The following is a 56,903-nucleotide window of genomic DNA, read 5'->3' as shown; positions in this document are numbered from 1 at the left end:
CGCGTGCCGGTCACGGAGACGCAGGGCCGGATCCACACGAGCGCCGCGGGTGTCTGGGTCATGCCCGAGGTCGAGGAGGTCGAGGTCGAGATCCACGCCAACGACCTGCGGATCGACGTCTTTCGATCCTCCGGCCCCGGCGGCCAGAGCGTCAACACGACCGACTCGGCGGTGCGGATCACCCACCTGCCGACGGGGACCGTCGTGTCCTGCCAGAACGAGAAGTCCCAGCTCCAGAACCGCGAGGCCGCGATGCGTGTCCTGCGCGCCCGGCTTCACCAGATCGCCAGCGACGCGGCTGCCGAGGCCGCCGCCGGGGTCCGCGCCAGCCAGGTGCGCACGGTCGACCGGAGCGAGCGGATCCGCACCTACAACTTCCCCGAGAACCGGCTCAGCGACCACCGCACCGGCTTCAAGGCCTACAACCTCGAGACGGTCCTCGGGGGCGAGCTCGACGCGGTCGTCGAGTCGGCGATGGCCGCCGACGAGGCGGCCCAGCTCGCCGCCCTCGGCGAGGGTGCCGGATGAGCGACCTGCGCGACGCGGTCCGGGGGGCCACCGGCCGCCTCGCCGACGCCGGTGTCCCCTCGCCCGAGCACGACGCGGTCGCGCTCGCCGCGCACGTCCTGGGCGTCGAGCCCGGTGAGGTGCGGCGGCTCATGGTCCTCGGTGCTCCCGTACCCGAGGCGTATGCCGGCCTCGTCGCCGAGCGCGCCGCTCGCGTCCCGCTCCAGCACCTCACCGGCAGGACGTGGTTCCGCGCCCTCGAGCTCGAGGTGGGGCCCGGCGTCTTCGTCCCGCGACCGGAGACCGAGGTCGTCGCCGGCTGGGCGGTCGACGCGGCCCGCGCCTGCCTCGAGGCCGGTGTCGACGAGCCCGTCGTCGTCGACCTCTGCTCGGGGTCGGGGGCCATCGCCTTCTCGGTCAAGGCCGAGGTGCCGCAGGCCCGGGTGCACGCGGTCGAGGTCAGCGAGCTCGCGGTGGCGTGGGCGACGAGCAACCGGGACCGCCTGGGGCTCGACGTCGAGATCGTGCACGGCGACGCGGTGACCGCCCTCCCGGAGCTCGGGGACGTCGACGTCGTGGTCTCGAACCCGCCCTACATCCCCACGACCGCCGAGCCGGTCGACCCCGAGGTACGCGACCACGACCCGCACGTGGCCCTCTACGGCGGCAGCGAGGACGGGCTCGCGATCCCGCGGCTCGTCGCCGCCCGCGCCGCCGGGCTCCTGCGGCCCGGCGGGGTGCTCGTCATGGAGCACGCTGACAGCCAGGGCGAGTCGCTGCCCCGGGCCCTGAGCGCCACCGGCTCGTGGTCGAGCGTCGAGGACCGCCGCGACCTCGCCGGCCGCCCGCGGGCGACCGTCGCCGTCCGGGCCTGACCGAGCCGCGCCTTCCGCCACACACGCAGCGGCCCCCACCCTTGTGTGGAGTGGGGGCCGCGGCGTCGTCGGTCGCGTCAGAGGATGTAGATGAGCAGGGCGATGATCAGAAGAACACCGACGACCGTCCAGATGAGTCCGGAACCACGCATGCCTTGCACCTCCGTTCGGGAAAGACGAGGGGCGAACGCCACTGACCCTATTCACTGCGAGAGCGCAAATGCGCGAACCCGGTGGCCCGATTTTCGGCGGGGGCGCAGGCGGGTCCGCCCGCCCGTCCCCTGTGGGTGGGCCGGTCGGCCCCGGTCCTAGGCTGACCCCATGAGTCCGGTCTTCGACTGCACCACCCCCGAGGGGCGCCGCGACGGCATCGCCAAGGCGACTGCCGGCGTGCGGCACGGCGACCTCGTCGTCCTGCCCACCGACACCCTCTACGGCATCGGCGCGGACGCGTTCACCCCCGACGCGGTCCAGCGACTCCTCGACGCCAAGGGCCGCGGCCGCGAGATGCCGCCGCCGGTGCTCGTCGCCGAGGTGCGCACGGTCGACGGGCTGGCCACCGACGTCCCCGACTACGCCCGAGCCCTCATCGAGCGCTACTGGCCGGGCCCGCTCACCCTCGTCCTCAAGGCGCAGCCGTCGCTCATGTGGGACCTCGGTGACACCGGCGGCACCGTCGCGGTGCGCATGCCCGACCACGACATCGCCCTCGAGCTCCTGCGCGAGGTCGGGCCGATGGCCGTGAGCAGCGCCAACCGCACCGGCCACCCGGCGTCGAGGACCGTCGTCGACGCGGCCACCCAGCTCGGCCCGTCGGTGCAGTTCTACCTCGACGGCGGTCCGGTCACCGGCGGCCTGCCCTCGACGATCGTCGACTGCACCCACACCGAGCCGGTCATCCTCCGCCACGGAGCGATCGACGGCGACGAGATCCTGGTCCTCGCGGCCGAACACCTAGAGTTGCCGACAGACCAGCCAGGCCAGCCTGCACCCGTTTCGGAGGAGAGCAACGATGAGTGACACGTTCTATGGTTCGGACTTCGACGCCCTCGAGTCCTTCGACCCCGAGATCGCGGGAGTGCTCGTCTCCGAGCTCGACCGCCTCCGCGGCGGCCTGCAGCTCATCGCCAGCGAGAACATGTCGTCGCCGGCCGTGCTCACCTCGCTCGGCTCGACCCTGTCCAACAAGTACGCGGAGGGCTACCCCGGGCGCCGCTACTACGGCGGGTGCTCCGAGGTCGACAAGGCCGAGACCCTGGCGATCGACCGGGCCAAGGCACTCTTCGGCGCCGACCACGCCAACGTCCAGCCGCACTCCGGCGCCAGCGCCAACCAGGCCGTCTACGGCGCCTTCATGAAGCCGGGCGAGACCCTCCTCGCGATGAGCCTTCCGCACGGCGGCCACCTCACCCACGGCAGCAAGGTCTCGTTCTCGGGCAAGTGGTTCAACGCCGTCCACTACGGCGTCGACAAGAAGACCGAGGACATCGACTACGCCGAGGTCGAGCGCCTGGCCAAGGAGCACCGGCCGAAGGTCATCCTCGCCGGGGGGTCGGCCATCCCGCGCCTCATCGACTTCGAGTTCTTCCGCCGCGTCGCCGACGAGGTGGGCGCGATCTTCTGGGTCGACGCCGCCCACTTCATCGGTCTCGTCGCCGGCAAGGCGATCCCCAGCCCGGTGCCCCACGCCGACGTCGTGAGCTTCACGACCCACAAGGTCCTGCGCGGCCCGCGCAGCGGCGCCATCGTCTGCACCGAGGAGCACCGAGCGGCCATCGACAAGGCCGTCTTCCCGATGATGCAGGGCGGCCCGCAGATGCACACGATCGCGGCCAAGGCGACGAACTTCAAGGAGTGCGCGACCCCGGAGTACCAGGCCTACGCGGCCCAGGTCGTCGCGAACGCCAAGGTCCTCGCCGAGACCCTCGGCGAGCAGGGCATCCGCCCGACCACCGGTGGCACCGACACCCACCTGTCGCTGCACGACCTCCAGCCGGTCGACGTCACCGGCGCCGACGCCGAGGCCCGCTGCGACGCCGCCGGGATCACCCTCAACAAGAACGCCATCCCCTTCGACCCGAAGAAGCCCAGCGTGGCCAGCGGCATCCGCGTCGGCACCCCGTGCGTCACGACGCAGGGGATGGGCGAGGACGAGATGCGCCGCATCGCCGGCCTCATCGCCCGCGCGGTGGTCGAGGGCGACGCCGACCCCGAGCACGCGGTGTCGAAGGCGGTCCGCGCCGAGGTGACCGACCTCGTGACGCGCTTCCCGGCATACGCCCGCTGACCGATCCCGGAACCGTTTCCCGCCGTCCCCGGAAAACGGTTCCGGGGCGCTCGGCGTCAGCCGGGCGTGCGGCCCTGACGGGTGCGCCGGTCGTCGGCGGCCTGCTCGGCCGCCTCGAGCTCCAGCGCCGCGGCCTCCTCGACCGACGGCCGCGCCCGCGGCTTGGTGCCGGACGCCGAGACGACGGTCCAGACGCTGCGCGCGAGCACCTCGAGGTCGAGCAGCGGCGACATGTGCTTGAGGTAGTAGAAGTCGTAGGAGAGCTTCTCGATGGTCTCCTCCTCCGACGCGGCGTACCCGTGGCGCACCTGGGCCCAGCCGGTGATGCCCGGGCGGACGAGGTGGCGCTGGTCGTAGAAGGGGATCGCCTCGCGGTACTTCTCGACGAAGCCCACCTGCTCGGGGCGGGGGCCGATGAGCGAGAGCTCGCCGCGCAGGACGTTGAAGAACTGCGGCAGCTCGTCGAGCCGCACGCTGCGCAGGAAGCGCCCGAGCGGCGTGATGCGCGGGTCGTCGCCGGTGGCCTGTCGGGCCCCCTGGGCCTCGGCGTCGGCGCGCATCGTGCGGAACTTGAAGAGCTCGACGAGCTCCCCGCGGCGGCCGACCCGGACCTGGCGGAAGATCACCGGGCTCCCGTCGACGACCCGGACGAGGACGGCGGTGGCGGCGACGACGGGCATCCACAGGGGCATGGTGAGGACGACGAGGACGAGGTCGACGGCGTACTTGAACGGCAGGAACGGCAGCTTGCGCAGCAGCGAGGTCTCGACCTCCCAGCCCTCGGACAGGTGGCCGAGCGGGACGCGGCCCGTGTGCCGCTCGTAGACGTCGCCCAGGGCCCGCACCTCGCGACCGGCCACGGAGGTGGCGGAGACGTAGCGGGTGACCTCGCGCGACCACGCTGCGCTGAGGTCGACCGCGAGGATCGTCTCCGGGGGAGGGGCGGACAGCGGACCGGTGGCCTCGGGGTCGATGACGCCCACGACGGTGATGTGGGGCGTCTCGTCGAGCGCGCGGACGATGGCGGCCGAGTGGGTCACGACGAGGAGACGCTCGGTCCACGGCCGCAGCCGGAGCAGGGCCCGCAGCAGCAGGACAAGGCCGAGCCAGATCGCCAGGGTCGTGAAGAGATGGGGCCGCGAGTAGTACGGACGCACGAGGACGATGACCGCGGTGATGGCGAAGAAGGCGAAGAGTGCCCCGAGCGCGCCACGGCTGTAGGTCGGTCGCGGTGGCCCCGGCGGCATGACGGCGATGACGAGCGCACTGCCGAGCAGGGAGCTGACGAGAGTGATGAGGAGGATCTCCATGAGGCCGCGGGCCTGGGTCTGCACGACGACCGCGTCGCTGAACGGGTGCCCGCCGAAGCGCCACACCGCCGCGACGACGAAGGCGACGACGAGAAGGGCGGCGTCTGCGCAGGCCATGCCGACGAGGAGCCGCTGTCTCATGCCGGTGAGTGTATTGGGCGTCTGCCCGCGTCTCCGGGACGCCCTCGGGCTCGGCAGGTTGGCCTCGCCACAGCGCTTGTGATAGTTTTCACAAGCCCGGAACGACCCTCGACGGAGAGAGCCCAGTGACCCCGCACCCCGCGCCACGGACCCCGGTCCGGATGATGCTGCGAGGTGCCCTCGTCCCCGGGATGGTCGCCCTTCCCGTACTCGCGGCGGTCTTCTGGGCGTATGCCGGCGAGCACGCCGCGCTGTCCGCCCTCGCGGGTGCCGCGACCGTCTTCGTCATCCTCGTCGTCGGACTGCTCGGCATCACCGCCGTCGTCCTCGGCCCGGCCGCGACCTCCATGGCCGGCGCTGGGGTCGTCTACCTCGGTCAGCTCATCCTCATCGTCACCGTCGTCCTCGTCCTGCGGGGTGTCGACTGGCTCGACGGCCGCGCCTTCGCGCTGTCGGCCGTCGGGCAGACGCTCCTCATGCAGGTCGGCCAGGTCGTCGGCTACGTGCGCGCCCGTCACGAGATCCACCCGGGCTCGCTCGACGGGGGAGCGGCCGCATGAGCGACGACGACCGCAAGCTGCCCAAGGGCGTCGAGGGGCACGAGCCGTTCTCGACGTGGCACGACGACCCCGAGCTGCCCAGCGCCACCGCGCGGGCCGACGCCCTGGGCGCCACTGTCATCGCGTACCTCCTCACCGGACCCGCCGTCTTCGGCGCGATCGGGTGGGGCCTGGACGCGCTCCTCGGCACGGGGTTTCTCGTGGTCGTGGGCATTTTGGGCGGGATGGCCTTGTCGCTGTACACCATCTGGCTCCGGTACGGTACGTCGTGACGCCCCTGACCATCGGCTGCAAGCGGTTCCGGACTGAGCCGCGATTGCAGGGTGCCGCCACCACCATGAACGAGGAGAACCACCTGTGATCCTGACTGCGCTTGCTGCAGGGACCACGACCGCCGTCGGCGCCGCCGAGGGCGGCGAGGGGTTCGAGACCCCGACCCCCGACATCTTCTGGCTCCCCCTCATCGGTGAAGGGGACTGGGCGATCACCGAGCAGATGGTCTGGGGTGGCGTCTCCGTCGTCCTGCTGAGCGTCGTCATGGTCGCCCTCTCCAAGAAGGCCGCGATCGTCCCGTCCAAGGGTCAGTTCTTCATGGAGAACTTCTACAACCTCGCGCGCAACGGCATCGCCCGCGACATGATCGGGACCAAGCACTTCCTCAAGTTCGTCCCCCTGCTCTTCAGCCTCTTCTCGCTGATCCTCATCAACAACTGGTTCGGCATCCTGCCGCCCGTGATGAACCCGACGTTCGGTCGCATCGGCTTCCCGATCGCGCTGACGCTCGTCGTCTACGTCGTCTACCACTGGATCGGCATCAAGAAGATGGGTGTCGGGGGCTACTTCAAGCACCTCGTCCCGCCGGGCCTGCCCGGGTGGATCAAGCCGGCGATCTTCGTCCTCGAGTTCATCACCTACTTCATCACCCGCCCGCTGACGCTGGCCCTGCGACTCTTCGGCAACATGTTCGCCGGACACATGCTCATCGTGCTCTTCGTCAGTGCGGGCGCCTTCTTCCTCACCGAGGGCATCGCCTTCAAGCTGCTCTCGGTGCCGACGTTCGTCATGGCCGCGGCCATGTTCGTCTTCGAGGCCCTGGTCCAGTTCCTCCAGGCCTACGTCTTCACCCTGCTCGCCGCCAGCTACATCGCGGGCGCGCTCGCCGACGACCACTGAGTCGTCTTCCCCCAGACTGCACGACGACAACTCCATAGCCCCACCATCACCACACAGTCTTCCGCCCGGCATTCGGCCGAGGTGGAAACCCCCAGAAACACGAAAGAGGAATCATCGTGGAAGGCAACCTCTCGCTCGTCGGTTACGGCCTTGCGACCATCGGCCCGGCCATCGCCGTCGGCCTGATCTTCGCTGCCTACATCAACGGCGTCGCCCGTCAGCCCGAGGCCCGCAACCTCCTGCAGCCGATCGCCATCCTTGGCTTCGCGCTCGCCGAGGCACTCGCGATCTTCGGTCTGGTGCTCTTCTTCATCTGACGCCAGCGGCCCACCGGGCCACGGCCCATCCCCGAACTGGTTCGAAGCACTAGGAGTATCCGTGCAGTTCACCGCCACACCGTCGACGGTCGTCTCTCTGGCGACCGCCGAGGGCGCCAAGATGCCCCTCATCCCGCACATTCCCGAGCTGATCTTCGGTCTCGTGATGATCGGGGTCCTCTACTGGGTGGTCTCGACCAAGGTCGTCCCCAACCTGGAGAAGGCCTACGAGGAGCGTCGTGCCGCCATCGAGGGCGGCATGGAGCAGGCCGAGGAGGCCCAGGCCCAGGCCCAGGCCGCCCTGCAGCAGTACGAAGCACAGCTGCACGAGGCTCGCACCGAGGCCAACGCCATCCGTGAGGAGGCGCGGGCCGAGGGTGCATCCATCGTCACCGAGATGCGCGAGAAGGCGCAGGCGGAGTCGAGCCGGATCACCGAGTCGGCCAAGCGTCAGATCGAGGCCGAGCGTCAGCAGGCCTCCGTCCAGCTGCGCTCCGAGGTCGGCGCCCTGTCCACGACGCTCGCCAGCCGCATCGTCGGCGAGTCGCTCGAGGACGAGGTCCGCCAGAAGGGCATGATCGACCGTTTCCTCGCCGAGCTCGAGAGCGGCGCGGTCCGCCCGGAGAAGGTCGGTGCAGGCGCGCCTGCCACGACCGACGCCCCGCGGTCCGAGCAGGCCGAGCAGGGTCAGCTCGACCTCGGCACGGACGGCACCGCGGGACGGGACGCCTGATGCGTGGCTCGTCGCGAGGCGCCACGGTGGCGGCCGAGAAGGCCCTCAACGAGGCCCTCGAAGGTGTCGACCGGGGCGCGCTCGCGGAGGAGCTCTTCGCGATCGCCGCGGCGATCGACGGGGACGTCTCCCTGCGCCGCGCCTTCGCCGACTCCTCCCGGGAGGGTGAGGCCAAGCGGGCCCTGGCCGACCGGATCTTCGGCGGCAAGGTCAGCGAGGCGGCCACGTCCCTCACGGGCGAGGTCGTCGCACAGCGCTGGGCCGACGAGGGCGACCTCGGCGACACCCTCGACGCCCTCGCGGTGCGGGCCCTGCTCGCCAGCGCGGAGAAGGCCGGTCGCATCGACGAGGTCGAGGACCAGCTGTTCCGGTTCGAGCGGGTCGTCGCGGGCAACACCGAGCTGCGCGACACCCTGTCCAGCCGCAACACCGACGGCACGGGAAAGGCCGGGGTCGTCCGCGCCCTCCTCGAGGGCAAGGCCGCACCCGAGACCATCCGGCTCGCGGAGCAGGCCGTGCTCGTGTCGCGCGGTCGTCGCCTCGACCGCGTGCTCGAGGGCTACCTCAAGCTCGCGGCCCAGCGTCGTGACGAGCTCACCGCCCTCGTCACCGTCGCCATCCCGCTCGACGCCCAGCAGGAGTCCCGCCTCACGGCGGCGCTCGCCTCCATCTACGACAAGCGGGTCAGCCTGCAGACGGTGCTCGACCCGACCGTCGTCGGCGGGATCCGGATCCAGATCGGCGACGAGGTCGTCGACGGGACGGTCCTGCGCCGCCTCGACCGCGTCCGACGCGACCTCGCCGGCTGAACCCGCCGGCCGAGCCGCAGCACCGCAGCACCGCACACCTGAACAGCACGCCAGAGACATCACACACTTCGGCCCCACCGGGGCTGGTAACCGAGGAGAAGAGATCACATGACGGAGCTCTCGATCCGTCCGGAGGAGATCCGGGACGCACTGGACAGCTACGTCCAGTCCTACGAGCCCGGCGCGGCCTCCCGCGAAGAGGTCGGCCGAGTCAGCGATGCCGGTGACGGCATCGCCCACATCGAGGGCCTGCCCTCGTGCATGACCAACGAGCTGCTCGAGTTCGAGGACGGCACGTTGGGCCTCGCCCTCAACCTCGACGTCCACCAGATCGGTGTGGTCATCCTCGGTGACTTCTCGAAGATCGAGGAGGGGCAGCAGGTCAAGCGCACCGGAGAGGTCCTCTCGGTCCCCGTCGGTGACGCCTACCTCGGTCGCGTCGTCAACCCCCTCGGCAACCCGATCGACGGCCTCGGCGACATCCAGAGCGACGAGCGCCGCGCGCTCGAGCTCCAGGCGCCCTCGGTCGTCGACCGCAAGTCGGTGCACGAGCCGCTGCAGACCGGCCTCAAGTCGGTCGACGCCATGACCCCCATCGGTCGCGGCCAGCGCCAGCTCATCATCGGCGACCGCCAGACCGGCAAGACCACGGTCGCGGTCGACACGATCATCAACCAGAAGGAGTTCTGGGAGACGGGCGACCCGACCAAGCAGGTCCGCTGCATCTACGTCGCGATCGGCCAGAAGGGCTCGACGATCGCGTCGGTCCGCGCGACCCTCGAGGACGCCGGAGCGATGGAGTACACGACCATCGTCGCGGCCCCCGCCTCCGACAGCGCCGGCTTCAAGTACCTCGCCCCCTACACGGGCTCGGCCATCGGCCAGCACTGGATGTACCAGGGCAAGCACGTCCTCATCGTCTTCGACGACCTGTCCAAGCAGGCCGAGGCCTACCGCGCCGTCTCGCTCCTCCTGCGGCGCCCGCCGGGCCGCGAGGCCTACCCGGGTGACGTCTTCTACCTGCACTCCCGCCTGCTCGAGCGCTGCGCGAAGCTCAGCGACGAGCTGGGCGCGGGCTCGATGACCGGCCTGCCGATCATCGAGACCAAGGCGGGCGACGTCTCGGCGTACATCCCGACCAACGTCATCTCCATCACCGACGGCCAGATCTACCTCCAGGCCGACCTCTTCAACTCCAACGTCCGCCCCGCGGTCGACGTGGGTGTCTCGGTCTCCCGCGTCGGTGGCGCGGCCCAGACCAAGGCGATGAAGTCGGTCTCCGGTCGACTCAAGCTCGACCTCGCCCAGTTCCGTGCGCTCGAGGCGTTCGCCATGTTCGCCTCCGACCTCGACCCGGCCTCCAAGGCCCAGCTCGCCAAGGGTGCCCGCCTCGTCGAGCTGCTCAAGCAGTCGCAGTCGGCGCCGTTCCCCATGGAGGAGCAGGTCGTCTCCGTGTGGGCCGGCACCACGGGTCAGCTCGACTCCGTCGCGGTGGAGGACATCCGCCGCTTCGAGGCCGACTTCCTCGGCCACCTGCGTCGCAGCAAGGGCGAGCTCCTCGACGCGATCCGCGAGACGGGCAAGTTCGAGGAGTCCACCGAGGAGGCCCTCAAGGCCGAGATCGACTCCTTCAAGAAGGGCTTCGAGCCCTCCAACAAGGAGAACCTGCCGATCGGCAACGAGAAGGAGAGCGGCGACGACGCCCTCGACTCCGAGCAGGAGAAGATCGTCAAGCAGAAGCGCTGACGCGATGCCGGGTGCCCACCGAACGTGAGCACCCGGTGTCCGCAGCGCGGTCGCCACGGCGACTGCCCGGCATACGCCACGAGTCCGGCACCACAGAGACACTCGAGACACAGGAAGGCGGAAACCTATGGGAGCGCAGATCCGGGAGTACCGGCAGCGCATCCGCTCCGTCAGCGCGACGAAGAAGATCACGCGCGCCATGGAGCTCATGGCCGCAGCGCGCGTCGTGAGGGCCCAGCAGGCCGTGCGCGAGTCGAGCCCCTACGCCCGCGCGATCACGCGTGCGGTCTCGGCGGTCGCGACCTTCTCGAACGAGGAGCACGTCCTCACCACCGAGAAGGAGAAGGTGACCCGCGCGGCGGTCGTCATCATCACCTCCGACCGCGGCCTCGCCGGTGCCTACAGCTCGTCGGTGCTCAAGGAGTCCGAGCGTCTCGTCGCCCGTCTGCGCGAGGAGGGCAAGGAGGCCGTCCCGTACCTGCTCGGTCGCAAGGCCGTGGGCTTCTACACCTTCCGCGGTCGCGAGTTCGCCGCCGACTGGACCGGCGACTCCGAGAAGCCCGCGTTCGAGCGGGCCCGTGAGGTCGGCATCCGGCTCGTCGACGACTTCCTCAAGGACACCGAGTCCGAGGGTGGCGTCGACGAGGTGCACATCGTCTACTCGCGCTTCGTGTCGATGGTGACCCAGGAGCCCGAGGTCATCCGGCTGCTGCCGCTCGAGATCGTCGAGGGGACCGAGCCGCCCGCCGAGGGTGAGCTGTTCCCGCTCTACGAGTTCGAGCCCACCGTCGAGGAGGTCCTCGACGCGCTGCTGCCCAAGTACGTCAACTCGCGCCTGTTCAACTGCATGCTGCAGGCCGCGGCCTCCGAGCTCGCCGCCCGCCAGCGGGCGATGAAGTCGGCGACGGACAACGCGGACGAGCTCGTCAAGAAGTACACGCGGCTGGCCAACCAGGCCCGTCAGGCCGAGATCACCCAAGAGATCAGCGAAATCGTCGGTGGCGCCAGCGCCCTGGCCGAGAGCAAGTGAGAGACAAACCCATGACATCACAGACCGCCACTGTCCCTGACAACGACGCCGCCGCCTCTGTTGCCCCCGAGCCCGGAGGCATCGGCCGCGTCTCGCGCATCATCGGCCCGGTCGTCGACATCGAGTTCCCCGTCGACGCGATGCCGGAGCAGTACAACCTGCTCACGACCTCGGTGGACCTCGCCGGCGAGAGCAAGAACCTCAACCTCGAGGTCGCCCAGCACATCGGCGACAACATGGTGCGGGCCATCTCGCTGCAGCCGACCGATGGCCTCGTCCGCGGCTCCAAGGTGCAGGACACCGGCGGCCCGATCACCGTCCCCGTCGGCGACGCGACCCTCGGCAAGGTCTTCAACACGACCGGTGAGGTCCTCAACCTCAAGGAGGGCGAGACCTTCGAGGTGACCGAGCGCTGGGGCATCCACCGCAAGGCGCCCGACTTCGACCAGCTCGAGCCGAAGACCCAGATGTTCGAGACCGGCATCAAGATCATCGACCTCATGACCCCCTACGTGCAGGGCGGCAAGATCGGCCTGTTCGGTGGTGCCGGTGTCGGCAAGACCGTCCTCATCCAGGAGATGATCGCCCGCGTCGCGCGCGACCACGGTGGCGTCTCGGTGTTCGCCGGTGTCGGCGAGCGCACCCGTGAGGGCAACGACCTCATGGTCGAGATGGAGGAGGCCGGCGTCCTCGGCCAGACCGCACTCGTCTTCGGCCAGATGGACGAGCCGCCGGGCACGCGTCTTCGCGTGGCCCTGTCGGCCCTGACGATGGCCGAGTACTTCCGCGACGTGCAGAACCAGGACGTGCTGCTCTTCATCGACAACATCTTCCGGTTCACCCAGGCCGGTTCCGAGGTGTCCACCCTCCTCGGTCGTATGCCGTCCGCCGTCGGCTACCAGCCGACCCTCGCCGACGAGATGGGCACCCTCCAGGAGCGCATCACCTCGACCCGAGGCAACTCGATCACCTCGATGCAGGCGATCTACGTGCCGGCCGACGACTACACCGACCCGGCCCCGGCGACGACCTTCGCCCACCTCGACGCGACGACCGAGCTCTCCCGTGAGATCGCCTCGCTCGGCATCTACCCGGCCGTGGACCCGCTGACCTCGACGTCACGCATCCTCGACCGTCGCTACATCACCGAGGAGCACTACTCGACGGCGGTCCGGATCAAGCAGATCCTCCAGCGCAACAAGGAGCTGCAGGACATCATCGCCATCCTCGGCATCGACGAGCTGTCCGAGGAGGACAAGATCCTCGTCAACCGGGCGCGGCGCATCCAGCGCTTCCTCGGTCAGAACACCTACGTCGCCAAGCAGTTCACCGGCATCGAGGGCTCGACCGTGCCGCTCACGGACACGATCGAGGCCTTCACCAAGATCGCCGACGGCGACTTCGACCACTTCCCGGAGCAGGCGTTCTTCATGTGCGGTGGCCTCGACGACGTCGAGCGCCAGGCCGCGGAGATCCAGAAGAATCTCTGACCTCCCTCTGCTGACCAGTACGCCCCAACCGTTGGCCTCTGCGAAGGCGGCTCGACGGTTGGGGCGTCTGCGTCCCACCGGCTGGCGGTTCACCTGGGTCGCTGTCGTGGTCGTGCTGCTTCTGCGCGCGGCGGCGGGGCTCGATCTCGCCGACGGATCGCATCACGTGGGTCTGGCACTGCGCCTTGCACGCGGGGACGTCCCCTTTCGCGATGAGATGAACATCCAGGTGCTGGGTGCCCTCCCGGCAGTTCCGTTCGTCTGGGCGTGGGACAACACGGTCGGGTCGACGGGCATCATCCTCGCCACGAGGTCCTGGTCCGTGGCCCTCTCCGTCCTGGTCGGGTGGGTGATCCATCGCATCCTGCGGAGCCATGTGGCGCCCCGCGTCGCAGCCCTCGGGGTCCTGGTCGCGCTGTTGCCGCAGCCCTACAACCTGGTGACCTTGTCCTACAACACGACCCCAGCGCTCTTGTTGCTGCTGGCGTCGGTCTGCGGCGTCTCGGCCGTGTTGACGCCTTCGCGAGCGCGGTGCATCGCGTGCGGTGCGGCCGCGGTGGGGGCGGCGTTCTTCTACCCCGTCCTCATGGTGGCCGCGATCCTCACCATCGTGGCGGTGGTCGGGCTGTCGCGTCGTCTGGCGACGATGGCGTGGGTCGGCGTCGGCGCCGTGGCCAGCTTCGCCGCAGCGGCCCTGGTGCTCCTTGTCTGCGGTGCGGGTGCAGTGCGGGAGACCGTCCGCTTCACGACTGCGTACCAGGCTCTGAGGATCCCGCCGGCCGAGCGCCTCGGAGCGGCTGCCCACCACTACGCCTCCGTGCTCTCGTTGAACGGGGTCGTGGCCGCATCGGTGTGTGCCATCCTCCTGGCACTCCTCGCCCACCGGGAGAAGGCGCGGCTGACCGGGGTCCTCGCTGTCGCGGTGCCGGCGCTGCTGGGGCTCGAGGCGGTGCGTCCGAGCGCTCCGGAACGTGGACTGCCTGACGTGGGCATGACCTCCGGGGTTCTGGGAATCGTCATCACCGTCGTCCTGCTGTTCCCGGCCATCGTCCTGGCAGTGCATCGGCGCAACCGAGTCGCGGGCACGTTGTTGGTGGTCGGTGTCGTCCCGGCCCTCGTTCAGGTCCCGATCGTCGCCGCCAGCACCTCGTCCAGCCCGGTGTGGGGCGCCCCCTCTGTCGCCATCGCTCCTGCCCTGCTGGCCGTCGTGGTGACGGTCGCCAGCGGGGTGACGACGTGGGGCATCGCGGTCCTGGGGGTCGGTGCGGCGGTTCTCTTCACGGCCCACGCCGTGCAGCCGTACCGTGACGTGCCCTTCTGGAAGGGTGAGGTGACGTGGAACGGCCCGACGGCCGGACTCGTCACGGGCCAGGGTGTCGCACGGGGATGGGCTGGGCTCACCGCGGCCGTGCGCTCGTGCCAGGGTCCCGGCGACGGCGTGCTGGCCTACTCGGCCCCGGCGGTCTCGGTCATCGCCGACGGCAGGATCGACTCCAACATCGTCTGGTTGGCGCCGTTCGGGTCTGCGAACCGCGCGACGGTGGAGTGGATAGAGCGCCGCGGACGCGCTCCGGACTGCGTGATCGTCCACCGTGGCGCAGCCACCCGCGCGCCGTCCGAGGAGTGGTCCACGCGCATGGGGGACGACCCCCTCCTCGACTGGGTCGCGCGGCGTTACTCGGTCGTGGCTGCTGGCGGAGAGAACTACGTCGTGCTCCGCAGTGATGCCGAATGACACTCGCCCCCAAGACCGCGCGGGGATGCGTGCATGCGCACGTGCGGGCACCCGATAAACTGGCCGCTCGCCACCGAACGAAGGACGTCATCACGTGAGCCAGCTTCAGGTCGAACTCGTCGCCGCGGACCGCAAGGTCTGGGAAGGTGAGGCGAGCCAGGTGAGTGCCCGCTCCATCGAGGGCGAGCTCGGCATCATGCCAGGTCACACCCCCCTCCTCGGCGTCCTCGTCGAGGGCGAGGTCCGCATCCACGGTGGGGGCGGCATCCGCACGGCCATCGTCGACGGCGGTTTTCTTTCGGTCGACCACGACCGGGTCACCATCCTCGCCGAGGCCGTCGACGCCTCGGGCATGGCCAACTGAGCCCAGGGCGGAGAGTGCCATGACGCCCCTCCTCACCGCCGAGCTCGTGCTCGCGGTGGTGGTCGGCGCCGTGCTCCTGTCCCTGCTCTACGTCTGGCTGCGCCGCCGCTACATCTCCGGGGGCAAGCCGCTCATGCTCTGTGCGGTGAGCACCGGCCAGCGCCGCTGGCGGCTCGGGCTGGCCCGCATCGCCGGTGACCACCTCGACTGGTTCTCGGTGGTCGGCCCGTCGCTGCGCCCCGACCACTCGTGGATGCGCCACGAGCTCGGGCTCGGGGCGCCGAGCCCGCTCGCCGAGCCGGTGCCGGGGCTGCCGGTCGACGCCGTGAGCGTCAGCGGCATCTCGGCCAACTCCGACTACCAGCTCGCGATGAGCCCGGCGGCCTACACCGCCCTGCGGGCCTGGCTGGAGAGCTCTCCTCCCGGCTTCAACGTCAACGTCGCCTGACGCCGCCCCCGACTCTTTGCGTCTGCGTCCTTGGTCAGGTTTCTGACCAGGGACGCAGACGCAAGCGTCCGTCAGTCGTCGTCGGTGGTCGGGTCGTCGTCGGCGGCGATCGCCCGACTCTTGACGGGCGCCTCGGCACGGCCACCTCCGGGCTGCCACAGCACGTCGCCGCCCGCCCCGAGGTTGGCGACCCGGGCGAGGATGAAGAGCAGGTCGGACAGGCGGTTGAGGTAGGCCGCCGCGAGCGGGTTGATCCCGCCCTCGCCCTTCCCGACACCCACGTCGCTGCCGTGGTGCTCCAGGGCGGCCCAGGTGCTCCGCTCGGCGCGGCGGACGACGGTGGTGGCCTGGTGCAAGTGCGCCGCTGCGACCGTGCCGCCGGGCAGGATGAACGAGCGGAGCTTCTCGAGCTTGGCGTTCTGGGTGTCGCAGTCGGCCTCGAGCTCGTCGACCCACTCCTGCTTGACCCGCAGCGGCGGGTACTCGGGGTTCTCCTGGAGCGGGGTGCAGAGATCGGCGCCGACGTCGAAGAGGTCGTTCTGGACCCGAATGAGCACGTCCCGGACGTCCTCGGGCAGGTCACCGGTGGCGAGCACCACGCCGACGACGGCGTTGGCCTCGTTGGCGTCGGCGTAGGCGGCCAGCCGGGGGTCGGTCTTCGTCGTGCGGCTGAAGTCGCCGAGCGAGGTCGTGCCGTCGTCGCCGGTACGGGTGTAGATGCGCGTGAGGTTGACCATGGGGCGAGCCTGCCAGATACCTTTGCCGTTTCTTTACCTGTGGCATCTGGCCGACGTGGGCCACGTCACGTTCAATGGACGCCACGGGAAGGGGGGCGCCGATGCGGCATCCTGCACACACGATCGTCACGCTCGAGGAGCACCGCGACGCCGCGGGGCACCACGTCTCGCTGCGTGGCCGGCTCGACGTCCACACGGTGCCGGACCTGCGCCTGGTCCTGCACCGCATCGTCGACGACGGCGGCGACGACCTCCTCGTCGACCTGGCCGAGTGCGAGATCGGCGACGCCACCGGCTTCGGTGTCCTCGTCGAGTGCCTGCGCCGGGCCCGTCGCGGCTCGCGCGCCTTCCGGATCGTCGCGGCCGAGCCCCGGACCCACCGCCTGCTGCGCCGGGCCCGCCTCGGCCACGTCGTCGGCCCGCTCGTGCCCGTGGTGCACGCCGCCGTCGGCTGACTCGTCGTCGATACTGGCCGGGTGACCCCAGCCGGCCCCACTCCCGCCCCCACCCGGGTGCTCGGCCTCGACGCCGCGCGCGGTGTCGCGGTCGTGGCCATGGTCATCGCCCACGCGGTCCCCTTCGTCGGCGGCCGCGTGTCGGAGGCGGTGACCTACCTGCTCCTCCAGGTCAACGACCTGGCCTCGCCGCTGTTCGCGCTCGTCATGGGTGCGGCGGCGGGCCTGGTCTTCCCCGGGCCGTCCGCGTGGCGCGGAACCGCACGGGCCGTGGTCCGCGGGCTGGCGCTGGTCCTGCTCGGGGTCGGCCTCGAACGGCTCGACCACTGGGTCGCGGTCATCCTGCACATCCTCGGGCTGCTCCTCATCGTCGGGACCCCGCTGCTCGTGCTGGGGACGCGGTGGCTCCTCGGCCTGGCCGCCGTCCTCTTCGCGGCCGGACCCTTCGTCATCGAGGCGCTGACCGGTGCGGCGGGCGGCGTCGCCGGCGGGCAGGCGCCGACCGCGGCGTGGGCGAGCCACCCGCTCGTCCAGTGGCTCGTGCTCAACACCCACTACCGGGTCCTCACCCTGTTGCCGATCTTCCTCGTGGGGGCGGTGCTCGCCCGGCGCGGTCTCGACGACGAGCAGACCTCGTGGTGGTGCCTCATGGGCGGCCTCGCCATGGTGTGGGGGAACCTGGCCCTCGAGCTGCTCGGGTTGGAGGTCGTCTTCTCCGGTGACCACCCCGACCAGCTGCAGGAGACGGGACTGGCGCTCGCGGCATACGGGCTCGTCATGGCGACCGACATCGCCCGGAGACGGCGCACGTCCGCAGGTACCCTGCTGCAGCCGCTCGCGGTCATCGGCCGGGTCGCGCTGTCGCTCTACGTCGCGCACGTCGTGCTGCTCGTGCCGGTGATCCCGATCTTCCCGGACGGCGGCTGGCTGCCCTTCCTCTTCTTCGTCTGGGTCAGCGTGGCCGGGGCGTGGGCCTGGGGGCGGTTCGTCGGACGGGGCCCGGTGGAGTGGCTCGTCGACGCGGTCTCGCCGTCTCGTCGGCCGCGCGTCGAGGTCGCGGCGTGAGCACTCTCACCGCCTGAGGCCCTGTCGGGGCAGGGGACCCGCCGGTAGCGTCCGACGCATGCCCAGCGACCGCCCTGCCGAACCGGCTCCTGCCTCCGTTCCCCCGCGTCCGGAGCGTGACCGGCCGTGGGTCATGCGCACGTATGCCGGCCACTCCAGTGCCGCTGCCTCGAACGCGCTCTACCGGCGCAACCTCGACAAGGGCCAGACCGGGCTCTCCGTCGCCTTCGACCTGCCGACGCAGACCGGCTACGACCCGGACCACGTCCTCGCCCGCGGCGAGGTGGGCAAGGTGGGGGTCCCGATCTCGCACATCGGGGACATGCGGGCCCTGTTCGAGCAGATTCCGCTCGACCGGATGAACACCTCCATGACGATCAACGCGACGGCGATGTGGCTGCTCGCGATGTACCAGGTCGCGGCCGAGGACCAGGCCGTCGCGGCGGGTGAGGACCCGGCCGACGTCGTCCGGTCACTCGGGGGTACGACGCAGAACGACATCATCAAGGAGTACCTGTCGCGGGGGACCTACGTCTTCGCTCCGGCACCCTCGCTGCGGCTCATCACCGACATGGTGAGCTACACGGTCGCCGAGATCCCGAAGTGGAACCCGATCAACATCTGCAGCTACCACCTCCAGGAGGCGGGCGCGACGCCGGTGCAGGAGATCGCGTACGCGATGTCGACCGCGATCGCCGTCCTCGACGCGGTGCGCGACGCGGGGCAGGTGCCGCAGGAGCGGTTCGGCGAGGTCGTCGCTCGCATCTCGTTCTTCGTCAACGCCGGCGTCCGGTTCGTCGAGGAGATGTGCAAGATGCGCGCCTTCGTCCAGCTGTGGGACGAGCTGGCCCTCGAGCGCTACGGCGTGACCGACGCCACGCAGCGGCGCTTCCGCTACGGCGTGCAGGTGAACTCGCTCGGTCTCACCGAGGCCCAGCCCGAGAACAACGTCCAGCGGATCGTCCTCGAGATGCTGGCCGTCACGCTCTCCAAGGGCGCCCGGGCCCGCGCCGTGCAGCTGCCTGCGTGGAACGAGGCGCTCGGGCTGCCGCGCCCGTGGGACCAGCAGTGGTCGCTGCGCATGCAGCAGGTGCTCGCCTTCGAGTCCGACCTGCTCGAGTACGACGACCTCTTCGAGGGCTCCGCCGTGGTCGAGGCCAAGGTCGCCGAGCTCGTCGCCGGGGCCCGTGCCGAGATCGCCCGCGTCCAGGACCTGGGTGGTGCCGTCGCCGCGGTGGAGAGCGGCTACATGAAGTCGGCGCTCGTCTCCTCGCACGCGCTGCGCCGCCAGCGGATCGAGACCGGCGAGGACGTCGTCGTCGGCGTCAACCGATTCCAGAGCACCGAGCCGAACCCGCTCACGGCCGACCTCGACACGGCGATCCAGACCGTCGACGCGGGGGTCGAGGCCGCAGCGGCGCAGGCCGTGCGGGCCTGGCGCGAGGCGCGCGACGCCGACCCCGTGCGTCGCGACCGCGCGGCCGCCGCGCTCGCCAGGCTCCGGGCCGCCGCGACGACGGACGAGAACCTCATGCAGGCCTCGCTCGAGTGCGCCCGCGCCGAGGTGACGACGGGGGAGTGGGCAGAGGCCCTGCGCGACGTCTTCGGCGAGTTCCGGGCGCCCACCGGCGTCACCGGCTCGGTGGGGCTCACCGGCGGAGCCGCCGGCCTCGAGCTGTCCGCCGTGCGGGAGCGCGTCCACGCCCTGCGCGAGGAGCTCGGCGAGACGCTGCGGGTGCTCGTCGGCAAGCCCGGACTCGACGGCCACTCCAACGGCGCCGAGCAGATCGCGGTCCGGGCGAGGGACGCCGGCTTCGAGGTCATCTACCAGGGGATCCGGCTCACGCCCGCGCAGATCGTCGCGGCGGCCGTCTCCGAGGACGTCCACCTCGTCGGCATCTCGATCCTCTCCGGGTCGCACATGGAGCTCGTGCCCGAGGTGCTCGACGGGCTGCGCGAGGCCGGCGCCGGCGACATCCCCGTCATCGTCGGCGGGATCATCCCGGAGTCCGACGCCGCCCGGCTCAAGGCGCTTGGGGTCGCCGAGGTGTTCACGCCGAAGGACTTCGGCCTCAACGAGATCATGTCGAGGTTCGTCGACGTCATCCGCGACTCGCGGGTGCCGGCTCCGTCCTCCTCGGCGGACTGAGCCCTGCTCGCCGGGCTGGGGCCCTGATCGGCCCGCTCAGAAGTGGGTGTTGCAGTGCGGCGACGGTGACCCGTCGGCCAGCGCGGCGAACCGCCCGAGCGCCTCGTCGCTGCCCGTGACCCGACCCGCGCGGGCCATGAGGTCGACGGGAACGTCCCCGAGGTAGAGGGCGCCGAGGGTCTCGACGTCGACGGTCACGTCCGGTTCGTCCGTCGTGGGGACGACGCTCGCCCGGCCCCCGGAGGCCGTGACCCGCACCGCGCCGTCGGCCGGGCCCAGGGGGTCGCTCACGCCCAGCACGAGCGTGCCGTCGGCGAACCACGGGCGTGCCTCGAGCGAGCGTGGCACGTCGAGGATGCGGACCCAGAGGTGGTCGGGCACCGACGTCACCCGGCGCACGCGGTGGTCGACGAGGGCGTGGACGAGCGGGTCGGACGCGGGGGCCGGGCCGACGACGACCTCGGCGAGGTCGATGTCGGCGAGGAACTGCCAGAGGTCGAGGTAGGCCGTCCCCGTCGCCGTGACGAAGTCGTGCACCTTGACCTCGGCGCCGTCCCCCTCCTCCTTGACGGTGTAGGCGACGTAGCCGTCCGGCTCGCCGTCGGGGCCGAGGCGGACGCCGAGCCGCAGCCTGCGGTCCTCGCTCTGCTCGTCCCAGTCGTAGCCCCGCAGCCACTCGCCGTAGTAGGCCGGCCGGCCGAGGGCGCCGCGGGTCACCTCGTGGTGACGGGCGTTGACGGTCGCCAGCGCGGGCCAGGACTCGCCGGGGTCGGCCATGACGACGCGGCCGCCGTCGTCGGGGCGCTCGCGCAGCCGGAAGCGGGAGGAGGTGTCGACCCGCAGGCGCGCCTCGCGGGTCGCCGGGGCGAAGCCGAACCGCTGGTAGATCGCGCCCTCGGACGCGGTGAGGACCGCGAGCGGGACGTCGGCGGCGACGGCGGCCTCGAGGTTCTCGGTCATGAGCCGCCGCATGAGGCCCCGTCGGCGGTGGGTCGGTGCCACCGTGACGTCGGTGATCATCCACGCCGGGACGCTCGCGGCGCCGGCGTTGAGCTGCTTGGTGAGGTGGGCGAACGTCGCGACCGGGACCTCGCCGGCCAGGCCCGGTGCCGGTGCGTCCCAGACCCCGCGGTTGACCGCACCGTCGGCCCGCGCGACGAGGAGCCACTTCTCGCGGAAGTCGTCGGTCGGCCTCCCCTGGAGGAAGCCGCGCAGGATCGCGTCGAGCCACCCGCGGACCCGGGGGTCGTCACCGGCGCCCTCGGCGTGCAGGTCGAGCGTCTCGAAGCTGAGGTCGTCGGTCACGCCGCCCAGCCAACCAGCCGCGCGACGGTGGTGTCGAACGCATTGGCGCGCGGACGGCATACGGGTGCCGTGTCGGGCCGGCGTGGGAAGGTGGAGCGATGAGCGACCTGCAGTGCCCCGCCACCCTGCTCGTGGCCCGCCACGGTGACGCGGACCACCCCCACGCCAAGGTCCTCTCGGACGACGGCGGCTGGCTCACCGACACGGGGGTGGCGCAGGTGCGCGACCTCGCCGGGTCGCTCGCGGACCGCAGGGTGGCCGCGGTCTACTCCAGCCACCTGCAGCGGGCCGTCGAGTCCGCCGCGGTGGCCGCCGAGGTCCTCGACGTGGGCTCCCGGGTCGTGGCCGGGCTCGAGGAGTTCTCGGTCGGCCTGCTCGCCGGCCGCGACCACGACGACCCGGAGCTGCTCGGCGTCTTCGCGGCGTGGAGGGCGGGCCGCCTCGGCACGTTCATCCCCGGTGGCGAGAGTGGGCGCGACGCGATCCAGCGCTACCGCGGCGCGCTCGAGGAGATCGCCGACCAGCACCGGGGCGAGACGGTCCTCGTGTTCTCGCACGGCGCGGTGATGTCGTTCTGCCTGCCGCGCATGGGTTACAACGTGCGGGACGACCTGGCGAAGCAGCTCTTCCTGCCCAACTGCGCGGTGGCCGAGGTGAGCATCGACGCCGACGACGTGACGATCGTGTCGTGGCCGGGCAGGGCCGACCGCTCCGTGGTCTGAGCGGTCCCGGACGGCTCAGAAGAGACGGTGCTCGCTGTTGTCGATGCCCTTGAGGGTGTCGTAGTCGAGGACGACGCAGCGGATGCCGCGGTCCTCGGCGAGCGTGCGCGCCTGCGGCTTGATCTGCTGCGCCGCGAAGACGCCGGTCACCGGGCGCAGGTGCGGGTCGCGGTTCATCAGCTCGAGGTAGCGGGTCAGCTGCTCGACGCCGTCGATGTCGCCGCGTCGCTTGATCTCGACGGCCACCGTGGCGCCGGCGCCGTCCTTGCAGAGGATGTCGACCGGGCCGATCGGAGTCATGTACTCGCGCCGGGTGAGCGTGAAGCCGTCGCCGAGCGTCGTGATGTGCTCGGCGAGCAGCCGCTGAAGGTGGGCCTCGACGCCGTCCTTGACCAGGCCCGGGTCGACGCCGAGGGCGTGGCTGGTGTCGCTGTGGACCTCGTGCAGGCGCACCCGCAACCGGTCCTCGGACTTGGCGTGCTGGACGACCCAGACCGCCGTGACGCCGTCGGCGGCCTCGGTCTCGTGCGGCTCGACCTCGGCCATGGCGCAGGGTGGGGACATCCAGTTGAGCGGCTTGTACGACCCGCCGTCGGAGTGGATGAGGACCGACCCGTCGGCCTTGACCATGAGCAGCCGGGTCGCCAGGGGGAGGTGGGCGCTGAGTCGACCGTCGTAGTCGACGCTGCAGGTCCCGATCACCACTCGCACCGGGTCACCCTAGCCGGAGGGGGTTGCCGTGCTCGCACGCCCGGCGCAGACTCGGAGGCGAGGTGAGAGCCCGTGACCTACCTACCGGCCTACGTCGCCGCCACCGCCGGGGTCGTCGCCGCCCTCGACGCGGCCTACGCGCTGCTCAAGTACGCCACGACCGGGCACGCCCCGCGCCCCTACAGTGCGCTGACCGACCGCTACGAGGCGTGGCGCGACGCGCGGCTGCCCCGCCCGGAGCCGGTGCCGGCGCAGGAGCTCGCCGACCGTCTCCGCCGTCTCTCCGCCGAGGTCCAGGCGGTGACGGCCAGCTCGCGGCCGGCCAAGGCCCTCCACCTCAGGGCCGCGCTGCTCGCCTACGACGACGGGCTGCTCCAGGCCTGTCGTGAGCTGCAGGTGCAGCCGCCCGAGGGGGCGAGAAGCGGGATGAGCAGCCAGCAGCGGTTCCAGACGGAGTCCGCCCTCATGGCGTCGGGGCTCGTCTGGTGAGCGGGGGTGGTGCGCGGGGGTGGTGCCGGGCCACGGTGAGGACTCTCACCCCCGTGGCCGGTGCACACCGCACGCGCCCTCTGACAGACTCGCCACCATGTCACGCGAGTTCACCACTGTAGGCGTCATCGGACTGGGCACCATGGGTGCAGGCATCGTGGAGGTGTTCGCGCGCAACGGAATCGACGTCATTGCGGTCGACGTCACCGACGAGGCGGTCGAGCGGGGTCGCTCCTTCCTCACGAAATCGACGGGGCGCGCCCTCGAGCGCGGCAAGATCGACCAGGCCGCCTACGACGCCCTCCACGGACACGTCACCTACGCCTCGGCGCTCGAGTCGCTGGCCCCGTGCCAGCTCGTCGTCGAGGCCGTGCCGGAGCACCTCGACCTCAAGAAGGAGATCTTCGCCAAGCTCGACACGATCGTCGCCGACGACGCCGTCCTCGCGACCAACACCTCGTCGCTCCCCGTCACCGAGATCGCCGCGTCGACGAGCAGCCCGAAGCGGGTCGTGGGCATGCACTTCTTCAACCCGGCGCCCGTCCAGCAGTTCGTCGAGGTCATCCGCACGGTCATCACCGCCGACGACGTCTTCGAGGACGTCAAGGCGCTGGCCGAGCGGATCGACAAGAAGCCCGTCATCGTCGGGGACAAGGCCGGCTTCATCGCCAACGCGCTCCTCTTCGGCTACCTCAACCACGCCGTGGCGATGTTCGAGAGCCGCTACGCGACCCGCGAGGACATCGACGCGGCGATGAAGCTCGGCTGCGGCTACCCCATGGGGCCGCTCGCGCTGCTCGACCTCATCGGTCTCGACACGGCATACGAGATCCTCGACACCATGTACAAGCAGGGCCGGGACCGGCTCCACGCACCCAGCCCGATCATCAAGCAGATGGTCTCGGCCGGCCTCAAGGGCCGCAAGACCGGGCGCGGCTTCTACACGTACGCCGGTGCCGGATCGCCCCAGGTCGTGGCCGACGGGCACACCCCCGGCGAGGGCGCGCCGGAGGGCGTCAGCGTGCGCGAGGTCAGCTCGGTCGGTGTCGTCGGGTCGGGCACCATGGCGACCGGGATCATCGAGGTGTTCGCCAGGGCGGGCCGGTCGGTGACCTTCGTCGCGCGGACCGAGGAGCGGGTCGCGGGCGTCCTCGCCGCCATCGAGAAGTCGCAGGCGCGCGCGGTCGAGAAGGGGCGCGCCACCCGCGAGGAGGCCGACGCCCTCCTCTCGCGGCTGCACCCGAGCACGTCGCGGTCCGACCTCGCCGAGGTCGACCTCGTCGTCGAGGCCATCGCCGAGGACCTCGACCTCAAGCAGGAGCTCTTCCGCGACCTCGACCGGATCTGCAAGCCCGGCGCCATCCTCGCCACGACGACCTCGTCGCTGCCGATCATCGACTGCGCCAAGGTGACGTCCCGGCCCGAGGACGTCGTCGGCATGCACTTCTTCAACCCCGCCCAGGTGATGAAGCTCGTCGAGGTCGTGCACACGGTGTCCACGAGCGAGGACGTCGTCGCCACGGTGCAGAAGCTGTGCCGCGAGCTCGACAAGCACCCGGTGACCTGTGGCGACCGGTCCGGGTTCATCGTCAACGCGCTGCTCTTCCCCTACCTCAACGACGCGGTGAAGATGCTCTCGGCCAACTACGCCACGGCCGACGACATCGACACCGCGATGAAGACCGGCTGCGGCCTGCCGATGGGCCCGTTCGAGCTGCTCGACGTCGTCGGGCTCGACGTCTCGCTGGCCATCGAGCGCGAGCTCTACATCGAGTTCCGGGAGCCGGGCTACGCGCCGGCGCCGCTGCTCGAGCACCTCGTCACCGCGGGCTACCTCGGTCGCAAGACCGGACGCGGCTTCCGCACCTACGCCTGACCCGGGCGGCGCAGGCGCGGGCGAGCGCCATGTCGCTCCCGCGCCGGCATGGCGCCGGGGCGGCGTGGCCGGGCAGGACCGACGTGCCGCGACGACGCGTTAACCTCCCAGCGTGAGCCCCTCAGCCCTGCCCGACCGTGCCCGCGTCGTCATCATCGGCGGTGGCGTCATCGGCGCCTCGATCGCCTACCACCTCGCCCATGAGGGCGTCAGCGACGTCGTCCTCATCGAGCGGGACCGCCTGACGAGTGGCACGACCTGGCACGCCGCCGGGCTGATGACCTGCTTCGGGACCACGAGCGAGACGCTGACCGGCCTGCGCCTGTACTCGCGCGAGCTGTTCGGGCGCCTCGAGGCCGAGACCGGGCTCTCCACCGGGTTCCGCCCGGTCGGCGTCATCGAGGCCGTGGGCGACGGCGACCGGCTCGAGGAGTACCGCCGGGTCGCGACGTTCCAGCGGCGCCTCGGCCTCGACGTCGACGAGATCGGGCCGGGCGAGATGGCCGAGCTCTTCCCGCTCGCCGACATGGACGGCCTCGTCGCCGGGTTCCACGTGCCCGGGGACGGGCGGGTCAACCCGGTCGATCTCACCATGTCGCTGGCGCGTGGTGCCAAGGCGCTCGGGGTGCGCGTCGTCGAGGGGGTCAGCGTCGGCGACGTCGTCACCCGGACCGACGGCGCCCTGCCCCGCGTCACGGGCGTGCGCACCAGCGCCGGGGACATCGAGTGCGAGACGGTCGTCAACTGCACCGGCATGTGGGCCCGCCAGCTGGGGGAGCGGCACGGCGTCGTCATCCCCAATCAGGCCGCCGAGCACTACTACCTCATCACCGACACGATCCCGGGCATCGACCCCGACGGCCCGATCTTCGAGGACCCGGCCCGCTACGGCTACTACCGCGAGGAGGGCGGCGGCCTCATGGTCGGCCTCTTCGAGCCGGTCGCCGCGCCCTGGCACCTCGACCGGATCCCTGACGACTTCTCCTTCGGCACGTTGCCGCCGGACTGGGACCGCGTCTCCCCGGCGCTCGAGACCGCGATGTCGCGGGTGCCGGTGACCTTCGACGTCGGGGTCCGCACCTTCTTCTGCGGGCCGGAGTCGTTCACGCCCGACCGGCTGCCCGCGGTCGGTGAGGCGCCCGACCTGCAGGGCTACTTCGTCGCCGCCGGGCTCAACTCGGTCGGCATCCTCAGCAGCGGTGGTCTCGGGCGGGTCATGGCCCACTGGATCGCGAACGGTCGCCCCGACGTCGACGTCACCGCGATCGATGTCGCCAGGTTCAGGCCGCACCAGCTGCACCGCGACTACCGCCGCGACCGCGTCATGGAGGTCCTCGGCAAGACGTATGCCGCCCACACCCCCGGAGTCGAGCTCACCACCGGTCGCGGCACGTTCGCCTCGCCCGTGCACGACGAGATGGTCGCCGCAGGCGCCCGGCTCAAGGACGTCTCGGGCTGGGAGAGCGCGGACTGGTATGCCGGTGACGGCAGGGTCGCGCGACTCACCCCGTCGTGGAGCCGCCAGCCGTGGTTCGAGCACTGGGAGGCGGAGCACCGGGCGGTCCGCGAGGCGGTGGGCCTCATCGACATGTCGTTCATGGCGACGTTCGCCGTCACCGGTCCCGACTCCGGCGCGGTGCTCGAGCGGGTCAGTGCGGGACACGTCGACGGGGAGGTCGACCGCATCACGTACACCCAGTGGCTCGGTCCCGACGGGGGGCTGGAGGCGGACCTCACCGTGACCAAGCGCGGCGAGGGCGACTTCCTCGTCGTCGCGTCCGACACCGCCCACGGCCACACCCTCGCCTGGCTGCGCCGGGCGATCGGGGAGGCCGACGTCACGGTCGAGGACGTCACCGAGGCCACTGGACAGCTCAACGTCCAGGGCCCGCGCTCGCGCGAGCTGCTCGCCGAGCTCACCGACGCGGACCTCTCCCACGAGGCCTTCCCGTTCCGGAGCGCGCGCACCGTGACGGTCGCCGGCGTGGAGGTCCTGTGCGTGCGGATCACCTACGTCGGCGAGCTGGGCTACGAGCTCTACGTGCCGCGGGCCGACACGGCCGCGGTCTGGAGGGCGCTGCGCGAGCGCGGCACGGCATACGGTCTGCGCCCGGTGGGGCTGAAGGCCCTCGGGTCGCTGCGGCTCGAGAAGGCCTACCGCGACTACGGGCACGACATCGACAACACCGACACCGTCGGCAGCGCCGGACTGGGGTTCGCCGTCGACCTGGCGCACGACTTCACCGGGCGTGACGCCGTCGTGGCCGAGCGCGTGACCCCTCGCCGCGACCGGCTCGTGCAGGTGCTGCTCTCCGACCCCGAGCCGCTGATGTTCGGGGCGGAGGTGCTGCTGCGCGACGGCGTCCCGGTGGGGGACGTGCGCTCCGCGTCCTACGGGTGGACCCTCGGCGCGGCGGTCGGCATCGCGTCGGTCACGGCGGACGGCCCGGTGAGCGCGGCGTGGCTCGACGAGGGTGCGTGGGAGGTCGACGTCGCGGGGACGCGCCTGCCCGCCACCGTCTCCCTCCGGCCGATGTACGACCCGACGAGCGCCCGCGTCCGCTCCTGAGCGGCCTCGGGGCCGTCCTGTCCGAGTGGCGCAGGTCTCATTGAAATTTCCAGTAGGCGGGACCATCGTCCCTGCTGCGGGACCCCTCCTCCGGGCGAGACTCGTGGTGTGCCGGAACGGCATACACACAGCACGGGCCACCAGCCCAGAAGAGGAAAAGATCAGCCATGCGACGACGTACCCTGGACGCACTGCTCACGACGGGCGGCCTCATCGTCGCCGTCGTCCTGCTCGTTGCGGGCGGACTTCTCACCTGGGCGAGCAACTTCGTCGCCGACAACGTCAGCACCCAGCTGTCCGCGCAGCAGATCTTCTTCCCCGAGGCCGGCAGCGAGCAGCTCAACGACCCGGCGGTCAAGCCGCACCTCGAGAAGTACGCCGGCCAGCAGCTCCTCACGGGCGACCAGGCCAAGGCCTACGCCGACCACTACATCAAGGTCCACCTCGACGCGTCGACCGGTGGCAAGTCCTACTCCGAGCTGAGCAACATCTCGCGCGCCAACCCGGACGACGAGAAGGCCGCCGGCCTTGTCCAGCTTGCCTTCCGCGGTGAGACCCTGCGCGGGCTCCTGCTCAACGCCTACGCCTTCGGGACGATGGGCAAGATCGCCGGCTACGCCGCCTGGACCGCGCTCGCCGGCTCGCTCGGGATGCTCGTCCTCAGCCTCCTCGGCTTCCGGCACCTCCGCCGCGTCCCGGTCGAGCAGGAGTTCGGCGTAACGGCTCGGGTGACCGCCACCCCGGCCACCGCCTGACCCCCGCCCGACCCCGACCGAGACGGTCCCGCAGGCTTCCCGCCGCGGGGCCGTCTCCGGCGTGTGCCCGAGCCCGGCGGCGCGCGCTCGCGCCGCCACGCGGGACACTGGAGCCATGTCCCCTCGCGCCAACCGCCGCCGCCGCGACGACGTGCCGCTCGCGCTCGGCCGCCTCGGCGGCGGCACGACGACGGAGACGTATGCCGGCCAGCGCTGGGCCGTCCGCCGGCTCACCGGGGCGTCGTCGGACCGCACCTACCTCTGCCCCGGGTGCGTGCAGGGCATCCCGCCCGGAACGCCCCACCTCGTGGCCTGGCCGGAGGAGGGGGTCGGAGGTGTCGGCGACCGACGGCACTGGCACACGTCGTGCTGGGCCGCCCGGGAGCGTCGACACCCGCCGGGCGCCATCCGTTGAGGTCGGCCCCGCGCGGCTAGGGTGGCGCCCGAGGAGGTCACGTGAACCTGAGCTGGGGCAAGAACTCGATCCGCAACTGGCGTGACTACCGCACTCGTCAACGGGCCGCGCTGCGCGAGAGCAACCGCATCCACCACGAGGACGAGCACCTCGAGCGGAGCCTGCTCGCCGACCTGCTGGACCGGGACGACGGCGGCGATCGCGATCGCGACGGTGACGGTGGCGGTGGCGATGCCGTCGGCGAGCGCGACCGCGCCGCTGGCGACGGCCGGGGCGGGCGTGCGGGGGCCGCCGCGGCGGCGGACGGATCGGTGCGCCCCGGCACCTCGGGCACCACCCAGTTCGGCGAGATGGGCCGGCCGATGAACCGCCAGTCGGCGTTCTACCTCGGCTTCGTCGGTGCCCTCGGTGCCCTCATCGCGATCGGCCTGTGGCACTCACTCGGCCGGCTCGCGACGACGATCACCATCCTCATCGTCGCCCTCTTCCTCACCCTGGCGCTCAACCCGCTCGTCGAGTGGCTGGGACGCCGAGGGCTCAGGCGGTCGCTGTCCGTGGCCATTGTCTTCGTCGGCGTGCTCGTCGTCTTCACGCTCCTCGGGCTGCTCGTCTTCCCGCCGGTGGTGACCCAGGGCGGTGAGCTCGTCCAGGAGGCGCCCAGCTACGTCGACCGGATCCTCAACGCCTCGTGGGTTCAGGAGCTCGACAAGAACTACGACGTCGTCGACAAGATCAGCGAGGAGTTCAACAAGCGCCTCACCGACGAGACCTTCATCAGCTCGGTCCTCGGTGGCGTCCTCGGTGCCGGTCGCGCGGTCCTCAACGGGGTCTTCCAGACCTTCACCATCCTCATCCTCACGCTCTACTTCCTCGCGTCGCTGCCGAAGATGAAGCGCACCGCCTACTCGATGGTGCCCGCGAGCCGCCGCAACCGGGTGGTCCAGCTGAGCGAGGAGATCATGCGGCGCACCGGGTCCTACGCGATCGGGCAGGTCGCCATCGCGACGATCAACGCGATCCTCAGCTACGTCATGATGACGCTGCTCGGCATCCCGTACGCCGCGGTCCTCGCCGTGCTCGTCGGCTTCCTCGGGCTCATCCCGATGGTCGGCGCGACCCTGGGCGCCGGGCTCGTCTGCACGGTCGCGTTCTTCGACGAGCCCAAGATCGCCCTGTTCGCCGCGCTCTACTACCTCGTCTACCAGCAGGTGGAGAACTACGTCATCGCCCCGAAGATCATGCAGCGGACCGTCTCGGTGCCGGGGGCGTTGACGGTGGTCGCGGCCCTGGCCGGCGGCACCCTGCTGGGGGTGCTGGGCGCCCTCCTGGCCATCCCGGTGGCGGCCGCGATCCTGCTCCTCGTCGACGAGGTGCTCGTCCCGCGGCAGCGACACCAGTGAGCGCCGCTCCGCCATGCTCCGCCCGGGTCGCGGTCAGGCGTTGCGGAAGCGGTTGATCTCGGTCTCGAAGCGGGCGCGCTTGCCGGCGTCGGTGATGCCCAGCCCGGGTTCGGGCGCCAGGGTGAGGACGCCGACCTTGCCCTGGTGGAGGTTGTGGTGGACGTCCAGCGCGGCCTGCCCGACCTCGTCGAGCGAGTAGGTCCGTGACAGCGTCGGGTGGATGAGGCCACGGTCGATGAGCTCGTTGGCCTCCCACGCCTCGCGGTAGTTCGCGAAGTGCGAGGAGATGATCCGCTTGAGGTTCATCCAGAGGTAGCGGTTGTCGTACTCGTGCATGAAGCCCGAGGTCGACGCGCAGGTGACGATCGTGCCGCCCTTGCGCGCGACGTAGACACTGGCGCCGAACGTCTCGCGTCCCGGGTGCTCGAAGACGATGTCGACGTCGTGGCCGCCGGTGAGCTCGCGGATCTTCTTGCCGAGACGCTGCCACTCCTTGGGGTCCTGCGCCGTGTTCTCGTCGTTCCAGAAGCGGTAGCCCTCGGCGTTGCGGTCGATGATGAGCTCGGCGCCCATCTGCCGGCAGATCTCGGCCTTCTCGGGCGAGGAGACGACGCAGATCGGCGTCGCGCCGCCGGCGAGCGCCATCTGGGTCGCGTACGAGCCGAGGCCGCCGGAGGCGCCCCAGATGAGCACCCGGTCGCCGAGCTTCATCGCCGCGCCGTTCTTGGAGATGAGCTGCCGGTATGCCGTGCTGTTCACCAGGCCGGGGGAGGCCGCCTCCTCCCAGCTGAGGTGGGTCGGCTTCGGCATGAGCTGGTTGGTCTTGACGATCGCCAGCTCGGCGAGCCCGCCGAAGTTGGTCTCGAAGCCCCAGATCCGCTGCTGCGGGTCGAGCATCGTGTCGTTGTGCCCGTCGGCGTCCTCGAGCTCGACCGAGAGGCAGTGGGCCACGACCTCCTGGCCGGTCCGCCACCGGGTCACTCCGGGGCCGGTGCGCAGCACGACGCCGGCGAGGTCCGAGCCGACGACGTGGTAGGGCAGGTCGTGGCGCTTGGCGTACTCGGAGGTGCGGCCGTAACGCTCGAGGAAGCCGAACGTCGAGACCGGCTCGAAGATCGAGGTCCAGACGGTGTTGTAGTTGATCGCGCTCGCCATGACGGCCACGAGCGCCTCGCCGGGAGCGAGCTCGGGCACGGGCACGTCATCGATGTGGAGCGACTTGCGCGGGTCCTTGTCACGCGCGGCGAGACCCTCGAACATCGTCACCTCGTCCTTGTGGACGGTCGCCGCGCGGTACGTCGCGGGGATGGCGAGGTTCGCGTAGGTCTCCTCGGTGCGGTCTCCGCTGAGGATGGCGGCGCGGATCTGGTCCATGAAGTGTGGTGCTCCTTGATCTGGGCGGTCAGGTCAGGTGGTGCAGCGGTCGGAAGTCGCAATCAGTCGGGGTGCTGGGGACGGAATGCGCAATGAGTCGGGGTGTGGGGGACGGAAAGCGCAATCAGTGGGGGGTGGGGGCGGGTTGGACGAGCTCGACGAGGATGCCGCCGGCGTCCTTGGGGTGGATGAAGTTCACCCGGGAGTCGGACGTGCCGCGCTTCGGCTCGGCGTAGAGCAGGCGCATCCCGCGGTCGCGCAGGGTGGCGCACACGGCGTCGAGGTCGTCGACGCGGTAGGCCACCTGCTGGACCCCCGGGCCCGACCGGTCGAGGAACTTCGCGATGGTCGACTCGGAGGACAGCGGCGCGAGGAGCTGGACGTGGGAGCCGGAGTCGCCGACGGCCATCATCGCCTCGCGCACTCCCTGCTCCTCGTTGACCTCCTCGTGCGCGAGGGTCATGCCGTAGGTGTCCCGGTAGAACGCGATGGCCTCGTCGAGGTCGGGGACGGCGACACCGACGTGGTCGATCGCCGTGAAGAGGGCTGCGGAGGACGTGGGCTCGCCCGGTGGTCGACTCATGGTGGTGAGCCTAGGGACGTGAGCGGACGGCATACAGGTCTTCCGGGTGTGGTGATGGACACCTACGGGACCTGCGTCACGCCGTGTTGGGGGCGCCGGGGGCCAGTGACTAGCATCGTGACGAAGCCCGTGGGCCTCGGCCCGACATCGACGTTGGAGGACATGCAGTGAGCACCGCCACGACCCCGACCACCGACCCCACCGTCATCGTCTCGGGGGCGCGGACCCCCATGGGGCGGATGAGCGGCAGCCTCAAGGGCTTCAGCGGCTCCGACCTTGGCGGCTTCGCCATCGCGGGGGCGCTGGAGAAGTCCGGCGTCAGCCCCGAGGACGTCGACTACGTCATCATGGGCCAGGTCCTCACCGCGGGCGAAGGCCAGATCCCCGCCCGCCAGGCCGCCGTCAAGGCCGGTATCCCGATGAACGTGCCTGCCCTGACGATCAACAAGGTCTGCCTCTCGGGCATCGACGCCATCGCGCTCGCGGACCATCTCATCCGCGCGGGGGAGTTCGACGTCGTCGTCGCCGGCGGCCAGGAGTCGATGACCAACGCGCCGCACCTGCTCGAGAAGAGCCGTGACGGCTTCAAGTACGGCGACGTCACCCTCAAGGACCACATGGCGCAGGACGGCCTCTGGGACGCGTTCACCGACCAGGCGATGGGCCTGCTCACCGAGTCGGCGAACACCGGTGAGGCCGAGTTCACCCGCGAGGAGCAGGACGCCTTCGCCGCGCGCAGCCACCAGCTGGCCGCGAAGGCGTGGAAGGACGGGGTCTTCGACGACGAGGTCGTCACGGTGTCGATCCCCCAGCGCAAGGGGGAGGCCCTCGACTTCCGCACCGACGAGGGCATCCGGTCCGACACGACGACCGAGTCGCTCGGCCGCCTGCGCCCCGCCTTCTCCAAGGACGGGACGATCACCGCCGGGTCCGCGTCGCAGATCTCCGATGGCGCGTGCGCCGTCGTCGTCATGCGTCGCTCGCGCGCCGAGGAGCTGGGCCTCCCGTGGCTGGCCGAGATCGGCGCCCACGGCGTCGTCGCCGGCCCGGACTCGACGCTGCAGAGCCAGCCGGCCCGCGCCATCGTCAGGGCCTGTGAGCGACAGGGCATCTCGGCCTCCGACCTCGACCTCGTCGAGATCAACGAGGCGTTCGCCGCCGTCGGACTCGCCTCGACCAAGGAGCTCGGTCTCGACGAGGACAAGGTCAACGTCAACGGCGGGGCCATCGCCCTCGGTCACCCGGTCGGCATGTCCGGTGCCCGGATCGCGCTCCACCTCGCCCTCGAGCTCAAGCGCCGTGGTGGCGGCACCGGCGCGGCCGCCCTCTGCGGTGGCGGGGGCCAGGGCGACGCCCTCATCCTCACCGTGCCGTCCGGCGCCTGATCGACGAAGCACCCGAGCACCGAGCGTCCGCAGCGAGCAGGCCGACCGCCATCGCCCAGACGCCACGCACCGTCGACGTCCCCTCCCTCGTCGCTGACGCGAGGGAGGGGCGTTCGCGTGCGGTGGCTCGGCTCATCTCGCTCGTCGAGGACGCCCACCCGGCGCTCCCGGACGTCATGGCCGCCCTCGCCCCGTACGGGGGGCGGGCCCACGTCATCGGCCTGACCGGGTCACCGGGAGTGGGCAAGTCGACGACGACGGCCGCCCTCATCACCGCCTTCAGGGAGGCGGGCCGACGGGTCGCGGTGCTCGCCGTCGACCCGTCCTCCCCCTTCTCCGGGGGCGCCCTGCTCGGTGACCGGATCCGCATGGAGCAGCACGCGACCGACCCGGACGTCTTCATCCGCTCGGTCGCGTCGCGTGGCCACCTCGGCGGCCTCTCCTTCGCCACGCCCCAGGCGCTGCGCGTGCTCGACGCGGCCGGCTTCGACGTCGTCCTCGTCGAGACCGTGGGTGTGGGCCAGTCCGAGGTGGAGGTCGCGGCCCGCGCCGACACGACGGTCGTCATCCTCGCGCCGGGGATGGGCGACGGCGTCCAGGCGGCCAAGGCCGGGATCCTCGAGATCGGCGACGTCTTCGTCGTCAACAAAGCCGACCGCGACGGCGCCGACGAGACGGTCCGCGAGCTGCGCCACATGATCCAGCTCGGCAACCGCGAGCAGTCGGTGGACTGGCGGACACCGGTGGTGCGGACCATCGCGAGCCGCGGGGACGGCATCCCCGAGCTCGTGCAGGCCCTCACCGTGCACCGCCACTGGCTCGGCGAGTCGGGGCGGCTCGAGGCCCGCCGGCGCGAGCGGGCGCGCTCGGAGATCGAGGCGATCACCCTCGCGGAGCTGCGCCGCCGGATCGGTGGCGCGGACGGGCTGGTGTCCGATGCGCTCGCCTCCTCGGTGTCGCGCGGCGACACTGACGTGTACGCCGCGGCGCGCGAGGTCCTCGGACGGGTCACCGGCGAGGGCGAGCGCCAGTAGCGTGGTGCGGGTGACGTCCCCCGGCACGCGTCCGACCCCGGTCATCGTCGTCCTCGGCGCCGAGTACCGCCAGGCGATGGTCGACGTCCTGACCCGGCGCTACGCGTCGGAGTACGAGATCCTCGCCCCGACGAGCATGGAGGAGGCGGTCGAGGTCCTCACCGACCTCAAGTCCGGGCGTCGACCGGTCGCCCTGGCGGCGTGCGAGTTCTTCGCCGGTGGGGAGAAGGCCACCCACCTGCTCGCGAAGTTCCAGAAGTTCATGCCGAGCGCCCGGCGGCTCGTCTACATTCCCGCGGACCGCTTCCGCGGGTCGGTCGGGGTGATGCGCGAGAGCCTCGCCGAGGGGCGACTCGACCTCTACCTCATGCTGCCGCAGGGCCCGCGGGACGAGGAGTTCCACACCGCGATATCGGAGACGCTCTCGGACTGGGCCCAGTCGGTCAACCTGTCCGAGATCGACGGGACGAGGATCATCGCCGACGGGCCGTCGCCCGACCTGAGCCGGATCCGCGACTTCCTCGACCGGATGGGGATGCCCAACACGGTGCACGCACCCGACAGCCCGGCGGGCGTCGAGGTGCTCGCGGCGGCCGGGCCTGGAGCCGAGCTCCCCGTGCTCCAGGCGCCCACTGGTGAGCCGCCCCTGTCCCGCCCGTCGAACGCCGACCTCGGTGCCGTCCTCTACGGGCGACCGACCGACATCGATGAGGACGCCGTCTGTGACCTCGTCGTCGTCGGCGCCGGTCCCGCGGGGTTGGGGGCGGCGGTCTACGCGGCGTCCGAGGGTCTCGACACGCTCGTCATCGACCAGGGCCCGATCGGCGGGCAGGCCGGGACGAGCGCGATGATCCGCAACTACCTCGGCTTCCCGCGAGGCATCTCGGGAATGCGGCTGGCCCAACGGGCCCGGTCCCAGGCCGTGCGGTTCGGCGCACGCTTCCTCGCCGGGCAGGAGGTGACCGGGCTGCGGATCGGCGGCGGCCCCGACGGGTGCCACGTCGTCGAGCTCGGGGGCGCCAGCGTGCGCGGCCGCACCGTGCTCATCGCCACCGGAGTCGACTACCGGCGGCTCGGCGTCGACGCGCTCGAGGGCCTCGTCGGTCGAGGCGTCAACTACGGAGCCGCGGCGAGCACGTCCCGCGAGGTGAAGCACAAGGACGTGTACGTCGTCGGCGGTGGCAACAGCGCCGGCCAGGCGGCCGTGCACCTCTCGCGCTTCGCCCGGCACGTGACGATCCTCGTGCGTCGCGACGGCCTCGCGGCGACGATGTCGAGCTACCTCGTCCGCGAGATCGAGGGCAACCCGCGCATCACGGTCCGGCCGGGCACCGTCGTCGCCGACGGTGGCGGCGAGGGTCGGCTCGAGTGGCTGCTTCTCCGCGACGTCGACTCGGGCCTGGACGAGCGGGTCGAGGCCGCCGGGCTCTACCTCCTGCTCGGCGCCGAGCCGACCTGTCACTGGCTCCCGCGCGAGGTCGTCCGGGACGACCTCGGCTTCGTCCTCTCCGGTTCGGACACGCCGCCCCAGTCCTGGCCGGGCGGCCGTCCACCGCAGCCCTACGCCACCACCGTGCCCGGTGTCTTCGTCGCAGGAGACATCCGGTGCGGCTCGATGAAGCGCGTCGCCTCGGCGAGCGGCGAGGGGGCCGGCGTGGTGCCCCTCGTGCACGCCTACCTGGCGCCCGACGCGGGCTGAGCCCGACGGCATACGGTGTCGTCATGCTCGTCGCCTTCTCCGTGTCCCCGTCCGTCGCCGACGACGAGGGCGGGGTGACGGCCGCCGTCGCCGACGCCGTCCGCATCGTGCGGGAGAGCGGGCTGCCACACCGGACCGACGCGATGTTCACCACCATCGAGGGTGAGTGGGACGAGTGCATGGCCGTGGTCAAGGCGTGCGTCGACGCGGTGGCGGCGCACGGCCCGCGGGTCGGGCTGGTGCTCAAGGCCGACGTCCGGACGGGGCGCTCCGGCGAGATGCAGGGCAAGCTCGACCGGCTCGAGGCGACCCTCGCCGAGGGCTGAGCGGGGCGCGGCCCGGCCGTGCGCAAGTGACGAAACCGTCACGGTTGGTCGCTGCGCGGTGGTGCCACGGATCGGCATGGCTAGCGTGACCCGGGTGCGGTCGACGCACCGACCGTGACCCATGGGGGAGAGACCAGATGTGGAAGGCCATCCGCTACCGCGGCGGTCAGTCCCTCGTGCTCGTCCTCATCTCCGCCCTCGTCGCCACCTGTGCGGCCTTCGCGCCCCTCTTCTCGCGCTCTCTCGACCAGGCGCTGCTGCGCGCCACCCTCGGCCGGATGGACGCCGCCGACCTCAAGCTCAGCGTCCTCGCGTCGCGCACCCGGGAACCGACGCTGACCGCCAACGAGGTCGAGGCGCAGCTGCCGGCCGGTCTGTCGCAGTGGTACCACCCCGGCATCTCGATGATGACGGCCGCGACCGACGTCGTCCCCGTGGCGGGGCGCCGGCCCTCGCCGGTGCGCCTCGTCGCGCGCGACGACGTCTGCGAGCACCTCACCCTCAGCGCCGGCACCTGCCCCTCGGACGCGTCCGGGATCCTCGTGTCCGCCGCGGACGCCGAGCGGTGGTCGTGGACCCTCGGCACGACGCTCCCCATGGGGGAGCAGGGGGCCGGCCAGGCCCCTGACACGGTCGTCGGGATCTACACCGCGAAGGACGACCCCGACTACTGGCTGCGCACCGAGCTGCAGGGCAAGTCGGGCAGCCTCGTCGACTACGGCGACCTCGTCCCGGCCATCGACGACTTCGTCGTGGCGCCGGCCGGGCTGGGTCCCGGCTGGACCGGTGCCCAGCTCTCGGTGGACCTCCGGCTCAAGGAGTCGCTCATCACGCTCGACTCGCTCGCCGCGGCCGGCCGGGCGGTCAAGGCGATCCGCCCGCCGTCGGAGGCGTCGGTCGACAGCCCGCTGCCGGAGATCGCGAGCACCGTCGTCAACGGCAAGCGCCTCGTGCGCCAGCTCGTGCCGCTGCTCATCGCCCAGCTCGTCGCCGTGGCGCTCGCGGTCCTCGTCCTCGTCGCCGGTGCGGCGGTGGCGCAGCGGCGTCCCGAGATCGCCGTGGCGCGGCTGCGCGGGCGCAGCCGTGACGCGAGCCGTCGGCTCGTCATGGCCGAGCTCGGCCTGACCGTCCTGCTCGGGCTGCCGCTGGGCGTGCTCCTCGCCGTGGGCCTGAGCGAGCTCGTGCGGCGCTTCGTCCTGCCCCCGGGTGTCCCCTTCGAGCTGGGCTGGCTCGTTCCCGTGGCAGCCCTGGTCGCGGGTCTCGCCTCCCTCGCCGTCGTGTATGCCGCGGCGCGGCCGGTCCTGCGCGAGCCCATCGCCTCGCTGCTGCGGCGCGTCCCACCCACGACCACGAGCCGCACCCTGCGGGTCGGGGACCTCCTCCTCGTCGTGCTCGCCGCGGTCGGTGTCGTGGGCATCGTCACCGACCAGGTGAGCGGGCCGTTGGCGATCCTCACGCCCACCCTCCTCGCGCTGGCCGCGGGTGCGCTGCTCGGAGCCGTCGTCGTGCTCGCGGCGACCCGGCTCGGCCGGCGGGCCCTGGCCCGTGGTGGCCTCGGGACGGCCCTCGCCGGTCTGGCCGTCGCCCGGCGCCCCACGACCCGCCACGTCCTGCTCGTGGTCACCGCGGTGTCCGCCCTCGTCGTCTTCGCCGCCAACGCCGTTGCGGTCGCGGACCGCAACCGGGAGAACCGCGCCCAGGTCACCGTCGGTGCCTTCGGCGCCCTGAGGACCGGGTCCAAGGACCCCACCGCCGTGGCGCGGGTCGTCGACCAGCTCCCTGCGGGCCAGCGCGAGCACGCGATGCCCGTCGGCGTCGTGACCCAGCGCGACCCGGACTCCACGACGACGCTGGCGGCCCGCCCGGAGCAGCTGCACCGGATCGCCTTCGACCCGCCGGCGCAGGCCGGCCTCGCCCTCGACCGGCTGGCGCTGCCCGACCAGGACCCCGTGCGCCTCGAGGGTGAGCGGCTCACTGCGACTGCCGCCTACGCGCTCAGCCCGGTCGGCGTCGGCTTCGGGCCGCGCCCCCCGGGGGTCCCGGCCGCGGAGTGGGTCCCCCCGGTCGTCGGGGGCACACCGCTGCGGCTCGGCATCACCGTGACGACGCCCGAGGGGGAGGTCCTCACGCGCGACATCGGCGCGCTGCCGGCGACCGGATCGGGGACGCTCGCGCTCGACGCGCCGGTGCTGTGCCCGCAGGGGTGTCGCCTCCAGTCGGTGTGGGTCCAGCTCGCGCAGGGTCAGGAGCTCGAAGGGGTGCAGGGTCGCGTCGACCTCAGCGCCTTCGCGCTGGACGGTGCCTCGCTGGGCATCGACGACCCCGCCGGGTGGCGGCCGCCGAAGCCGGCCACCACCGACCAGAGCGGCAACAGCGGCAACGTCGTCATCGACCCCGCCACGGGCTTCCCCATCGAGGACGCGGGACCCTTGACGGACAGCCTCGCCATGGCCGCCGCGCCGGGCGGCGGGCTCCGCCTGAGCTTCACCAACACCGGCCGCAACGGGGCCGTGAGCCGCGCCGACGCCCCGGAGGTGACGCCGGCCCTCCTCTCGGGGCAGGTCCCGGGCGGCGGGACCCCCGAGCGCTTCGAGATCCAGAGCCTCGCCGGCCGCACGACGCCGGCCTCGGCGCAGCAGCAGGTCCCGGCGCTACCCTTCGTCGGTCCGCGCGGCGCCCTCGTCAACCTCGACCTCATGCTCCGCATCGGGGGGCGGCTGCCCGCCTCCGGCGCGATGGAGGTGTGGATCGACGACGCCTTCCCCGGCGGGGTCGCGGGGGCCGAGCGGGTGCTGCGCGACCGGGGCCTGGAGGTGCTCTCCACGCGCTCGCTGGCCGAGCAGCGTCGTCTGCTCGACGAGTCCGCGACCGGGTGGGGCCTGCTGCTCGCCCTGTTCACCGCGACGTTGTCGCTCCTGCTCGCCGCCGTGATGCTCGTCGTCGTCGCCATGACCACCTGTCGCATCGTCACGAGGGACATCGCCGCCCTGAGGGTCGCCGGGGTGTCCGGCTCGGACCTGCGCCGGGCCGCCGTGCGCGAGGCCGTCACCCTCGTGGTCGTCGCCGGGGTCGTGGGCGCGCTGTGCGGCGTCGTCGGCTCCGTCCTCGCGATGCCGCTCGTCCCGCTCTTCGACACGCCCGCGGTCGTGCCCGCCCTCGACCTCGCGCCGGCGTGGGGCGTCATGGCGGCGTCGTGGCTCGTCGCCCTCGCGGTGCTCGTCGTGGTGTCCGTCGTCCTCGCGCTCCGCTCCGCACGGCACGGCGACCCCGACCGGCTGCGGGAGGCGTGGTGACCGGCCTCTCGGTGATGACCGCCGGTCTCGTGCACATCTACCGTGCCGAGCACCACGACGTCGCCGCCCTCGCGGGCGTCGACCTCTCGGTCGCGGCAGGGGAGATGGTCGCCCTGCTCGGTCCGTCGGGCGCGGGCAAGTCCACCCTGCTCACGCTCTTCGGGGGGCTCCTCCGGCCGAGCGCCGGGCGCATTCGGATCGGCGACCACGAGCTGTCCCGCATGTCCGAGCCCGACCTCGACCGGTTGCGGGGCCGCGAGGTGGGGATCGTCCTCCAGGGCGCGTCGCGCAACCTCATTCCGCACCAGACGATCCGCGAGAACGTCGCCTTCGCCCAGGGCTCACGCAAGGGCCGGGGTGACGAGCTCACGCCGGTCGACGAGGTCCTCGACCTCGTGCGGCTCCGGGACCGGGCCGACGCCCCGCTGACCTCGCTCACCCCCGGCGAGCTCCAGCGGGGGGCCCTGGCCGTCGCCGTCTCCACGCGACCCGGGCTGCTTCTCGGCGATGAGCCCACCAGCCAGCTCGACCACGACGCCCGCGACCAGGTCCTGCGGGCGCTGGCCGACATCAACGAGACGTGGGGGACGACGATCATCGTCGTCACCCACGACCCGGACGTGGCCGCGCGGATGCCCCGCACCGTCACCATCCGCGACGGCCGGGTCGGTGCCGAGGGCCGCGAGGGCGAGGAGTTCGCCGTCGTGTCGGCCGACGGTTCCGTCCCGCTTCCGCCCCACGTGCTGGCGACGCTGACCCCCGGGACCCTGGTCCGCCTCGTCGAGTCGGAGCAGGGCTGGACCCTCGTCAGGGACGAGATCGAGGAGGTGGCCGATGGGCCGGCACTCTGAGCGCGGTCGGCGGGCTCCCGACGGTCCGCCCGCCGCCCCTGCACCGGGGTCGGCCCCGATCGTCGACGTGCGCGCGGTGAGCGTCCGCTACGGCGACGTCGCCGCCCTGCGCGCCGTGTCGCTCTCGGCCCGCGCCGGCGACTTCGTCGCAGTCATCGGACACTCCGGCGCGGGCAAGACGACGCTCGTCAACGCCGTCGCCGGCATCGTCGGGCTGGAGTCGGGCGAGATCGACCTCGGCAACGGACCGGGAGGCACGCGGGAGCCCGGGGCCGTGGCGATCATCCCGCAGGGCAACGGCCTCGCGAGCGTGCTCACGGCATACGAGAACGTCCTCGCGCCACTGCGCGCCCGCGGGTACGCGCCCGCGGAGGCGGCGGAGCGCGCGAGGGCCGCACTCGTCTCGGTGGGGCTGGGGGAGTCCGGGACGCACCTCGTCGAGGAGCTGAGCGGCGGCCAGCAGCAGCGGGCCGCCGTCGCGCGCGGGCTGGCGATCGAGGCTGCGGTCCTGCTCGCCGACGAGCCGACGAGCGAGCTCGACCACGACAACCGGGAGCGGGTCCTCGGCCTCCTGCGCGCGCGCGCCGACGCCGGCGGGATCGTCCTCATGACGACGCACGACCCCGAGGCCGCGGAGCGCGCCGACCGTGCCATCGAACTCGACGACGGCGAGGTCATCTCCTCCTGAGTCGCTCCGCGCCGGACCGGGCGCCGGCGTCCCCGCCGGCACCCGATCCGGGGTCGGACTCAGCGCAGGCGGATGCGGACCACCTGGCCACCCTCGGGGAGGACCGAGCCCGTGGTCACCCACGCGTGCGAGCCACGGATCGCCACACCGTAGGGCGCGAAGAGCCCGCCCGCAACGGTCGCATGGGTGGAGCCACCGGGGGTGATGCGCGCGAGGCGCCCGACGGGCCCGCCGAGGAGGCCGTTCTCGGCGATCTCGACGGCGTAGAGCCGGCCGCTGGCGGAGAAGGCCAGCGAGGTGACGTTCGTGAGTCCGGTCGCCCACTTGGTCGGCGTCGACCCCGGCCTGACCCGCCAGATCGACGAGGACCCCTTCTCGAACGGGTACCCGACGAGCTGGCTGACGTACCAGGCGCCGTCCGGCCCCCGCACGGCATCGGTCGGCACGGCGTCTGCCAAGAAGCCGGGGAAGGGTGCGTCGGGCCCCAGGGCGGGCACGGGCGGAAGGACCGCGACGGTCGAGCCCGGAGTCCTCACGACGGCGTTGGCGCCGGCGTCGGCGACGACGAAGGTCTTGCCCCAGCGTGCGATGCCGACGGGGTTGGTGTCGAGGTCGGTCCCGTCGGGGTTCGCGGACCCCTCGTAGGCCGCGAGGTCGGTGTGCGCCGTCACCGTGCCCGAGCGGAGGCTGCCCGTGACGACGTGCGCGAGGAGGTCGCCGCCGGGTCCGAACCCGTCACGGTAGGACGGGGGCCCACCGAGACCGATGGTCAGCGCAAAGCTCTTCCTGCTCGTGAACGTGATGTCGGTGGGACCGATCGCCTCCTCCTCGTTGCCGACCGAGGGAAGCCCCTGGACGACCCGGCGCACGTGACCCTTCGCGGTGATCCGTGCCACCGACCCGGTCATGCCGAGGCACATGTGCCCGAGCTCCGCGTGGTCCTGGCAGGCCTCGGTCCCGGCACTGCCGGACTCGGCGACGTAGAGGTCCCCACCGGGCGCGAAGCTCAGCTGGCGGGGGCTGTGCAGGCCGGAGGCGACGACGGTCGGGCCGCCCGTGGCTGCCGAGACCGGGGCGGAGATGACGGCGACGGCTGTCGCGAGAGCGGTCGTGGCCGCGAATCCGAGCGTCTTTCGATGGGGCATGAGGTCCTCCCTCGGACGGAGATGGGTCCCCCCAGCATCCTCTCGACGTGCGCCGGCGGACATGGTCGGATCGGCCCAGTCCGCGGGGACGGTGAGCACAGGAGCGGGGTCGGGACGGCGACGGGTCAGGGCCGGCCGAGCAGAGCCTCGAGCTGGGGATGGGCGCGCCGGTAGCCCTCGAGCAGGGCACGCGCCGTGGTCACCGAGTCGACGAGCGGGTGGAGGGCGAACGCCGCGAGGGCCGCCCGTTCGGAGCCGGTCGTCGCGGCCTCGATGACGAGCCGCTCGACGGCCTTGACCTGCTGCATGAGGCCGAGCATGTGGCCCTCGACGGGCGGGAGCGTCGTCGCGTGCGGGCCGTCGCGGTCCACCCGGCAGGGAATCTCGACGACCGCGTCGGACGGCAGGCCGGGCACGGCTCCACCACCGCGGATGTTGAGGATCATCGACGACTCCTCGCCCCGGCCGATCGCCGCCATGATCGCCAGCGCGACGCCTTCGTACCCGCCGCCGGCGACGTCGGCCTCGTCCCGCTGCTCGTCCGCGGCGCGGGCCTCGCGCATGTAGGTCGCGTCGCGCTCCTCGCGCACGCGGCGCCAGCGGTCAGCCGCGGTCGCCGGGTCGTGCGCGACCGCCGCGTAGAACGCGTCCTGCTGGTCGCGCAGGAACTCGCCGCGCGTCTGGGGCGCGGACTCGATCGCGGCCCTCGCCTCGCGCGAGTAGTAGTAGTAGTAGAGGTACTCGTTGGGGATGGCCCCCAGGGCGGCGATCCACTCGGGCCCGAAGAGACGACCCTCCTCGAGGCCCGCCAGGGCAGCGGGGTCGGAGACGAGCCGGGGAAGCTGGTCGGTGCCGTCGACCCGCAGCGCGCGCAGCCAGCCGAGGTGGTTGAGCCCGACGTAGTCGATGTCGGTGCGGGAGGGGTCGAGACCGAGAGCCCCGATCGCCCTGCGCGCCAACGCAATCGGGGAGTCGCAGATGCCGATGACCCGGTCGCCGAGGACGGTCTGCATCGCCTCGGTGACGATGCCCGCAGGGTTGGTGAAGTTGATGAACCACGCGTCCGGAGCAAGCTCCCTGGTGCGTCGAGCGAGGTCGAGGGCGACGGGCACCGTGCGCAGGGCGTAGGCGAGCCCACCGGGGCCGGTGGTCTCCTGACCGAGGACACCGAGGTCGAGTGCCACCCGCTCGTCGAGCGTGCGCCCGGCCAGGCCGCCGACGCGGATCGCCGAGAAGACGAAGTCGGCGTCGCGCAGGGCGTCGTCCACGTCGGTGGTCGCCCGCACGACGGGGGCGTGCGGGACCTCGCGGCCGTGCTGGGCGAGGACCTCCGTGACGGCCCGCAGGCGCGGCTCGTCGAGGTCGTGCAGGACGACCTCGGTCACCCGGTCGTCGGACTCGTCGCGCAGCAGTGCTCCGTGGACGAGGGGTACGCGGAACCCCCCGCCGCCGAGGATCGTCAGCTTCACCGGGCTCGACCTGCGTGGGGCTGCATCACGTCCGCCAACGTAGCAACACCGAGACCTCGCGCCGGGCGGATGTGGTTGCAGTGGGAGAGGTGGCGGGACACGATGACGAGGTGCCCCTCGCCCAGGTCTTCGACCCGCTCGCGTCCATCCGGCATGCCGGGGACCCCGAGGTCGACGTCTTCGTCCAGGGCACCGTCTTCCTCGACATCATCTTCACCGGCCTCGCTGCCATGCCCAAGAGCGGCACCGAGGTGTGGGCCGAGGGGATGGGGTCCTGCCCCGGCGGGATCGCCAACCTCGGTGTCGCCGCGGCGCGCCTCGGCCTCAAGACCTCCCTGGGGGCGGCCTTCGGTGACGACGACTACGGCGAGTTCTGCTGGCGCTCCCTCGAGGAGCAGGAGGGCATCGACCTCTCCCGGTCGCGGCGCTACCCGCACTGGCACACCCCCGTGACGGTCTCGGTCTCCGTGGGCGGCGACCGGCGGATGATCACCCACGGGCACGACTCGCCCGAGTCGGCGACCGAGATGATCGGCGACGTGCCCCGGGCCCGGTCGCTGCTGCTCGACCTCGACGCCGACCGCCCGCTGGGGCAGGGGCACCCCGAGCGCCGGTGGGCCGAGAGCGCCGCCGCCGACGGCGCACTCATCTTCGCCGACATCGGGTGGGACCCGACCGGGGTCTGGTCGCACGCCGTCCTCGACCAGCTCGACCAGTGCTACGCGTTCATGCCCAACGCCGTGGAGGCCATGGCCTACACCCGCACCGGTTCCGCGCACGACGCCCTGTACGCACTGGCCGACCTCGTGCCGCTCGCCGTGGTGACCAACGGGCGCGACGGCGCCGTCGCCATCGACTCCGAGACCGGCGAGGAGGCCTCGGTGCCCGCCCTGCGCGTCGAGGCCATCGACCCCACCGGGGCCGGCGACGTCTTCGACGCGGGGATGCTCGTCGGCACCCTCGCCGGCTGGCCGCTGCTCGACCGGATGAACTTCTCCACGCTGTGCTCCAGCCTCGCCGTCCAGGAGTTCGGTGGCTCGCTCGCCGCGCCCGGCTGGGGCGACATCGCCGACTGGTGGCACCGGGTCCGATGCCAGCCCACCTCCAACGCGGCCGCCAGGTCGGTGCAGCGACGCTTCGCGTTCCTCGACGACCTCGTCGCCGAGGTCCCCTCCGGTGCGGTCCGGCGCGCCGCCGCCACCATCGCCAAGCTGTCCGACGCCCAGGCCCAGGCCCCGGCGGCGCCCGCCACCACCCCCCTCACCGAGGAGATCTCATGAACCGCACGCGCACCACGCTGGTCACCCTTCTCGCCGCCGCCGGGCTCGCGCTCGGAGCCTGCGCCCCCGGGAGCTCGAAGGACAGCACCGACGAGTCGTCGGGCCCCGCGCCCGGCGCGGTCAAGACCGACGCGGCCTCCCTCGGCGACGTCACCCTCACGGTCTGGGACCAGGAGGTGCGCGGCGGCCAGGAGAAGCAGATGGCGACCCTCAACGCCGAGTTCCAGAAGAAGTACCCCAACATCACGATCAAGCGCGTGTCGCGCTCGTTCGACGACCTCGTCAAGACGCTCCGGCTCGCGCTGACCGGGGCCGACGCGCCGGACGTGGTCCAGGCCAACAACACCCGCTCGCAGATGGGCGAGTTCGTCAAGGCCGGCCAGCTCGTCAACCTCGACCCGTACGCCGCGGCCTACGGGTGGGACAAGCGCTACCCGCAGTCGGTGCGCAACGTCGCGTCCTACTCGCCCGACGGCAAGACCTTCGGCTCCGGTTCGCTCTTCGGCCTGCCGCAGGTCGGTGAGGTCGTCGGCATCTTCTACAACGACGCCAAGCTCAAGACGCTCGGCATCAACCCGCCGAAGACGTGGGCCGAGTTCGACGCGGCCCTCGCGACCGCCAAGACGAAGGGGGAGGTCCCCCTCGTCCTCGGCAACCTCGAGAAGTGGCCGGCCGGCCACGTGTTCGGCGTCGTCCAGGGCCGCTTCACCAAGGCCGACGACATCCGCACCCTCGGGTTCGGCCAGCCCGGCGGCTCGTGGACCTCGCCCGAGAACACCAAGGCCGCCCAGACCCTCGTCACTTACGTCGACAAGGGCTACTTCAACGCCGGCTTCAACGGGCAGGACTACGACCCGGCCTGGCAGAACTTCACCAAGGGCCAGGGCCTCTTCCTCATCGCGGGGTCGTGGCTCCAGGCCGACCTCTCGGCCGCGATGAAGACCGACGTGAAGTTCATGCTCCCGCCGGCACCCGAGGCCGGTGGCTCGCCGGTGACGACGGGCGGCTCGGGCCTGCCCTTCGCCATCACCCAGAAGGCGAAGAACAAGGACGCCGCCGCGGCCTACGTCAACTTCATCACCAGTCCCGAGGCGATGAAGGTCCTCGCCGAGAACGGCAACCTCCCCGTCGTCGAGACCGCCGAGCAGAAGGCACCGGACGCGCTCGCGACCGACGTCTTCACCGCGTTCGGTGCGGTGTCCGAGAACGACGGGCTCGTGCCCTACCTCGACTGGGCCACCCCGACGATGGGTGACACCCTCGGCGCCACCCTGCAGGACCTCCTCGCCAAGAAGGCGACCCCGGACAAGGCCCTCGAGACGCTGCAGAAGGACTACGGCGACTTCACCGGTCAGTGATGACGGCTCGCGTCCGGGCCGCCGGGCCGCCGGGGGAGCCCCGTCGGATCGGGTACCTCTACGTCCTGCCGGCCTTCCTCGTGTATGCCGCGTTCGCCCTCTACCCGCTGCTCAAGGCCGTCTACCTGTCCCTCTTCGACTGGGACGGGCTGACGGTCGGCACGTGGGCGGGGCTGTCGAACTACCAGGAGGTGCTCACCGACGAGCGGCTGCGGGGGGCGTTCGCGCACGCGCTCGTCCTCATGCTGTTCTTCGCGGTCATCCCGCTCGTCGTCGGACTCGTCCTCGCGTCGGTCCTGCACCGGGCGAGCGTGCGCGGTCTCGGGTTCTTCCGGACCGTGGTCTTCCTGCCGCAGGTCGTGGCGATGGTCGTCATCGCCGTGGCGTGGCGCCGGATCTACGCCCCCGACGGCACCATCAACTCGGTGCTCAGCGCCGTCGGGCTGGAGTCGTGGACGCGAGGGTGGTTGGGGGAGTACGCCTTTGCGCTGCCCGCCGTGGGGTTGATCGGCACCTGGTTCGAGAGCGGCCTTGTCACCGTGCTGCTCCTCGCCGGGATGGCGCGCATCCCGCGTGACCTCTACGAGGCGGCGCGGCTCGACGGCGCAGGGGCGATCCGGGAGTTCTTCGCGGTGACCCTGCCGTCGGTGCGCGGAGAGATCGCCGTGGCCCTGACGCTCACCGTCATCGCCGCCCTCAAGACCTTCGACCTCATCTACCTGACGACGTCGGGCGGGCCCGGGTACACGACCACCGTGCCGAGCTACGAGGTCTACCGGCAAGCCTTCGAGCTCGGTCAGGTCGGGCTCGCCTGCACGATCGGCGTCTGCCTCACGGTCGTCATCTTCGCGATCAGCTTCGTCATCACCCGCGTCGGCGACCGAGCGGAGGCCTGATGCGCGTCTCGCAGTCCGAGCGGACGATGAACTACGTCATCCTCACGGCCTTCGCCGTGTTCGCGATCTACCCGATCCTGTCCATCGTCGTGGCCGGGCTGCAGCCGGACGCCGAGGCGCCGGGTGGTCTCGGCAACCTCTCGCAGGCGTGGGAGATCGGCCGCTTCGGCAGCTACCTGCGCACGAGCGTCCTCGTGTCCGCGTTCGTCGTCGCCGTGAGCACGGTGCTCTCCGTGCTCGCCGGGTTCGCGTTCGGCACGATGCGCTTCCGTGGTGCGGACGCCCTCTTCTACCTCATGCTCCTCGGCATCATGATGCCCGCCGAGGCCATCGTCGTGCCGCTGTTCTTCGACCTGCGGGCGATCGGCCTCACCGACACCTTCTGGGCGATCGCCCTGCCCCAGGTGGCGCAGTCGGTGGCGTTCGGCACCTTCTGGCTGCGGGCGGCATTCCGGTCGAGCTCGCGCTCCATCGTCGAGGCCGCGCGTCTCGACGGCGCCTCGACGAGCCGCATCCTCTGGCAGGTGCTCGTCCCGCTCGCCCGCCCGGCGATCGTCACCCTCATCGTGCTGACCTTCATGTGGACCTGGAACGAGTTCCTCATCCCGCTCGTCATGGTGCCGACCAACGAGGCGCTGCGCACCGCGCCGCTGGGCCTCGGCTTCTTCTCGGGGCAGTACACCCAGGGCTACGCCCTGCTCGCGGCCGGCGCGACGATCGTCGCCCTGCCGGTCGTCGTCGTCTACCTCTTCCTCCAGCGCCACTTCATCGCGGGGATGCTCGAGGGCGCCGTCAAGGACTGACGCGGCGGCGCCAGACGGGCCAGCGGCTACGGTGCTGTCTGTGCCCAAGGACGTCAGGCTGCCCTTCGACCCCATCGCCCGCGCGGGTGAGCTGTGGCGGGCGCGGTGGGGGGAGTCGAGCCAGTCCCGGGCGATGGGCACCGCGACGTCGATCATGCGGGTCCAGCAGCTGCTCCTCGGCGAGTTCGACGCCATCGCCGGGCGCCACGGGCTGACCTTCGCCCGCTACGAGGCCCTCGTGCTGCTCGCCTTCAGTCGTGAGGGCCGGCTCTCGATGGGGCGCATCGGGGAGCGCCTCATGGTGCACCCGACGAGCGCCACCCACATCGTCCAGCGGCTCGCGGCCCAGGGGTTCGTCGACCGGGTCGCCAACCCCGACGACCGCCGCGGATCCCTCGCTGTGATCACCGACACCGGCCGGGAGGCGATGGAGGCCACGACGGCCGACCTCGAGGCCGCGCAGTTCGGTCTGGGGATGCTGTCGAGCGAGGACCAGGGGCGGTTGTTCTCCCTGCTCAGGGACGTGCGGGTGGCCGCCGGCGACTTCGTCGAGGGCTGCGCAGCCGACGGGCGCTGACCCGCGCACAGGTCCGGCTGCCACGCTCGGTCGACCGGGACGCGACGGTTCGCGATTTGGCTCGGCCGCCCTCCTTTGTCATGGTGGAAGCAGTCCGTGACCGAAATGAGACCTTTCGTCACGCCCCCTGAGCCAACAAAGGACCCTTGCATGCCCACGCTCGCCAAGCGGGCCGTCGGTGCCCTCCTCGCCCTCCTGGGCCTGGTCGTCACCGTCATCGGCCTCTGGTACGCCGTCCACCTCGGTGGCAGCGGAACCGCGACCTTCTCCTCCTCTCCCTCGGGCACCGCCCCGGTGCTCGTCCCTCAGACCGTCCTCAACCGGGTCGACGGCGCCGTCACGGTGACGGCCACCCCGCGCCGTGGCGGGGCCGTCTGGCTCGCCGCCACCACCCCGTCTGACGCCGAGGCCGTCCTCGGCGCGACCGCCCACACGACAGTCACCGGTGTCGACACCCGGCCGTGGGAGCTGCTGAGCAGGACGACCGGGACCGGCGCCGCCCCGGCCCTCTCCGGCACCGACGTGTGGCGCAACACCGAGACCGGCACCGGCGCCGTCTCGATGACCATCGAGCAGTCCAACGCCCCCGAGTCGGTCATCGCCCAGGCGACCGTGGGGCAGATCGAGACGATCGAGCTCACCTGGGAGCGCAAGTCCTGGTTCGTCCAGTCCGTCATCGCCGCCCTCGTCGGCCTGTTCCTGCTGCTGAGCGGCCTCAGCCTGCTGTGGAGCTCGCGTGGCGCCCGTCGCCTTGACGGGGTCGACGCCGTAGAGGTCGAGGCGGAACCCCACCCGGTCCCGCGCCCGGCGACCCCCGAGCAGGAGAACGCATGAACCGCCGCACCTTCACCACGTCCCTCGTCGCGCTGACGGCCGCCGTGAGCCTCACCGGCTGCGGCGTGGGTGACAGCCTCGTCGGCCTGCGGGACGCCCCCGCCGAGCGGACCGACACCGCCCCCCTCAACGTCGACGGCGCCGAGAAGGTCGCCGCCCGCGTGCTCGACGCCGCCACCGCAGCGCGCGGCGCCGCGGGAGCCGAGGCCGCCAAGGCCCAGGCCGCCGTGCTCGCCGGCTCCGCGCTCTCGCAGGCCCAGGCGGCGAGCAAGCTCGGCACTCTCAGCGCCTCGGATCCCCTCCAGAAGGCCAGCGACCCGCAGGTCGTCGCCGTGTCGCAGGGCTCGGCCTGGCCGCGAGCGATCCTCGTCGGCACACTCGACCAGGCAAGCCGGACGCAGACGCTGCACGTGCTCGTGTCCACGGCTGCCGCCGACCCGTTCAAGGTCCACGCGTCCGTCCCGATGCTCCCGGGCACGAGCGTCCCCGCGATGGCCGACCTCGCCACCGGCGCGCCGCTCGTCAAGCCCGCAGACAAGGCCGGGGCGCCGCTGTCCCCGACCGAGGCGCTCGCGGCGTACGCCGGCGGCCTCAACTACCCGAAGCCGGTGGCCTCCAAGGCCGTCACGACGACGGACGCCTACGCCACCGCGTTGCGCGCCTCGACGACGGGTCAGGTCAAGGTGCTGGGCGCGCTGGCCTCGTTCAGTCAGACCCACACCCCGGTTCCCCAGCACACGATTGCCTTCCGCCTGGCGGATGGCGGGACGGTGACCTTCGGGCAGCTGACTCGACGTGACGCCATCGTGGTCGGTCCGACCGCCAAGAACCTCGTCATCCCGGCGAACTACAGCAAGCTCGTGGGCAAGGCCACAGCCACGAAGAACCTTGTCATCAACAGCCTCGAGAACGTCGTCATGGTCGTTCCCGCCACGGGGGCCGCCACGACCGTCGGTGCCGACGAGCAGATCGTCTCCGCCACGGCGACGTAGAGCTCGCTCGCCGTCCGGCCCACCCTGTTCTCGACCCGGCCGCCCGCCCCTCCGGCGCGCGGCCGGGTCCGCGTTTGAGAGAATCACGTCATGAGCTCCACCCCCACACCTCCCGCGGGCATCCGCGGCGCCATCGACCTGTCCGCACTCGGCGCGAGGCCAGCCCCCGCAGCGAGCGCCCCCGCACCGGCGCACGCCGCCGCTGCCGGGGTCGCCGACGCGTCGGCCCTGCCCCAGGGCCTGCTCGTCGAGGTCACCGACGCGACGTTCGCCGAGGTGATGAACCGCACCCTGCAGGTGCCGGCCGTCCTCGTCATCTGGTCCTCGGCGCACGAGCAGACCATCGGGCTCGCCGAGCGGGTCGCCGGCGTCGCGGCCGGGCTCGAGGGCCGGGTCTTCGTCGTCTCCGCCGACGTCCAGACCTCCCCGGGGATCCTCCAGGCGTTCCAGCCGGTCATCGTCCAGGCGTTCGGGCAGCTCACCGTCCCGGTGACGTTCGGCCTCCTCCAGGGCCAGCCCGTGCCGCTCTTCCCGGGGCTGCCGCCGGACGAGGAGATCAGGGCCGTTCTCGACCAGCTCGTCCAGGCCGCCGTCCAGAACGGCGTCACCGGTCGCGTCGAGCTCGGGCCCGCCGCTGCCGCGGGCGCGGCCGCGGAGGGTGAGGACGCGATGCCGGCCCTCCCGCCCCTGCACGAGGAGGCCTACGACGCGATCGAGCGCGGCGACTTCGACGCGGCCGTGACGGCATACGAGAAGGCGCTCGCCGCCGACCCCAGGGACCACGACGCGGAGCTGGGACTGGCTCAGGTCAGGTTGATGCAGCGCACGACCGGCGTCGACCCGCAGGCGGTCCGGGCCGCGGCCGCGGCCGCGCCCGAGGACGTCGACGCCCAGATCGCGGTCGCGGACCTCGACGTGCTCGGTGGCCACGTCGCCGACGCGTTCACACGTCTCACCGACCTGGTCCGGGCGACCGAGGGTGAGGAGCGTGACCGGGCCCGCACCCACCTGCTCGAGCTGTTCAGCGTCGTCGGCAACCACGACGAGCGTGTGCGCAAGGGGCGCACCGCACTGATGAACGCCCTCTTCTGAGGTGCCGCCCAAGCTGCTCGACGACCACGTCCGCTTCCGGTTCACCGGGGCGGGCGACGTCGTCTCCGTGCACCTCGACTGCGACCCCGTCATCCCCGGCGAGCGCGAGCTCACCCTCGTCGACGGGTCGTGGGAGCTCGCGCTCCCGCGACCCGACCTCCAGCGCATCGAGTACCGCTTCACCGTCACGCGCACCTCGGACGCCGAAGCCGTCGTCACCGAGACCATCCTCGACCCCGACAACCCCGTGACCGTCGAGACCGCGTTCGGCTCGCGTTCCGTGATGGAGATGCCGGGGTATGCCGTCCCGTCCTGGCTTTCGGCACCTGCCGTCCCGGGCGGGTTCACCCCGATGGTCCTGGAGGGCGAGACCAAGGACGAGGTGCCGGTGACCGTGTGGGAACCGGACGGGACCGAGGGGCAGGCCCTGCCGCTGCTGCTGGTCCACGACGGCCCCGAGTACGACCAGCTGGCCTCGATCACCCAGTTCTCCGCGGCCAAGATCGCCTCGGGCGAGCTGCCTCCCCACCGGGTGGCGCTCGCCCATCCGGTCCTGCGCGACGCGTGGTACTCCGGCTCGCCCAAGTACCTCAGGACCATTGCGCAACAGGGCCTCTGGCGTCTCCACGAGCACGCGCCCATCTCCGGGCCGGTGGTCGTCATGGGCGCCAGTCTCGGCGGGCTGACCGCGCTGCTCGTGGGCATGCTCGACGCCGACGAGATCGGCGGGGTGTTCTCGCAGTCGGGGTCCTTCTTCCAGGCGAGGCACGACGGCCAGGAGAGCTCCTACAAGTACTTCGGGCGGATCTCGCGCCGCGTCCAGGAGATCATCGACACCAGGGAGGCGACGCGCCCGCTGCGCATCGGCCTCACCTGCGGGTCGCTCGAGGAGAACGCCGCCAACAACCGGGACATGGCTGCTGCCCTGCGGCGCGCCGGTCACGACGTCACCCACGCCGAGGTCCGCGACCTGCACAGCTACACCGCGTGGCGTGACGCGCTGGACCCCCATCTCACCCAGGTGTTGCGCGACCTGTGGGTGGACGCGCAAGGATAGGGCGCATGCCGCACGCCGAGGTCAGACTTCCCGTGCCGGGCCACGACGCCGAGCTCACCGTGGTGCGGCACGGCCACTACGGTCGGCCGCTGCTCGCGTTCCCGAGCGAGGGAGGCAGCGCCGCCGACTTCGAGGGCCAGGGCATGCTCGACGCGGTGCGCGACCTCGTCGACGCCGGCCGGGTCAGCGTCTTCGCGGTCGACGCGATGGACGGGTTCACCTGGTCCGACACCACGATCCCGACCGACGAGCGGGCGGCGCGTCACGGGACCTACCAGGCCTGGCTCGACCAGGCGGTCGTGCCGTGGATCGCCGAGCAGAGCGGCGGCTCCCTCGACATGATCACCTTCGGGGTCTCCCTCGGGGCCTACCACGCGGTGCAGTTCGCCTTCCAGCGCGCCGACGTCGCCACCCTGGCCATGGGGTTCTCCGGCAACTACGACCCCACCACGTGGAACTCGTGGGGCGACGTCGGTGACGCGACCTACTTCGCCAACCCGGCGGCATACGTGCCGGGTCTGCACGGCGAGCACCTCGACTGGCTGCGGTCGCGGTTGTCGGTCCTGCTCGTCGTGGGGGAGGGGCCGTTCGAGGTCTCGCCGACGCAGTCGCTGCCGTCCACCCGTGCGTTCGCGCACCTGCTGGAGCAGAAGGGGATTCGCCACGAGCTCGACATCTGGGGCCCGGACAGCGCGCACGACTGGCCGTGGTGGCAGCGTCAGCTCGCGCACCACCTCCCACGTTTCGTCTGACCCGTCCGACCGTTCGCAGCACCCGACGAAGGGATCTTCATGGCAGCGCAGACCGACCACCTCATCGGCCTCCTCCTCGGGGCGGAGGACGACTGGCCGACGGCGTTCGAGGCGATGGCCCGCCGGCTCGGGGTGATCCGCACCCTCGACGGGCTGGACCACCGGGTGAGCACCGAGCGGATGTCGATCGAGCCGTTCAACCTGCGCGACCGCCCGCGCCAGGACCTCGTCATCGACCGGCTCGCGCACTGGTACTACCACCCGCGCGAGTGGCTCAAGAAGGCCTCGCTCATGGACGACGTGTACCTGCTCAACAGTCCGTTCACGTTCCAGTCCATGGAGAAGCACTCCGCCTACTGCGCGCTCATGCGCCTCGGGATGCACGTCCCCGACACCGTACTCGTGCCCTACAAGAACCCCGTCGACAACGCCCGCTGGGCCTACACGTCGAGTCGCTACAACCGCGGCTTCGACCTCGACGCCATCGCCGACCGGGTCGGGTACCCGATGTTCATGAAGCCGTTCGACGGCGGTGCGTGGCGCGGTGTCTCGATGATCAAGGACCGTGAGGCGCTGCACCGGGCCTACGACGAGTCCGGTGAGATGCTCATGCACCTGCAGAAGGCGGTCGACGGCTTCGAGGTCTTCGCCCGCGCCCTGACGATCGGGCCCGAGACGATGGTGATGAAGTTCCAGCCCGACCAGCCGATGCACAACCGGTATGCCGTCGACCACGGCTTCCTCGCCGAGGAGACCGGGCGCGAGACGATCACCATCGCCCAGACCGTCAACGCCTTCTTCCGGTGGGAGTTCAACTCCTGCGAGATGCTCGTCAAGGACGGGGTCGTCTACCCGATCGACTACGCGAACGCCTGTCCCGACGTCGCGGTCACGTCGCTGCACTACTACTTCCCGTTCGCCATGAAGGCCCTGCTCCGATGGTCGGTCTTCTGCGCCGTCACGGGCCGCAAGGCCCGCACCCAGGTCGACACCGGGCCGTGGTTCGACGTCGCCGACGACCCCGAGCTCGACTACCAGGGCAAGCTCGAGGCGTACCAGGGCCTGTCGGACGACTATTTCGACGCCGACCGCTACGCGGAGTTCTGCGCCACGTCGCTGCCGCACGTCGACGAGATGGTGCACGAGTGGATCGGGTCCGACGAGTTTCGCACGATGCTGCAGACGACGATCCACCAGACGTACCCGCCGCACGAGTGGGAGAAGTTCGAGGGCCACTTCGGCGGGCTCCTGGGCATGTGGCTCAGCGACGAGCAGCACCGGTTGTCGTCGGGCGCGCACGCCTGACGCGCCGCCGGTGTCATGCCGCGACGAGCAGGCCCCGCACCCTCGCGACCAGGGCGGCCGGGCCAGGTCGCCCCACGCGACCCGTACGACCCGGAACCCCGCGTCGCGCAGCCGTTCCTCGCGCCGCTTCTCCGCCATGAGGGCGCGTCGTCCGTTCCACAGGGCTCGGCTCGCGAGCCGGAGGCCGCCTCCCAGGCCTCGTCGATGCGGCTCGGGAGGGGAGGTGTGGCTCGCGAGCCGGGGTCAGGCGCCGAGGGCGGCGCTGACGACGTCCTTGGCCTCGGCCTGGACCTGCGCGAGGTGCTCGGCACCCCGGAACGACTCGGCGTAGATCTTGTAGACGTCCTCGGTGCCGCTCGGGCGCGCGGCGAACCACGCGGACTCGGTGACGACCTTGAGCCCGCCGATCGCGGCGCCGTTCCCGGGCGCCTCGGTGAGCTTGGCCGTGATCGGTTCTCCCGCAAGGCTCTCGGCCGTGACGGCGTCGGGCGTGAGTGCGCCGAGCCGGGCCTTCTGCTCCCGGTCGGCGGGGGCGTCGATCCGCGCGTATGCCGGTGTGCCGTGCTTCGCGGTCAGCTCGCCGTAGTGCTGGCTGGGGCTCTTGCCGGTCGTCGCGAGGATCTCGGAGGCGAGCAGCGCGAGGATGATGCCGTCCTTGTCCGTCGTCCACACCGAGCCGTCCATGCGCAGGAATGACGCACCCGCGGACTCCTCGCCACCGAACGGTCCGGACCCGTCGAGCAGGCCGGGTACGAACCACTTGAAGCCCACCGGGACCTCGACGAGGCGGCGGCCGAGGTCGGCGGCGACGCGGTCGATCATCGAGCTCGACACGAGGGTCTTGCCGACGAAGCCGTCGTCGCGCCACTGAGGGCGCGCGCCGCCGTAGAGGTACTGGATGGCCACGGCGAGGTAGTGGTTGGGGTTCATCAGGCCGGCGTCGGGGGTGACGATGCCGTGCCGGTCGGAGTCGGCGTCGTTGCCCGTCGCGATGTCGTACTCGTCCTTGCGGCCGATGAGCGAGGCCATCGCCGAGGGGGAGGAGCAGTCCATCCGGATCTTGCCGTCCCAGTCGAGCGTCATGAAGCGCCACGTGGCGTCGACGAGCGGGTTGACGACGGTGAGGTCGAGGCCGTGCCGCTCCGCGATCGCGCCCCAGTAGTCGACGGCCGCGCCGCCCAGCGGGTCGGCGCCGATCCGGATGCCGGCGTCCTTGATCGCGGCGAGGTCCACCACGGAGGGGAGGTCGTCGACGTAGGTGCCCATGAAGTCGTACGTCTGCACGCCGGCCCGCGCCCGGGCGAACGGGATCCGCTTGACGTCGGTGAGGCCACCGCGGATGAGCTCGTTGGCCCGCGCGGCGATCGTCTTCGTCGCGTCGGAGTCCGCCGGGCCACCGTGGGGCGGGTTGTACTTGAAGCCGCCGTCGCTGGGGGGGTTGTGCGACGGGGTGACGACGATGCCGTCGGCGAGACCGGCACCGGCCGGCATACCGTCGACGCCGGTGACCTTGCCGCGGTTGGCGACGAGGATCGCGTGCGACACCGCAGGTGTCGGCGTGAAGCGGTCCGCGGAGTCCACGAGCACGGTGACGTCGTTGGCGACGAGCACCTCGAGGGCCGAGGCCCACGCCGGCTCGGACAGGCCGTGGGTGTCGCGCCCGATGAAGAGCGGCCCGTCGAAGCCCTGCGAACGCCGGTAGTCGACGATCGCCTGGGTCGTCGCGAGGATGTGGTCCTCGTTGAACGCCGTCCGCAGCGACGAGCCCCGGTGACCGGACGTGCCGAAGGCGACCTGCTGGTCGACGTCATCCGGGTCCGGCTTGCCGGTGTAGTACGCCGTGACGAGGTGCGCCACGTCGACGAGGTCGGAGGGCTGGGCGAGCTGTCCTGCGCGTTCGTGGGTCATGACACGGCCTCCTCGTCGCTCACGCCCGC

At 71.6% G+C, this 56,903-nt stretch carries 54 protein-coding genes (2 of these 54 only partly in view); 44 read left to right on the top strand and 10 right to left on the bottom strand.

Features of this window, described 5'->3' with window-relative positions; genetic code table 11:
- The 4 genes from prfA to AC3EU2_RS02385 form a co-directional block, all read left to right on the top strand.
- Positions 1–528, top strand: partial view of a peptide chain release factor 1 gene (prfA, locus tag AC3EU2_RS02400; protein WP_488178152.1) — the end only. It extends 555 nt beyond the left edge of the window; only the last 528 of its 1,083 coding nucleotides appear in the window; its start codon lies beyond the left edge, outside the window; it ends in the stop codon at positions 526–528.
- Positions 525–1,382: a peptide chain release factor N(5)-glutamine methyltransferase gene (prmC, locus tag AC3EU2_RS02395; protein WP_488178151.1), complete on the top strand. Its 858-nt coding sequence runs from the start codon at positions 525–527 to the stop codon at positions 1,380–1,382. The genes prfA and prmC overlap by 4 nt, the downstream gene beginning before the upstream one ends.
- 321 nt (positions 1,383–1,703) lie before the next feature.
- Positions 1,704–2,402 carry an L-threonylcarbamoyladenylate synthase gene (locus AC3EU2_RS02390; RefSeq protein WP_488178150.1) on the top strand — a complete coding sequence of 233 codons (699 nt, stop codon included), beginning with the start codon at positions 1,704–1,706 and terminating at the stop codon, positions 2,400–2,402.
- Positions 2,395–3,669, top strand: coding sequence for a serine hydroxymethyltransferase (locus AC3EU2_RS02385; protein ID WP_488178149.1), 1,275 nt, complete (start codon positions 2,395–2,397; stop codon positions 3,667–3,669). The genes AC3EU2_RS02390 and AC3EU2_RS02385 overlap by 8 nt, the downstream gene beginning before the upstream one ends.
- A gap of 56 nt (positions 3,670–3,725) precedes the next feature.
- Here AC3EU2_RS02385 and AC3EU2_RS02380 read toward each other — a convergent pair whose 3' ends face one another.
- The gene (locus AC3EU2_RS02380; RefSeq protein WP_488178148.1) at positions 3,726–5,120 is read right to left on the bottom strand and encodes a sugar transferase; all 1,395 of its coding nucleotides are present in this window, start codon (positions 5,118–5,120) and stop codon (positions 3,726–3,728) included.
- Positions 5,121–5,245: 125 nt separating this feature from the next.
- Between AC3EU2_RS02380 and AC3EU2_RS02375 the strand changes: the two genes are divergently transcribed.
- The 12 genes from AC3EU2_RS02375 to AC3EU2_RS02320 all read left to right on the top strand — a co-directional run bounded on the left by AC3EU2_RS02375 (position 5,246) and on the right by AC3EU2_RS02320 (position 15,525).
- Complete coding sequence (locus AC3EU2_RS02375) at positions 5,246–5,680, top strand: hypothetical protein (RefSeq protein ID WP_488178146.1); 435 nt, start codon at positions 5,246–5,248, stop codon at positions 5,678–5,680.
- Positions 5,677–5,952, top strand: a complete 276-nt coding sequence (locus AC3EU2_RS02370) for a hypothetical protein (protein WP_488178145.1) — start codon at positions 5,677–5,679, stop codon at positions 5,950–5,952. Before AC3EU2_RS02375 ends, AC3EU2_RS02370 begins: the two co-directional genes overlap by 4 nt.
- Before the next feature lie 85 nt (positions 5,953–6,037).
- Entirely contained in the window at positions 6,038–6,853 is an 816-nt protein-coding gene (atpB, locus tag AC3EU2_RS02365) for a F0F1 ATP synthase subunit A (protein ID WP_488178144.1), read from the top strand.
- Between the two features lie 110 nt (positions 6,854–6,963).
- A complete protein-coding gene (locus AC3EU2_RS02360; RefSeq protein WP_211254743.1) occupies positions 6,964–7,170 on the top strand; it encodes an ATP synthase F0 subunit C in 207 nt (68 codons plus the stop codon).
- A gap of 61 nt (positions 7,171–7,231) precedes the next feature.
- Complete coding sequence (locus AC3EU2_RS02355) at positions 7,232–7,903, top strand: F0F1 ATP synthase subunit B (protein WP_488178143.1); 672 nt, start codon at positions 7,232–7,234, stop codon at positions 7,901–7,903.
- Complete coding sequence (locus tag AC3EU2_RS02350) at positions 7,903–8,712, top strand: F0F1 ATP synthase subunit delta (protein WP_488178142.1); 810 nt, start codon at positions 7,903–7,905, stop codon at positions 8,710–8,712. Before AC3EU2_RS02355 ends, AC3EU2_RS02350 begins: the two co-directional genes overlap by 1 nt.
- A gap of 108 nt (positions 8,713–8,820) precedes the next feature.
- Positions 8,821–10,458 carry a F0F1 ATP synthase subunit alpha gene (gene atpA, locus AC3EU2_RS02345; protein WP_488178141.1) on the top strand — a complete coding sequence of 546 codons (1,638 nt, stop codon included), beginning with the start codon at positions 8,821–8,823 and terminating at the stop codon, positions 10,456–10,458.
- A 127-nt stretch (positions 10,459–10,585) separates the two neighbouring features.
- The gene (locus AC3EU2_RS02340; RefSeq protein ID WP_488178140.1) at positions 10,586–11,488 is read left to right on the top strand and encodes a F0F1 ATP synthase subunit gamma; all 903 of its coding nucleotides are present in this window, start codon (positions 10,586–10,588) and stop codon (positions 11,486–11,488) included.
- 11 nt (positions 11,489–11,499) lie between these two features.
- A complete protein-coding gene (gene atpD, locus AC3EU2_RS02335; protein WP_488178139.1) occupies positions 11,500–12,978 on the top strand; it encodes a F0F1 ATP synthase subunit beta in 1,479 nt (492 codons plus the stop codon).
- The gene (locus AC3EU2_RS02330) at positions 12,926–14,713 is read left to right on the top strand and encodes a hypothetical protein (RefSeq protein WP_488178138.1); all 1,788 of its coding nucleotides are present in this window, start codon (positions 12,926–12,928) and stop codon (positions 14,711–14,713) included. The genes atpD and AC3EU2_RS02330 overlap by 53 nt, the downstream gene beginning before the upstream one ends.
- A 94-nt stretch (positions 14,714–14,807) precedes the next feature.
- Positions 14,808–15,077, top strand: coding sequence for a F0F1 ATP synthase subunit epsilon (locus AC3EU2_RS02325; protein WP_488178137.1), 270 nt, complete (start codon positions 14,808–14,810; stop codon positions 15,075–15,077).
- A 19-nt stretch (positions 15,078–15,096) separates the two neighbouring features.
- Positions 15,097–15,525: a DUF2550 family protein gene (locus AC3EU2_RS02320; RefSeq protein ID WP_488178136.1), complete on the top strand. Its 429-nt coding sequence runs from the start codon at positions 15,097–15,099 to the stop codon at positions 15,523–15,525.
- Between the two features lie 71 nt (positions 15,526–15,596).
- Here the strand turns inward: AC3EU2_RS02320 and AC3EU2_RS02315 are convergent, their stop codons facing one another.
- Complete coding sequence (locus AC3EU2_RS02315; RefSeq protein WP_488178135.1) at positions 15,597–16,262, bottom strand: cob(I)yrinic acid a,c-diamide adenosyltransferase; 666 nt, start codon at positions 16,260–16,262, stop codon at positions 15,597–15,599.
- Positions 16,263–16,363: 101 nt separating this feature from the next.
- Between AC3EU2_RS02315 and AC3EU2_RS02310 the strand changes: the two genes are divergently transcribed.
- From AC3EU2_RS02310 to AC3EU2_RS02300, 3 genes are all read left to right on the top strand, one after another.
- Positions 16,364–16,717, top strand: coding sequence for an STAS domain-containing protein (locus AC3EU2_RS02310; protein ID WP_488178134.1), 354 nt, complete (start codon positions 16,364–16,366; stop codon positions 16,715–16,717).
- A 21-nt stretch (positions 16,718–16,738) separates the two neighbouring features.
- Positions 16,739–17,782 carry a heparan-alpha-glucosaminide N-acetyltransferase domain-containing protein gene (locus AC3EU2_RS02305; RefSeq protein WP_488178133.1) on the top strand — a complete coding sequence of 348 codons (1,044 nt, stop codon included), beginning with the start codon at positions 16,739–16,741 and terminating at the stop codon, positions 17,780–17,782.
- Between the two features lie 133 nt (positions 17,783–17,915).
- A complete protein-coding gene (locus tag AC3EU2_RS02300; protein ID WP_488179426.1) occupies positions 17,916–19,931 on the top strand; it encodes a protein meaA in 2,016 nt (671 codons plus the stop codon).
- Between the two features lie 36 nt (positions 19,932–19,967).
- On the opposite strand, the gene AC3EU2_RS02295 is transcribed toward AC3EU2_RS02300, so the two are convergent.
- On the bottom strand, positions 19,968–21,236 hold the full coding sequence (locus tag AC3EU2_RS02295) for a GNAT family N-acetyltransferase (protein WP_488178132.1): 1,269 nt from the start codon (positions 21,234–21,236) through the stop codon (positions 19,968–19,970).
- A 98-nt stretch (positions 21,237–21,334) separates the two neighbouring features.
- Here AC3EU2_RS02295 and AC3EU2_RS02290 point away from each other — a divergent pair, with 98 nt between their 5' ends.
- Entirely contained in the window at positions 21,335–21,958 is a 624-nt protein-coding gene (locus tag AC3EU2_RS02290; protein ID WP_488178131.1) for a histidine phosphatase family protein, read from the top strand.
- Between the two features lie 15 nt (positions 21,959–21,973).
- On the opposite strand, the gene nucS is transcribed toward AC3EU2_RS02290, so the two are convergent.
- Positions 21,974–22,669 (bottom strand): endonuclease NucS, encoded by a 696-nt coding sequence (gene nucS / locus AC3EU2_RS02285; RefSeq protein ID WP_488178130.1) that lies wholly within the window; start codon positions 22,667–22,669, stop codon positions 21,974–21,976.
- A gap of 72 nt (positions 22,670–22,741) precedes the next feature.
- Between nucS and AC3EU2_RS02280 the strand changes: the two genes are divergently transcribed.
- The 6 genes from AC3EU2_RS02280 (at position 22,742) to AC3EU2_RS02255 (ending at position 30,173) form a co-directional block, all read left to right on the top strand.
- Entirely contained in the window at positions 22,742–23,158 is a 417-nt protein-coding gene (locus tag AC3EU2_RS02280; protein WP_488178129.1) for a hypothetical protein, read from the top strand.
- 97 nt (positions 23,159–23,255) lie between these two features.
- On the top strand, positions 23,256–25,034 hold the full coding sequence (locus tag AC3EU2_RS02275) for a 3-hydroxyacyl-CoA dehydrogenase family protein (protein WP_488178128.1): 1,779 nt from the start codon (positions 23,256–23,258) through the stop codon (positions 25,032–25,034).
- 112 nt (positions 25,035–25,146) lie between these two features.
- Complete coding sequence (locus AC3EU2_RS02270) at positions 25,147–27,603, top strand: GcvT family protein (protein ID WP_488178127.1); 2,457 nt, start codon at positions 25,147–25,149, stop codon at positions 27,601–27,603.
- Between the two features lie 167 nt (positions 27,604–27,770).
- The gene (locus AC3EU2_RS02265) at positions 27,771–28,358 is read left to right on the top strand and encodes a hypothetical protein (RefSeq protein WP_488178126.1); all 588 of its coding nucleotides are present in this window, start codon (positions 27,771–27,773) and stop codon (positions 28,356–28,358) included.
- Positions 28,359–28,473: 115 nt separating this feature from the next.
- A complete protein-coding gene (locus AC3EU2_RS02260) occupies positions 28,474–28,773 on the top strand; it encodes a hypothetical protein (protein ID WP_488178125.1) in 300 nt (99 codons plus the stop codon).
- 41 nt (positions 28,774–28,814) lie between these two features.
- Positions 28,815–30,173 carry an AI-2E family transporter gene (locus tag AC3EU2_RS02255; RefSeq protein ID WP_488178124.1) on the top strand — a complete coding sequence of 453 codons (1,359 nt, stop codon included), beginning with the start codon at positions 28,815–28,817 and terminating at the stop codon, positions 30,171–30,173.
- A 33-nt stretch (positions 30,174–30,206) separates the two neighbouring features.
- Here the strand turns inward: AC3EU2_RS02255 and ccrA are convergent, their stop codons facing one another.
- The gene (gene ccrA / locus AC3EU2_RS02250) at positions 30,207–31,547 is read right to left on the bottom strand and encodes a crotonyl-CoA carboxylase/reductase (RefSeq protein WP_488178123.1); all 1,341 of its coding nucleotides are present in this window, start codon (positions 31,545–31,547) and stop codon (positions 30,207–30,209) included.
- Between the two features lie 124 nt (positions 31,548–31,671).
- Positions 31,672–32,130: a methylmalonyl-CoA epimerase gene (gene mce, locus AC3EU2_RS02245; RefSeq protein WP_488178122.1), complete on the bottom strand. Its 459-nt coding sequence runs from the start codon at positions 32,128–32,130 to the stop codon at positions 31,672–31,674.
- 167 nt (positions 32,131–32,297) lie between these two features.
- Between mce and AC3EU2_RS02240 the strand changes: the two genes are divergently transcribed.
- The 7 genes from AC3EU2_RS02240 to AC3EU2_RS02210 all read left to right on the top strand — a co-directional run bounded on the left by AC3EU2_RS02240 (position 32,298) and on the right by AC3EU2_RS02210 (position 41,406).
- On the top strand, positions 32,298–33,515 hold the full coding sequence (locus AC3EU2_RS02240) for an acetyl-CoA C-acetyltransferase (RefSeq protein ID WP_488178121.1): 1,218 nt from the start codon (positions 32,298–32,300) through the stop codon (positions 33,513–33,515).
- A 50-nt stretch (positions 33,516–33,565) separates the two neighbouring features.
- On the top strand, positions 33,566–34,549 hold the full coding sequence (meaB, locus tag AC3EU2_RS02235; protein WP_488179425.1) for a methylmalonyl Co-A mutase-associated GTPase MeaB: 984 nt from the start codon (positions 33,566–33,568) through the stop codon (positions 34,547–34,549).
- A 10-nt stretch (positions 34,550–34,559) separates the two neighbouring features.
- Positions 34,560–36,248 (top strand): NAD(P)/FAD-dependent oxidoreductase, encoded by a 1,689-nt coding sequence (locus AC3EU2_RS02230; RefSeq protein WP_488178120.1) that lies wholly within the window; start codon positions 34,560–34,562, stop codon positions 36,246–36,248.
- Between the two features lie 23 nt (positions 36,249–36,271).
- Positions 36,272–36,574, top strand: coding sequence for a thiamine-binding protein (locus tag AC3EU2_RS02225; RefSeq protein WP_488178119.1), 303 nt, complete (start codon positions 36,272–36,274; stop codon positions 36,572–36,574).
- A 137-nt stretch (positions 36,575–36,711) separates the two neighbouring features.
- Entirely contained in the window at positions 36,712–39,867 is a 3,156-nt protein-coding gene (locus tag AC3EU2_RS02220) for an FtsX-like permease family protein (protein ID WP_488178118.1), read from the top strand.
- Complete coding sequence (locus tag AC3EU2_RS02215; protein WP_488178117.1) at positions 39,864–40,718, top strand: ABC transporter ATP-binding protein; 855 nt, start codon at positions 39,864–39,866, stop codon at positions 40,716–40,718. Before AC3EU2_RS02220 ends, AC3EU2_RS02215 begins: the two co-directional genes overlap by 4 nt.
- Positions 40,702–41,406, top strand: coding sequence for an ABC transporter ATP-binding protein (locus tag AC3EU2_RS02210; RefSeq protein ID WP_488178116.1), 705 nt, complete (start codon positions 40,702–40,704; stop codon positions 41,404–41,406). The genes AC3EU2_RS02215 and AC3EU2_RS02210 overlap by 17 nt, the downstream gene beginning before the upstream one ends.
- Before the next feature lie 59 nt (positions 41,407–41,465).
- On the opposite strand, the gene AC3EU2_RS02205 is transcribed toward AC3EU2_RS02210, so the two are convergent.
- Positions 41,466–42,551: a ScyD/ScyE family protein gene (locus AC3EU2_RS02205; protein ID WP_488178115.1), complete on the bottom strand. Its 1,086-nt coding sequence runs from the start codon at positions 42,549–42,551 to the stop codon at positions 41,466–41,468.
- Between the two features lie 125 nt (positions 42,552–42,676).
- A complete protein-coding gene (locus AC3EU2_RS02200) occupies positions 42,677–44,020 on the bottom strand; it encodes a 6-phospho-beta-glucosidase (RefSeq protein WP_488178114.1) in 1,344 nt (447 codons plus the stop codon).
- An 89-nt stretch (positions 44,021–44,109) separates the two neighbouring features.
- On the opposite strand from AC3EU2_RS02200, the gene AC3EU2_RS02195 reads away from it, so the two are divergent.
- From AC3EU2_RS02195 to AC3EU2_RS02145, 11 genes are all read left to right on the top strand, one after another.
- Positions 44,110–45,300, top strand: a complete 1,191-nt coding sequence (locus AC3EU2_RS02195) for a PfkB family carbohydrate kinase (protein WP_488178113.1) — start codon at positions 44,110–44,112, stop codon at positions 45,298–45,300.
- The gene (locus AC3EU2_RS02190; RefSeq protein ID WP_488178112.1) at positions 45,297–46,658 is read left to right on the top strand and encodes an extracellular solute-binding protein; all 1,362 of its coding nucleotides are present in this window, start codon (positions 45,297–45,299) and stop codon (positions 46,656–46,658) included. Before AC3EU2_RS02195 ends, AC3EU2_RS02190 begins: the two co-directional genes overlap by 4 nt.
- On the top strand, positions 46,658–47,554 hold the full coding sequence (locus AC3EU2_RS02185; RefSeq protein ID WP_488178111.1) for a carbohydrate ABC transporter permease: 897 nt from the start codon (positions 46,658–46,660) through the stop codon (positions 47,552–47,554). Before AC3EU2_RS02190 ends, AC3EU2_RS02185 begins: the two co-directional genes overlap by 1 nt.
- Entirely contained in the window at positions 47,554–48,357 is an 804-nt protein-coding gene (locus AC3EU2_RS02180) for a carbohydrate ABC transporter permease (protein WP_488178110.1), read from the top strand. Before AC3EU2_RS02185 ends, AC3EU2_RS02180 begins: the two co-directional genes overlap by 1 nt.
- Before the next feature lie 40 nt (positions 48,358–48,397).
- Positions 48,398–48,934, top strand: a complete 537-nt coding sequence (locus AC3EU2_RS02175) for a MarR family winged helix-turn-helix transcriptional regulator (protein WP_488178109.1) — start codon at positions 48,398–48,400, stop codon at positions 48,932–48,934.
- A 150-nt stretch (positions 48,935–49,084) separates the two neighbouring features.
- Positions 49,085–49,768 (top strand): hypothetical protein, encoded by a 684-nt coding sequence (locus AC3EU2_RS02170; protein WP_488178108.1) that lies wholly within the window; start codon positions 49,085–49,087, stop codon positions 49,766–49,768.
- Positions 49,765–50,760 (top strand): hypothetical protein, encoded by a 996-nt coding sequence (locus tag AC3EU2_RS02165; protein WP_488178107.1) that lies wholly within the window; start codon positions 49,765–49,767, stop codon positions 50,758–50,760. Before AC3EU2_RS02170 ends, AC3EU2_RS02165 begins: the two co-directional genes overlap by 4 nt.
- 90 nt (positions 50,761–50,850) lie before the next feature.
- Positions 50,851–51,852: a tetratricopeptide repeat protein gene (locus AC3EU2_RS02160; protein WP_488178106.1), complete on the top strand. Its 1,002-nt coding sequence runs from the start codon at positions 50,851–50,853 to the stop codon at positions 51,850–51,852.
- Between the two features lies 1 nt (position 51,853).
- A complete protein-coding gene (locus AC3EU2_RS02155) occupies positions 51,854–52,909 on the top strand; it encodes an alpha/beta hydrolase (RefSeq protein WP_488178105.1) in 1,056 nt (351 codons plus the stop codon).
- A gap of 5 nt (positions 52,910–52,914) precedes the next feature.
- Positions 52,915–53,661, top strand: coding sequence for an esterase family protein (locus tag AC3EU2_RS02150; protein WP_488178104.1), 747 nt, complete (start codon positions 52,915–52,917; stop codon positions 53,659–53,661).
- A gap of 39 nt (positions 53,662–53,700) precedes the next feature.
- A complete protein-coding gene (locus AC3EU2_RS02145) occupies positions 53,701–54,966 on the top strand; it encodes an ATP-grasp domain-containing protein (protein WP_488178103.1) in 1,266 nt (421 codons plus the stop codon).
- Positions 54,967–55,209: 243 nt separating this feature from the next.
- Here the strand turns inward: AC3EU2_RS02145 and pgm are convergent, their stop codons facing one another.
- On the bottom strand, positions 55,210–56,874 hold the full coding sequence (gene pgm, locus AC3EU2_RS02140; protein ID WP_488178102.1) for a phosphoglucomutase (alpha-D-glucose-1,6-bisphosphate-dependent): 1,665 nt from the start codon (positions 56,872–56,874) through the stop codon (positions 55,210–55,212).
- Positions 56,871–56,903, bottom strand: the 3' end of a protein-coding gene (gene glgB / locus AC3EU2_RS02135; protein WP_488178101.1) for a 1,4-alpha-glucan branching protein GlgB. 2,208 nt of this gene lie beyond the right edge of the window; 33 of the gene's 2,241 nt are visible here — the last part of the coding sequence; its start codon lies off the right edge, out of view; the stop codon is at positions 56,871–56,873. Before glgB ends, pgm begins: the two co-directional genes overlap by 4 nt.

The sequence above is a fragment of the Knoellia sp. B-D-2 genome (assembly GCF_057714695.1).
The sequence above is the reverse complement of the archived record's forward strand: the minus strand, read 5'-3'. Positions and strand labels throughout refer to the sequence as shown.

Excerpts from the sequence above, each read along its gene's own strand:
- prmC (WP_488178151.1), top strand. The coding sequence starts at position 525 with ATGAGCGACCTGCGCGACGCGGTCCGGGGGGCCACCGGCCGCCTCGCC.
- AC3EU2_RS02390 (WP_488178150.1), top strand. The coding sequence starts at position 1,704 with ATGAGTCCGGTCTTCGACTGCACCACCCCCGAGGGGCGCCGCGACGGC.
- AC3EU2_RS02385 (WP_488178149.1), top strand. The coding sequence starts at position 2,395 with ATGAGTGACACGTTCTATGGTTCGGACTTCGACGCCCTCGAGTCCTTC.
- AC3EU2_RS02380 (WP_488178148.1), bottom strand. The coding sequence starts at position 5,120 with ATGAGACAGCGGCTCCTCGTCGGCATGGCCTGCGCAGACGCCGCCCTT.
- AC3EU2_RS02370 (WP_488178145.1), top strand. The coding sequence starts at position 5,677 with ATGAGCGACGACGACCGCAAGCTGCCCAAGGGCGTCGAGGGGCACGAG.
- AC3EU2_RS02350 (WP_488178142.1), top strand. The coding sequence starts at position 7,903 with ATGCGTGGCTCGTCGCGAGGCGCCACGGTGGCGGCCGAGAAGGCCCTC.
- atpA (WP_488178141.1), top strand. The coding sequence starts at position 8,821 with ATGACGGAGCTCTCGATCCGTCCGGAGGAGATCCGGGACGCACTGGAC.
- AC3EU2_RS02340 (WP_488178140.1), top strand. The coding sequence starts at position 10,586 with ATGGGAGCGCAGATCCGGGAGTACCGGCAGCGCATCCGCTCCGTCAGC.
- atpD (WP_488178139.1), top strand. The coding sequence starts at position 11,500 with ATGACATCACAGACCGCCACTGTCCCTGACAACGACGCCGCCGCCTCT.
- AC3EU2_RS02320 (WP_488178136.1), top strand. The coding sequence starts at position 15,097 with ATGACGCCCCTCCTCACCGCCGAGCTCGTGCTCGCGGTGGTGGTCGGC.
- AC3EU2_RS02315 (WP_488178135.1), bottom strand. The coding sequence starts at position 16,262 with ATGGTCAACCTCACGCGCATCTACACCCGTACCGGCGACGACGGCACG.
- AC3EU2_RS02310 (WP_488178134.1), top strand. The coding sequence starts at position 16,364 with ATGCGGCATCCTGCACACACGATCGTCACGCTCGAGGAGCACCGCGAC.
- AC3EU2_RS02300 (WP_488179426.1), top strand. The coding sequence starts at position 17,916 with ATGCGCACGTATGCCGGCCACTCCAGTGCCGCTGCCTCGAACGCGCTC.
- AC3EU2_RS02290 (WP_488178131.1), top strand. The coding sequence starts at position 21,335 with ATGAGCGACCTGCAGTGCCCCGCCACCCTGCTCGTGGCCCGCCACGGT.
- AC3EU2_RS02275 (WP_488178128.1), top strand. The coding sequence starts at position 23,256 with ATGTCACGCGAGTTCACCACTGTAGGCGTCATCGGACTGGGCACCATG.
- AC3EU2_RS02265 (WP_488178126.1), top strand. The coding sequence starts at position 27,771 with ATGCGACGACGTACCCTGGACGCACTGCTCACGACGGGCGGCCTCATC.
- AC3EU2_RS02260 (WP_488178125.1), top strand. The coding sequence starts at position 28,474 with ATGTCCCCTCGCGCCAACCGCCGCCGCCGCGACGACGTGCCGCTCGCG.
- ccrA (WP_488178123.1), bottom strand. The coding sequence starts at position 31,547 with ATGGACCAGATCCGCGCCGCCATCCTCAGCGGAGACCGCACCGAGGAG.
- mce (WP_488178122.1), bottom strand. The coding sequence starts at position 32,130 with ATGAGTCGACCACCGGGCGAGCCCACGTCCTCCGCAGCCCTCTTCACG.
- AC3EU2_RS02225 (WP_488178119.1), top strand. The coding sequence starts at position 36,272 with ATGCTCGTCGCCTTCTCCGTGTCCCCGTCCGTCGCCGACGACGAGGGC.
- AC3EU2_RS02220 (WP_488178118.1), top strand. The coding sequence starts at position 36,712 with ATGTGGAAGGCCATCCGCTACCGCGGCGGTCAGTCCCTCGTGCTCGTC.
- AC3EU2_RS02210 (WP_488178116.1), top strand. The coding sequence starts at position 40,702 with ATGGGCCGGCACTCTGAGCGCGGTCGGCGGGCTCCCGACGGTCCGCCC.
- AC3EU2_RS02205 (WP_488178115.1), bottom strand. The coding sequence starts at position 42,551 with ATGCCCCATCGAAAGACGCTCGGATTCGCGGCCACGACCGCTCTCGCG.
- AC3EU2_RS02190 (WP_488178112.1), top strand. The coding sequence starts at position 45,297 with ATGAACCGCACGCGCACCACGCTGGTCACCCTTCTCGCCGCCGCCGGG.
- AC3EU2_RS02185 (WP_488178111.1), top strand. The coding sequence starts at position 46,658 with ATGACGGCTCGCGTCCGGGCCGCCGGGCCGCCGGGGGAGCCCCGTCGG.
- AC3EU2_RS02180 (WP_488178110.1), top strand. The coding sequence starts at position 47,554 with ATGCGCGTCTCGCAGTCCGAGCGGACGATGAACTACGTCATCCTCACG.
- AC3EU2_RS02170 (WP_488178108.1), top strand. The coding sequence starts at position 49,085 with ATGCCCACGCTCGCCAAGCGGGCCGTCGGTGCCCTCCTCGCCCTCCTG.
- AC3EU2_RS02165 (WP_488178107.1), top strand. The coding sequence starts at position 49,765 with ATGAACCGCCGCACCTTCACCACGTCCCTCGTCGCGCTGACGGCCGCC.
- AC3EU2_RS02160 (WP_488178106.1), top strand. The coding sequence starts at position 50,851 with ATGAGCTCCACCCCCACACCTCCCGCGGGCATCCGCGGCGCCATCGAC.
- AC3EU2_RS02150 (WP_488178104.1), top strand. The coding sequence starts at position 52,915 with ATGCCGCACGCCGAGGTCAGACTTCCCGTGCCGGGCCACGACGCCGAG.
- AC3EU2_RS02145 (WP_488178103.1), top strand. The coding sequence starts at position 53,701 with ATGGCAGCGCAGACCGACCACCTCATCGGCCTCCTCCTCGGGGCGGAG.
- pgm (WP_488178102.1), bottom strand. The coding sequence starts at position 56,874 with ATGACCCACGAACGCGCAGGACAGCTCGCCCAGCCCTCCGACCTCGTC.